Source organism: uncultured Desulfovibrio sp., assembly GCF_944324505.1.
Taxonomy (GTDB): domain Bacteria; phylum Desulfobacterota; class Desulfovibrionia; order Desulfovibrionales; family Desulfovibrionaceae; genus Desulfovibrio.
In genome coordinates, this window is the sequence record NZ_CALUWO010000004.1 from 1 (window position 1) to 55075 (window position 55075).

Here is a 55075-nt window from a genome sequence, read left to right on the forward strand (position 1 = left end):
GCCGCCTTGCCTATATGCCGTGCGGTGCTGCCCGCTACTTTTTTTCGGCCCAAATGGTGTAAATGCCGTCAATGATCACAGCCGAAAACTGGTATTTCCCCAAGGTGAAGACATTTTTTTCGCCATGCAGGATGGCCTGGTTGGAATAGGTGGCAGCATCATACAGGGCATCCACCTGTTTCTGATCCTTGTCAAAGCCAGGCATGCACAGACTTGCCGCCGCCCGCGCAGCGTACATCATGTCGTCAATATACCGCATCCGGCGGCTGTCCTCGCTGGGGATGCGTTCGTCCTTGCTGACGAAGAACTGGATGCGGTTGACCTTTTTGGCGCCGGCCTCATGCCCGGCGGCAAGAGCCGTGGTACGGCTCAGACTGTACCAGGTGGCGGCGGCATCTTCCTTGGCCAGCTGGGGCGACCAGGTGCCATTGTACGTCTTGTTGAAGGCGACGAGCTTGTCTTCCACATTGTTCAGGGTCAGGTCGTTGATCTGCCCGGCGGCAAAGGCGGTCACTGCCCAGCACATGACCAGGGCCAGGGTCAGGAAAAGTTCTTTCATATTCTCCTCCAGAAAGTTACAGGCTAGTCTATAGAAAATCGGCAAAAAAGAAAGTCCCGCAGTGCGCGGGACGTTCGTGCAGCTTACAGCAGGCTCCCCTGCTGATGCGGGGCATCCCTTTCTGGCGGCGGCTTTTTGAGGATGGTCCACACGTGCCGCTCTGACAGGCGGTAGCGGATGGCCAGGCACTGCACAATCTGCCGTTCCGACAGGCCCTCGCCTGCCAGGCGCTGGCGGTCTGCCAGCAGGGACGCATCGCGGGCGCGCAGCAGGGCCGGTTTGCAATTGGGCACATAAAGCGGCGTTGCAGCGTAGTGCCGGGCCAGTATGCGGCTGGCCTCCGGGCCAATGCGCCGGGCCAGGTCTTCCAGCAGGGCCTGCCCCACTTCCCGTGCGCCCACGGGCAGGCGCAGGGTCAGGCCGCCGAAGTCCTCCACCAGTTTCAGGGTGGCGGGCAGGCCGATGAGGCGCACCAGCCCGCGCACGGCGCGGGGCAGTCTGGTTTCGTCCAGCTGCCGCAGGGACGGCAGCCAGTTTTCCGAGGCACGCATGGCGTCAAAATAGTCCGCCATGCGCAGGCGGCTGTCAGGCATGATTTTCCTCCTTCTTTTCGCGCCCCTGCTGGCGCACCAGGGCTGCCACACAGGCCGTCAGCTGGGCGCGGCTGGCCGTGCGCAGGCAGGCCGTGCCCCGTGTCTGGCGGCGGATGATGGCATCCGCATAGGACAGGGGGCGCTCCAGCGAGGCGCACAGGGCTGAAATTTTGGCGTGCAGGGGGCGCAGCTCCTGCGGGATGTTGCGCGGGCGCGGGGTCCAGCCCTTGGCCCGCAGCTCGGCCAGCATGGCTTTCAGCTGGGGCACGGTGCAGCGGGCGGCGCTGTTCTGCCCGGTGACGGCCTGAAGCAGGGAGCGGTAGGTGGCATCATCCAGGCCCAGGTCTTTCTGGGCAATTTTGACGCTGGCCACGAGGCCCGCGCGCAGTGTGGCATTGGTCATGGCTTCTCCCTTCGGGCGGGCTGGGTCACGGCGGCGTTGAGGGCATGCCGCATCACATCGGCCATGGCCCTGGTCTTTTCCATGCCACGGCCGCCGTAGAAGATGAGGCATACCGGGCTGTCATCCTTTCTGTCCCGGATGAGCCAGGCGCCGGCAAAGGTGGTGCACAGCACAAAGCGCTCGCTAGTGTTCATGGGCGGCCTCCCGTGCCATGAGGTCATCGACATATTCCATGGCCTCGCGCACCTCACACGGCCGGCAGCCGTACCGGGGGTCATACTGTCCGCACATTGCGGTGCCCCTGGCAAAGCCCTCAAAGTGGATAAAGGCACAGGGCGGGCGATGGGCCAGACGGTCCAGCACGCGGATATAGTACGCGGTGGTGTGTCGGGCTTTCCCGTGGTGTTTGGCTGGCATGTGGTCTCCTTGGGCTGCTCGTCAGGCCCGGCGCGCCACCGCCGGACGACGCCCCGCAAAGGGGGCGTTTCGCACTATTTCTTCAAGCCAAGGTTCAGCTTTTCGCTGGGGGCGAAGACCACCACCCGGCACGCGGGGATGTACAGGGGCGCGCCGGTACGGGGATTGCGCCCCATGCGGGCGGCGCGATCCTTTGTTTTGAGCTTGCCCAGACCGGGCAGGGGCACCTCGCCGCCGGCGGTCAGTTCCCGGGCGGCCACGGCGCCCAGCATCTTCAGCACGGCTTCCACGTCGGCCAGGCACAGGGAGCGGTCCTCACGGCCGCGCGCCAGGCGCGTTACTTCTCTGGCAAGTTCCTCTCTGGTCATTTTGCACCTCCTACAGGGCGGCCATATCCAGCGGGATGGCCTGATACCTGCCCTGCCCGTCCCGCTCGTACACGCGCACATAGGCCTTGCTGTCCAGAATTTGCAGGCTGTCGCCAATGGCCTGCATGGCCCGCTGCCAGCGCTCGTCATCAATCTTGTGACGGCGCAGGCCCAGAATGGCATTGGTATTGATGCGGCCCTCCTTGTTGATCTGAAAGGCCTGCTCCACAATGACCCGCAGGGGCGAGGGGCTGTCGCGGCTCCATTCCTCCAGGCATTCGTCAATGAGCGCCTTGGCCGCCCGCAGGCCCTCGTCAAAGCCGATGCTCTCGCTGGTCTGACGCTTGATGCGGTAGCGCCCGTCAAAGGTCTGCAAGGTGATGTTGCCCTTGTCCCCGCCCAGTCTGGCGCCGTAGCGCTCGGCAGACAGCTCCACAAAGGCGGCAATATCGCCCATCAGTTCCTGCTTGAGCGCCCGCAGTTCCTGCTGCATGGCCTTGACCTTGCCTACCTTCTCGCGCACCAGTTCATCGCGGGCCAGGTCAATTTCCTTGATCTGTTCCACGGGGATGAGGCAGCCGCGCGCATCTTCCCTGTAGCCGTCGGGAATCTGTGTCTGTTCCATGAAATCCTCCTCTAGATGGCATCTTGGTCAGGTCGCCGGATGATCCGGCAGGTGTCGGGCGTAGGCAGCGGCAGGCGCTCTTCAAGCTGGCGCGCCTGCCGGGCCTGATCCCGCAGAGTATCCTGCAACAGTTGCAAAAAGGCCCACTGTGCGGCACTTACCCGCCCGGCCAGCACGCTGATGCTGGCTGCGCAGGAAAACAGGTTATGACTCAGCATGATGTGTTCCTCCCGTTGTTGCAGTTCCGGCACTCCCGCCACTGGCGGAGCGCATAGGGGTTGGATGTGGGCATGGGGGCCGCGCGCCGTTCGGCGCAGATATCCTGCCCCCAGGGGCCGCCATAGACCGGGCAGGGGCTGGCCAGCACACGCAGGATGCGTTCCTCCATGCGGGCCGTGCCGCCGGGGTACTTGTCATGGTAGAGCAGGGACAGGCTGGCTCTGGCCACGCCCAGGCGGCGGGCCGTGGCGGCCACTCCGTGGGCGGCTATGGCCTCGTGCAGCAGGCGGCGGGCATGGTCACGCATGGGCGGCCTCCAGCGGATGGGTCTTTCCCGTGTTGCGGTCAGTGACGCATTTTTCCACCCGGTTGTAGGCCGGGGCCAGGGGGCCGGTATTGGCCTCTGCCCGCAGAAAATAGGCGCGGGTGCGGGCCGTCCGGCCCAGAAAGCCCGCCCGGTGCAGGGCCTGGCAGTATTTTTTCAGGTTGTCCTCGGCATTGCCTTCATCGCCGTCGCACACGGTCTGCATGAGGCTGTCCACGGTAAAGTGGTCGGCCATGCGCATGACGCTCCAGGCCCGCTGCCGCAGGGTACGCCCGGCGCTGGTGGCACTGCGCCCCTTGCGCTGGCAGGGGATGAAGCCGCCGCGCTTCAGCAGTGCCCTGCCCTCTTTGCTCAGGCTATGCAGCCCGCCTTCGGAGCGGATCAGCTTTTTTTGGCGCAGGCAGACACAGACTTGACGCACGCATTCGGCCTGGCTCTCCAGTGCGGCCGCCAGCTGCCGGGTGTACTGGGGGCCGTCTGCGGCCAGAATGGTCATGACCTTTTCCGCCAGGGTAGTGTTTGCCATGCCCCTACCCTGCCTTGCGCACGGTCTTGGCCGTGCGGCTCTGCCAGTCATGGGTCAGCGCCACGCCCGCAAACTGCGGCACGTCCAGCTGGCCAGAAAGGCCATTGGTGGCGGCGATACGCTCGATATTGGCCAGGATGTTCAGCACGTCACGCATGCGCCCGCCAGACAGGCGCAGCACCTCGGCCGTCATGCCGGGTGAAAGCTGGTAGTCGCACAGCTGCTTGCAGGACAGCGCCACGTCCGCCGCCGAACAGGGGCCAAACTCCACCACCTGCGCAATGCGGCTGCTGATCTGCTTGTGCCGGGCAATGGAGCGCTGGATCTGTTCCATGCCTATAAGGATGACCGTCACCTCGGCCCGGTCGGAAAAGTCGCGCACCTTTTCCAGCACGGCGGCATTGGACGACAGGGTGAACTCGGCCTCGTCAATAATGATGGGGCACTGCCGTTCCACCAGAACGCGCAGGCAGCGTTCGAACAGGGCCTGCGCCGTGCCGCGCCCATCGATGTTCAGGGCCTTGCACAGCTCCACCAGAAAATACTTGGGCGTCCAGTCCACATTGGCGCGTAAATACACGGCCCCGGCTTCCTCGGCCCAGCGGTAGACAATGTGCGACTTGCCGTAGCCCGGCTGGCCATGCACCAGCATCATGCCCGCCTCGGCGGCCCCGCGCTGTTCCACGGCTTTCACACCGGCGGCGAAACGGGCGTAGTTTTCGGTCTTCACGAAGGCTTTTTTCATTCTGTCCTCCCAATAGGTTGCGCTGCCCGCGCATAGCGGGAAAAACGCGGTTTCCCCGCCTGCTTGGGCGCGGGTGTCCGCTCTCGCGTCCACCTGCGGCCCTTTCTTGCGGGCCGCTCTATTCTATGCCCTCGGCGGCATAGAGGTCTTTCAGATCGGCGTATTCCTCGCCCCGGCGGTAGTCGCGCAGCCAGACGCTGTCAGCATCCGTCCGGGCATCGGGATGCTGCATAAGCCAGCGGTAGCGCTCGTGCGTGCTGGCAAAGAGGGGCCGGACTGGCGCAACTTCCGGCACAGCTTCCGGTACCGCTTCCGGCGTGGGCGCCGCGCCCGCGATGGTGATGCTCTCCCCTGCGGCGGCCGGGGCCAGCGTCGGGGCCGTGCTGTCGGCACAGCTGACGGCCGTGTCCGGCCTGTTGTCCCTGCTTTCCGGCAGAATGATGGTCGCGCCGGGGGCCACACGTTGCAGCTTGGCGTCCAGCCGCCTGACCTGCGCCCGTGCCCGCTTCTCGCGGGCGGCTTCCACGCGGCTCTGCTCGAAATAGGGGCGCGAATTGCCTTCCAGCGTGGCCTCGCAGATGGGGCGGCCGTCCAGCGTCCAGCACCAGACGCGCCCGGCATCCCAGATGTCGTACCGGACTTCCACGGCCTCCCCGTGAAACTCCGCCAGCTCCGGCGCGTAGTAGCGGCCGGAATAGAATTGCAGCCAGCCGTTGCGGGTGACGCGGCGCGCGCCCGGCATGAACAGCTCGACCTCCACGCCCTGCGGCACGCGCACCGGCGCGAAGCCCCGCGCCGTGAAGGTCTGCCAGTATTCCTCCGGGCTGTAGTGGCGCAGGCGGCCCTGCGCGTCCCGGTAGCGGGGAAGTCCCCGGTGCGGCGTGGTGTTGTATTCCTCCACACGGGCCAGGATGTGGCGCTTGAACTCTTCCCAGCTGGGCAGCACGGCCCGCTTGCCCGCCTTGAGGGCGGACCGCGAGAGCTTGAAATTGCGGTGGGCCGCGTCCCCGTCCATGAGCGCGCCGGTATAGCTGGTCAGCCCCTGCGCCGCCCGTACCCAGAGCGTCTTGACCGCCCGTTCCATAAGGCCCTTGCCCTGCGGGCGGCCCGGAATGGCGTTGACAGGTGTGATACCCAGGCGCGTCATCATGCCCGTGCGGTCGTCCAGCAACAGACGGTTGACATAGCCCGGCCCGCCGTCGCTGTAGAACAGGGCCGGGACGCCGCCGTAACAGCAGGCCATGCGCAGGGCGTCCAGCACGGTCAGGGCACTTTCGGACAGAGCCACGGAGATGCCCACGCAGCGGCGCGTGGCCACGTCCAGGATGGCCGTGATTTCCGGCTTGAAGGGCTGGCCGTGGTCAGGGTGCAGCACCTCCGCGTCAAATGTTGTGCCGTCCGCCGTATACACATCAGTGGGCCACAGCTCCGAGGTGTCGCGGCGCTGGTGGGGGCGCAGCTTCAACAGGGCATTGCCCGTGGCCCGTCCGGCCTCGCGCTCAGGCCGGCTCATCTTGGCCAGCAGGCGGCGGCAGGCATGGACGCTGGGCGGCAGCTCGCCGCGCTGGCGCATGGCTCGGCACAGCTCGGCGTGGGCCAGTGCCACGGTGGGATGCTGCGGCTTCTGGTAGTGGAAAAGAAATTCGGCAGCCCACGCGGGGGGCTTGACTGCTGTGCGCCTGGGGGCAAGACCGCCCTCCCCTCCCGCCAGATACTCGGCATACCAGCGATAGAGCGTGCGCGTGCTCAGACTGTCAGCACGGCGGCGGGCAAAGGCCACGGCCAGCTGTTCCATGAGCACGGGAGGCAGCTGCCCCAGGCGGGACGAGGTGACCAGGTGCGCCACGGCCGCCTTTTTGCCCACCAGCGGTGCGATGCGGTCCAGTTCGCGGCAGAAGGCCAGACGGGCCGTCACAATGGCACGTTCTCTGTCAGAAAGGGCCGGCTTGCCGGCATCCGTGCCAATAGACGCGCAAACATTGCTGCCAATAGGTGCGCAAACTGCACCTTCCCCGCTGATGACGGCAGGCTGGCGCAGCAGGGCCGAGGCCAGCCTGTCCCGCATTGCCGCAGGCATGGAGGAAACCACCCACAGCTTGCCACCGCCCCGCCCAGTGCGGGGCAGCGCCTGCCAGCCCTCGCGCTTGGCGCGCAGCTGTATCCAGCGGTCGGAGACGCCCAGCAGGCGGGCCAGGTCTTGCGCGCTGTAGGTGGTTTCGATGGCGGCCACGGCAGGTCATCCTTTTACTGGTCAAGGGTGCGGGGATCACAAAGATATTTTTCCGGCGCGCCGTGGGCACGCAGCCAGTCCAGTACTGTGGGGCTGTGCAGCTTGCCGGACAGCGTCCGGTACACAGCTACGTCGGATATGCCCAGCTGCCTGGCCAGAGCCGCGCCGTTCAGGCCCTGCGCGTCCAGCACTTCCTGCAAGCGGCGGCGATAAAGAGCACGCTTGGCCCCCAGGGCCATTTTTTGGGCATAGGTCAGGCTCATAGTTCGTCCTCCAGCTTGCGCAGCTGTTTCTTCATCTTCTTTTGCTGGATCAGGGTGCGGGCGTATTCCGCCAGCTTACGGTCTTCTTCCGTCATGATGTCCATGCCCACGCAGCGCAGCATGACCCGCAGCGGCTCCGCATTGCGTGCCGCCGCGCAAAAGGCCAGCAGCGCCAGAATGGACGGCGGGTGCGTGGCGTCCGAGGGCGAAAGCATCTTGTCCAGCGTTGCCTTGCTGAAGGCCGCTGCATTGCCCTTGGTCAGCTTTACGCCCGCCAGCACGGCCAGCTCGTTCATCATGTCCGGCAACGCCTTGCGGCCATCGCAAGTCGGGGCTTTGGCGGCTTCGCGCATGGCGGCCTTGATGGACGGTATGGCTCCCGCCAGTGCGGCATATCCGTCAAAAAGGGAGGCTTGTTTCATGCTGTCCTCGTGGTCCGTTTTCGTTCCCGGCAGGCAGCCTCGGGCACTGCCCGCCAGTGGGAAAGCAGCTCAGGCAAGGATGGCCAGCTTGCGGAGAAACTCCCGCATCTGATTGACCGAAAGCAGGGCCTCGGCAGGCGTGCGGCCGCGCCCGTCCACAAAATACCGGTGCTCACCGCGCAGCGTATAATTGGCGCGGATCTCGTACTTGCTGTTCCGGGCCGCGCCGGGCACTCGCCGGATGGTGTAGTCGTAGTTTCCGAAATAGGCCTTCAGCTCCTCGCGGGCACTGTCCAGAAATTTCTGCACACGGCTGGCATGGGTGTAGAAAAGGCCAAAGGGGGAAGTGATGTGGTGGGGGCAACGGGTAAGACGGGGGCCAAACAGCAGCTTGGCGGGGCTGGTGATATTCATGGGGCATTCCCTTTCCGTCCATGACGGGGCTTGAGGTGGAATGGCCGGTCCATTTTCAACGTCCACAGAGACGTTGACCGGAAGGCTGTCGGGCGTTAGTTTGTGTTTGACTTAGAAAGCTAACTGCCACTCGTTTTTTCTACAGCTAGAGACTTAAAATTTCAAGAAAATTTTTCAGTTCGGAGTTAAAAATTTTTGTCATTTCTAACGTCTTGAATTTAAAATAAAAACGAGTGGTGTAAACTTCGGCTGTCAATTCGGAGTGTTACATGACATCTGCGAACTCTTTCGATGCCATTATGGGGCGCCTTCTGACCGCTTCGAACAGCAAAAACGACTCAGAACTGGCCCGTGCCCTGGGTATTACGCCCCAGTCGGTCAACGGCGCACGTAAACGAGGAGAGGTTCCTCCTGCCTGGATTCAGTTTTACGCTGAAAAATCTGGGGTCTGCTCTGACTGGCTGTTTTTCGGCCGCGGCCCCATGCGCCGGGACGACATGCCCCAGGCCTCACAGCAGAAAGCCGTAGGCCCGTGCGATGTGGACTTGATCCTGATTCCTATGGTCGAGGCCCGGCTCTCTGCGGGCCAGGGAAGCCTGCAAACAGATGGCAACAGTGAGCGATCCTATGCTTTCCGTTCGGATTTCCTGCACAGAAAGGGAAACCCGGACAATATGGTCCTCATGCGGGTGTCCGGCGATTCCATGCAGCCGGAAATACTGAATGATGATGTGGTGTTACTGGACCAGTCGAAGACAGATATCCTTCCTGGCCGTATCTATGCGGTGAGGTTCGAGGAAGCGATCTACCTCAAGCGGGTGGATATGCTGCCCGGCAAGGTCATTCTGAAAAGTGCCAATCCGGCATATCCGCCCGTGGAGCTGGACATCCGCGATCAGCAGCGCGACGCCTTCCGCGTTATTGGCCAGGTTCTCTGGAGCGGCCGGGAATACTGATAGAAAGCTGTTCGCCAGCTGCCAATAAAAGCGCAAAAAACGCGCGAACGTGTGCAGAAATGATGCACGTTCGCGCGTTTTCATTTTAGGGCCTCTGCGCCCGAAATTCCTTGACCGTCGCGGCCTTACGCCCAGGTGACGGACTTGGTCCCCGCTGCCAATATTATCGCTCCCCTAGTCTGGCCTCCTGTCGTTGTGTTAGCGGTTCATCCCCACGGGCGTGGGGAACACGTACCACTCGTCAGTGAACAGCGTGTTCACTACGGTTCATCCCCACGGGCGTGGGGAACACGGCGGCTACGCCCTGCCGCGTGTGCCGCAGTCCGGTTCATCCCCACGGGCGTGGGGAACACGAAGTGGACTGGCAGACCGCTCTGTTCGAATGCGGTTCATCCCCACGGGCGTGGGGAACACTCAGTGCGCCGAACAAACTGCATGAGCATACCCGGTTCATCCCCACGGGCGTGGGGAACACTTCCGCAGCGCCCGCATTGGTGATGTACGATTCGGTTCATCCCCACGGGCGTGGGGAACACTTATTACGAAGATACCGACCAAACGGCAAAAACGGTTCATCCCCACGGGCGTGGGGAACACGTCAAAAGCAGCGCCCGGGCAAAAGCTCTGGACGGTTCATCCCCACGGGCGTGGGGAACACTTCCACAGCTTTCTTGTTTCATTGCCTATACCCGGTTCATCCCCACGGGCGTGGGGAACACGCCGTATCACGGTAGACTGGCCCCCCTTCCGCCGGTTCATCCCCACGGGCGTGGGGAACACAGGGCAGTATCGGCGGATTGGAAGCCAAGGACCGGTTCATCCCCACGGGCGTGGGGAACACAAAACGGCATCCGTGAAAAAGTTGTTGCCCGGCGGTTCATCCCCACGGGCGTGGGGAACACTGGGAGTTTTTGAAGCCTATAACTAGCCCGTCCGGTTCATCCCCACGGGCGTGGGGAACACACGTGCAGACCGAGTTTCCGGTATATCCAGACCGGTTCATCCCCACGGGCGTGGGGAACACAACGTGATGGTATACGCCGTGGCCTGGAGCGTCGGTTCATCCCCACGGGCGTGGGGAACACAGCAAGACCATGCCGACGGGCACGGAACTGCGCGGTTCATCCCCACGGGCGTGGGGAACACGGGGCGATGTTCAGCGGCGTGCCCTGCGGGGCCGGTTCATCCCCACGGGCGTGGGGAACACATCTTTCCTCTTTTTATTCCATTTCTCTAACTCGGTTCATCCCCACGGGCGTGGGGAACACATTTCATCCTCTACCATTCTTCCATCATAAATCGGTTCATCCCCACGGGCGTGGGGAACACTTTTTCACCAAAACATTCACCATTTCATCAAACGGTTCATCCCCACGGGCGTGGGGAACACTTTTATCTCTTTATTACAATATTCTATATAAATCGGTTCATCCCCACGGGCGTGGGGAACACTACCCTCCTTACCTCTTTTTTAACTTACTACCCGGTTCATCCCCACGGGCGTGGGGAACACCATTTATATAATCTATTTCATCCTCTACCAGTCGGTTCATCCCCACGGGCGTGGGGAACACTATAAATTTTATTACTACACCAGTTAAATAATCGGTTCATCCCCACGGGCGTGGGGAACACATCCTGTTATTTCAGCAGGTTGCGCGTTTTTGCGGTTCATCCCCACGGGCGTGGGGAACACTACGCCCCGCCCCCGGTGGGGCTTTTTTATTTCGGTTCATCCCCACGGGCGTGGGGAACACCGGCAGGCCGTCATTGACCTGGTGATGTGTCACGGTTCATCCCCACGGGCGTGGGGAACACCAGAATCAAGACCTGGGACGACTACTGCAAGGCGGTTCATCCCCACGGGCGTGGGGAACACCGGACCCGGTGACTGGTGCGGTGGAGGAAATCCGGTTCATCCCCACGGGCGTGGGGAACACTCCCTGCCGGCCCGGATGTATTCCTCAATGGCCGGTTCATCCCCACGGGCGTGGGGAACACATAGACTACCGTCGGCAGCAGATCGGGAACCGCGGTTCATCCCCACGGGCGTGGGGAACACCCCTCCCCCCTGCGCGCGAATTTCCCGCGCGGCGGTTCATCCCCACGGGCGTGGGGAACACCTGTTGCCCGTCAGGCACCGGCAAAAAAAGGCCGGTTCATCCCCACGGGCGTGGGGAACACTCTTCCGAAAAAAAGTAATAATATCGCTATAGTATGATATATGCACAAATCTACCGATCCGTTTCGGGCCGTTCCGGCACAAAGCGCACCAGAGAAAACCCCTCCCAGTCTACAGGTTCCCTGCGATTCTTGCCTGTCGTGACAAAAGCAAATCCCGACTCGCTATTGGCACTCCAGGCCATGACGGCATTGCCCTCCAGTATCTCACGGCTGACGACCTTCCATAGTTTTTCCCGGACGCGGACGGAATAGTCCCCCAGGTACACCCCCGCCCGTACTTCCAGCAGCCAGCGTGACAGATAGCCCCGCAGGCGGGGCGGGGCCGCTTCAGTAACGATGACCAGCATCCCCCAACCCCTTTTTTTCAGGAAAGGCCACGGGTACAGCTTCTGGATGTGCCTGTGGCAACGGCTCTCCGGCAGCAGCCAACACCTCCTCCATAACCGGAATGATACGACGCAGCAACTTCTGCTCCCGAAACATATCACGACAGCGCAATCGTACATCGCGGGCAATGTCATGGCTTTTTTCGGCAACGGTCCGAAAGGCCACCGGTATGACCGTATCAAACTTGAACAGGTCAGCCACGTCATACACAAAGGAAAGCGGCTTGCCTGTATGAATGAATCCGATGGCCGGGGCGTATCCTGCCGCAAGTACCGCCGCTTCGCAAATACCATACAGGCAGTGATTGGCCACACTGACAGCCTTGTTGACGGGATCAGCAGCGTCCCAGTTTCCGGGATCATAACTGCGCCGCCCCCAGCTAATCCTGTACCGTGCAGCCAGCTCCTTGTACAGCGTTCTGACACGAACCCCTTCAATACCACGCAGCTGTTCAATACTGCGCCGCCGGGGCGGCTCATCCCCGAAACGGAACCGATACATGGCCCGAACGACGCGCAAGCGCAGCTCGTCTGTCAGGGCAAGTTTTGCCTGATACAGCAGCTTGTCTGACCGCGCTCCACCAGGCTGCCCTGCGGAATACAGGCGCACGCCGCCCTCGCCTATCCAGAGCAGGAGCGTGCCGCAATCGGCAGCCAGGGCTACGGCCGCATGGGTGACTGTGGTTCCCGGTTCCAGCAGGAGACAAGCTATCCCGCCCAGGGGAATCTGCATGCGCACGCCGGTGGCCTCCGCCAGGACCAGGGCACCATCTTCCACATCCAGGCGACCACAACGCAAGAAGAGCATGGCACTGCGTTCTCGCAGGGGAATGACTTCCGAATCGAGACGCATGCGCTATTCTCCACTTTCCCAGCGTATCCGACGCAAGGTAAAGGACCGCGCCGAGGAGGCAAAACACAGTGGCATATCCGCCACACTATCCGTTCCCTCCGCAAAGGAGGCCGCATCCCGGGAAAAAGCACACCCCTCCATCCCTTCTGGCACGAAGGCTCGTACAGCAGCCTGTTCATCAGCATATATTCCCGCAAAAACAGGAGCCGTCGGAAGGCAGGCCTTGCGCCCCAGCCAAATGCCCCACACCGGATCTTGCAGAGCAGCCCCGGCTTTTTCCAGCAGGGAACGGTCCCCGCTGAGAAAAACCCGGAAGGATGCGTTCAGCAGGTACTGGCGCCGGGTGATGTGGCAGTCCTTGAGCTTGCCATCAGCCTTGGCCGTATGCTGTACCGTGTGATAATCCTCCAAACGCTGCACCGAAAGCACGCTTTCCCCCGCACAACGGGGCACGGCAACGGCCAGCATATGAACGGCAGCCATTTCCCTCAGAAAGGTGCTCTCTCCTGACGATCCCCTGTCCAGCCCCAGGGCGGCACACAGCATGCCTGTTATGGCACTGCGCGAGGGCAGCAGGTCTGTCCGGCGTCTGTTATACTGGCTGGACGTGCCCCAGGATTGCAACGGACCTTCCAGCCGCAAGGCCAGACACGCCGTCTCAGCGCACATACCGCGCAACCTCCCGCAGCAGTTCAGGCAGAGAAGATTCCGGCATCCGACATTCCAGCGCGGCCTCCATGCCCCAGACCGACTTCAGACGGGCATATTCCGCTTCCAGGCGGGAAAGGGATTCCTCCATCAGGCCTCCCCGTGTCCAGACGGGCTTTTCAAAGGCATTGACCAGCTGTACGGGATGGCCCTTTTCCCGCACCACCACCAGCACATGAGACGGCAGCGTGGCGGCATTCATGGAGTTGCGGCGCGCACCAGGCATGGCACACAGCGTGGCCGCCACAAACTGACGCACCACCTCCTGCCGCTCCTCCTGGGACAGGGCAGACAGATGCTGCTCCAGCAGGTCCAGATTCAGCGCCGCAAAGCGATAGTAGGTGGCGGAATTGAATTCCAGCGTGCCGGTCATCCCCGCGCCGGATTCCTCATCGGGTTGCAGGTCATCCACGGCCGCGAAGAAATCTATTTCATTGGAAACCTTGTGCGTGGACAGGGCGTGGCTGAACATGGCCGCCCCTTCCAGCGTCAGGGAATGGTCATTGGCCACCATACGGCCGAACAAGGCGATGTCCGCAGCATCCTTGAGCGGCTGTTTTGCCAGGGCCTTGACGGCCTTCTTGGCATCCCTGGTGTCGGCGTAGGCCGCTGCCAGGCTTGCCAGCTCCTGCGGCGAGGTAAAAAACAGTGTTTTTACACGGGTAGGCGGCGTATCCAGCTTGTTGATGGCGGTGCCAAGCGCTTCTGCCCCCTGGCGGGCATCGTCCTCGGCAAAGCCATGCGCTTCCCGCAGCTGACGCGCCAGCGGCTCGAGAATCAGCCGGGTGCGCTGCCCGCTGAAGAGGGCCGGCGCCTCTGCCTGCATGGCTTCCCGCACGGCGCGTTTCCAGCACTGGCTGGAAACGCGAGCGCGCTGCACATTGCCGAACAATGCCGTTTTGGGGGAGCCAAAGTCATCCCGGTTGAGGCAGGCCACAGGAACAGACTGAAGAATATGGACTTCAAGATGACGCATGAGGCTTTCTCCTTTGAAGAAGTTCAGAAAAGCGGTTGCAGCACAAGCATGCCATAGCCAAAGGCCTTGGCACTGCCGATGCCATGATAAAAGGCATGCAGAAAAGCCTGCCGATCCCTGACCTGGAGTCGTCCACGAAAACGAACACCGATATGCGTGCCCGCACGGGCACGCCGCCAGAAAACACTGGTGCCGGCCTCATCCATGCGCAGTGGCCCATCCAGGCAAAAACCATGCTGCGCGGCCTTGTTTTGCATCCAGGCCAGGCGGGAAGCCTCGTCCAGCAGCGCCAGACGCCTGCCGTTACGGGTACGCTGTCCGTCGGCGGTGAAGGCCGCCACCTTGCGGGTGGGATTGGCCAGCAGATCAAAGGCATAGGCATCATGCTGCAAGAACGTTGGCGCAATGCTCCTGACAGCCCAGCATTCCGGAGGGCACCAGCCGGGGCAGACAGGCTTGCTGCGGCACAGCAGGTACACCTGGCAGCCCTGCGGCAACCAGTCGGTACGGGTCAGAAAATCCCTTTTGGCATCGGGCATGCCGGGAAAACACTCCCAGAGCGCCTGATGCCAGGCATAGACATCCCGAAAGCGGCAGCGGGCAAGGGCTGTCCTGTCCAGCTGCATACGTGCAAGCCAGGTCATGCGCGCTCTCCTTCCTCTTCCGCCGCCTTCACAGCCGGCGTCCAGAAAGCCGTCGCCCAGGCTTCACGGGGCCGGGGCCACTGTGCCAGGTCCCTTTCCAGGGCAGCATAGTTGACGGGAATGTCCCTGGAGGCCGCCAGACGCACAAGGCGACAGACGCGCTCGTCTATTTCATCCCTGTCGGCACTGAGCAGATACAGCAGGCGCCGCCCCATGGGGCCTGGGGCGCCATCCTCCTCCCACGGTCTCTCGTCAGCGCCACAGAGCTGACGGCACACTGTTCCCATATTGCCGGCGTCACAGTTCCGTGGATGCAGGGCAAACAGTCCGGCCACCGTGCGTACGGCACGGGCCTGCCGGCTGTCACCAATGCCCCCCACATGTGCCAGCAGGGGCCAGGCACGTATTTCTGTCGTTTCCACCAGCGCGCCACGCAAGGTGGCCATCACGCCGCGGTTCCCTGCATTGCGCAACAAAAAATCCATGAGGGCGCTCATGCTTCCTCCTTGTTCTCGTCGTGTTCCAGATACGTGCGCAGTGCGCCCGCAAGCACGCGACGGCCCATGACAAAGGCGCGCATCTGTCGCTGCCTGTCCCTGCCGCAGGTTGCGGCATAGGCCGCCGTCGCGCTTTCGCCCAAATGGTGCATCCATCTTTGCCGTGCCACGGGAAAATCCGCCTCGCCGCAGGCGCCTATCATGGCCCACAACAGCGGCAGCCCCGCCTCCACAGCCGTCCAGTACAGGCAAAAGGCCTGTGCTCTCAGCCGGACCAGTTCCTCGCCCTTTCGAGGACCGGCCAGTTTCAACCGGCCCTCCCAGCCACCATCCACCAGACGGCGATAGCGCTCCACGGCTGTACCCAGTCCGCGGGCAATGGATTCCGCCCGGTTCACCTCGCTTTCATACAGTGCGTGCCCCTCCGTCTGAAACATGGCGCCAGGCACATGGAAAACAGACTCTACGGCATCCACCACCTCGGCCTGATCGCGGCACAGCGCACAGACCACCAGATCGGCCCCCTGCCCGTCACGACAATGGGCCAGTGCCGCGCAGCCTCCCAGCCCGTCCGCATGCCGCCTGACGGTCAGAGCCGCCAGCTGCCGCCATATGGCTTTGCCTGGCTGGGCGCCAAGCAGAATCCGTTCCTGCTTTTTGCCACTGGTGATCACTGTTACCGTGGCCGTCACCTCAGGCGGAAAAGGACGCTGCGGGCTGGTAAAGGAGGGAAAGGGCAAGCCGTCACCCAGCACCATGTCTGCCCCCGTCTCAGCAAGCAGCACTGCCCGCGTCAGCGGCACCATACGACCCAGAAAGGTCTGGGTGGCATTGTGAATGGCCGCCTCGTCATCCAGATTTCGGGGAAAGCGCTCCCACAAGGGACGCCCCTGCCATCCCTCGCCCAGGCGCTGATACTCAGGCAGACTCTCTTCGGACAGCATATTGCCATGCACGCTGTCCCGCAGGGACTCACGACGCAGAAAGGTATGCAGCATGGAGGCTGCCGCGCATGGTCCGTCGCAGGAGGAACGCCCTGTCACGGTCTTCCCCCAGTGCACAGAGCCGATAAGCCCTCCAAGGCTGAACATCTGAAATGTTAGCAGGTTGCGTGCCAGCCATGCCGGGGAAAAGTGCCGTTCTGACAGGGCCTCATGATCAAAGAGCGTGCTGTTGTTTCCCGATGCCAGGGCAAAGTCCAGCTTGCTGCACGGCGTAGGCTCTTCCCTGGCAGATGCGCTGCGCAGGCCGGCCACCTGCAAGAACGGCTTTTGGGGATGGAAGAGTTCAAAAGAATCCCGCCACGAGTCCAGATAGGCCGGCACAGCGGAGGGCAGAGCTTCCCGCAGGTCCTCCCATCCGTCATCATCTTCGGGAATGCCCACGGCGGCATAACTCACGCAGAGCAGCAAACGCATGAGGGCCACGCGTTCATGCGGCCGCACGGCCAGATCCGCCATGCTGTCATCCGCAAAACAGTCCCGCAGCGAGGCCAGACAGCGCATGCCATCCCGCCGTATGCAGGGTATCCACGGATCATCAACAAGATTCATCGTTCCTCCTTGTGAATGACAAGGCCCAGCTGGTCATCCCAGCTCAGACGCCTGCCGGGTTTGAGCCGGGGAACAGACATCTCTCCGGCACCTGTCAGCAGGCAACCATTAATATGATAGGGCGCCAGCTGCCTGTCCTGCGGCTTTTCCCGCAGACACGAACAGGGGATGCGCACCGTATTGCGGTGCAGCGCCCTGGCCGCAGCCAGCGACGGCCTGTCCTCCGCAGGCAACACAATCTCGCCTCCCTCCAGCAGGGAAAGCCGCCTGCCATCCCGTGCCGTGCACAGCACCATGAGGGCATCATCGGCAGAGAGGCGTGTCCGCAGGTTCGCCGTATCATCCAGTGCCGCCTGCCAGACATTGGTGTGCATCTCTGCCAGGCGCCTATCCGCCAGTTCCCTGCCGTACTGCTCGGCATACAGCTGCTCCCAGCCCGGGGGCACCTCCTTCTCCACATAGGTTGCCGCCATCAAACTGCGTATATCCGCAGGCAGCGTCAGTTTTTCCAGCGATTCCCATATCTCCAGCGTGCGCAGCAGGACATAGGGACGATACACGAGCGCCTTTTCCCGCAGGCGGGCGCAAATGGCGGCAGCATCCATGTGGCGGAAATCTTCGCAACTCGCACTTTCCCGCAACAGCACAAACAGGGGAAACGGCACGGGGCGTCCCTTTCGCAGATGCCGCCACAGGCGGCCCAGCCGCTGCAAGAGCATGTCTGTAGGCGCCAGCTCGGAAAAAAGCACGTCGGCATCCAGGTCAACGCTTTGTTCCACAATCTGGGTGGAAACAAGGATGGCCCCCTGCTCCCGCCTGCCCGCCGGCCCCAGGCGGTCCATCCAGTATCGTTCCAGCATCTCGCGCCGGAAAAAGGGAAATCGGGAATGGAGCAGCCCCATATCCGGAGGGCATGACAGCCTGGCAGCCTGCTGGCACAGGGTTGTGAAATCCTCCTGGGCACGGGCTACCGTGTCACAGACCCACAATACCTGTGCCCCCTCTCCGGCCAGCGTCAGTGCCCTGGTGAGAGCCGCCTCACGGTCTGGATGCTCAATATGCACCGTTCTGTCCGGCAGGGATGGCGGACAGCGCTCCGGCAGCGGACTGCCGCCGACGGCACCGCTAAGACGGGGATACGGGGCCTGGGCCAGCTCCTCCTCCAGCGGCAGCGACAGCAGGGAGCAGCGGGCTGCCTCCGTGAGCGTGGCGGACAGGATGATAACCGTGCAGCCCAGGCGCTCCAGCTCATGGCACAGGTAGCGCACCAGCGTGCCGGTATACATGTCATACGTATGCACTTCATCCACAATCACCACCTTGCCGGCCAGGGCAAAGCGGCGAAGCGCAAAATACCGTACGGGCAGCACTGCCAGCAGGGCCTGATCCACCGTGCCCACACCAAAGGGCGCAAACAGGGCACGCCGTGCCGAGGTAAACCAGCAGGGATCGGGTCCTGCATCGGGCGCCGCCGGACAGACCAGCGCCCTGAGGTTTTCCTCCAGCCAGGAATGCCCGTGGATAAGCTGGACCGGTGCGGCCCCGGGGCAAATGCGCTGCGCAAAATTCGCAAGACGCAAAAACATGCGGTTGCTGGTGGCCTGCGTGGGCAAAGCAAAAAAAATGCCCTCCGCCCTGCCCTGCGCCAGCAGGTGATAGGCGGCCCACAGTGCCGCCTCTGTCTTGCCCATGCCCATGGGCGCTTCGATAATATGTATGCCCGGGCCGGTAATGGCGGCAGCGGCCATCTCCTGCAACGGGTAGGGCCTGCGACCGGCAAAAATGTCCGCAAAGGAGAGGCCTGGCGTTACCGGCGGCAATCCCAGACCGACGGCGTCCACCGCCATCGCGGCGCGCTGACACAGCTCATGCGCATCCAGTGTTCTGTCCGGGGGAAAAAACTGCTCGTCGGATCCCAGCCAGTCTGCCAGCGTCACCAGTCCGGCCACGCACCAGAGGGTCGGGTCCTCCCTGTCCTGGATATCCGGGATTTCCGGTTGCCCGAACTGCTCCCACAACTCCCGCAGGCAGGACTGCCGCTCCTCTTCCAGAAGGCGCTCCGTCGGCGTAAGCACAGGCGTGGCGGACGAATACGGCTTGACAATGCGGCCATGGTGCGCTCCTGCCACAGCCGCCCAGCAGGCAGCGCTCTTTTTGCTGACACCGTGCAGACCCGCAAGAAAGCAGTGCAGGCTGTCACAGGATATGCGGGGGTGCTGCCGGGTATAGATGCCCTTCCAGCCTCCCCTGGCCGCCGCCTGCGTCAGTCCCTGCCGTTCCAGCCAGACCGGCGATTTCTGCAAAAAATCCAGTGAAAGCTTGCCCACATCGTGGCTGGCCGCCAGAAAACACAGGGCCTGCGGTGTCAGCTGCCAGCGCTCACAAACGTGCGGATACCGGTGCAGCAGGGCCATGGTCACCCTGGCTACCGTCAGCAGATGCTGACGCACAGAAATACCGGGGGCGCCATCGTGCGTCTTGGCCCAGTCATTGAGTGGTCGGGGAAGGTTCATACGCTATGCTTCCATTTGCTATGACGGGAATTTTTCCATATGGCGGCCGCTCTGTTCCTTGTCCGTTACCACAGAAAGCCGTGCCTCACATTCCCGGGACAACATGAGCATGTATACTTTTTGCTTAGTGATATCCGTTTTTTCACGACATAGCAAAAAGTCTCCATCATCATGGGAAAAATCATGGCACAAAAGGCAAAACATGGTGATTTTCCTAAAAAAAATGTAGCGCCCCGCGAAAAACAATCCACATGTTGCGCAGAAAATATACCGGCAGTGCCGTTCCGTCTCTTTTACGCGGCACTGGTCCGCTGTGCACGTCATGCGGACAGTTGAGCATATCAGGCAAGAAATTGGGCAGGTATGCCGTTTTTTCCCCTGCTGTTTCTGTCTATACGGAAAGGCACATCGTAGCAGTTATGGAGGTAGACAATGCACACGACATCACATACCCGCATGCCGGAACGCCGGCGCTTTCTTGCCGCCGGTCTGGCCCTTGGCGCGGCCGCACTGCTGCCGCACGCTCTGTCCGGCGTGGCCAGTGCCGCCACGGGGCACGACGCCTCCCCGGCGGATGCCGCACAGAATCGGCACAGCCCCATGCCGCAGCGCATGCTGGGCAGTCTGGATGTTTCCGCCATCGGCCTGGGCTGTCTGCCCATGGTGGGCTATTACGGCGGCACCTATGCCAAAAAGGACATGATCGCCCTTATCCGCCGGGCCTTTGACCATGGTGTGACCTTTTTTGATACGGCGGAGGTATACGGCCCCTACACCAGCGAAGCATGGGTGGGCGAAGCCCTGGCCCCGGTGCGTCATCAGGTCCGCATTGCCACCAAGTTCGGCTTTGCCGTGGCGGAAGGCCAGCCCACGGCCCTGAACAGCCGGCCGGAACATATCCGCAAGGCGGTGGAAGGCTCCCTGCGTCGTCTGCGCACGGACTATATCGACCTGCTGTATCAGCACCGGGTGGATCCGCAGGTGCCCATGGAAGACGTGGCCGGCACGGTGGGCGACCTGATCCGGGAAGGCAAGGTACGGCATTTCGGCCTGTCCGAGGCCAGCGCGGCCTCCATTCGCCGGGCACATGCCGTCCAGCCCGTCAGCGCCGTCCAGAGCGAATACTCCCTGCTCTGGCGGGAACCGGAAACCAAGATTTTTCCCACGCTGCGGGAACTGGGCATCGGGCTTGTGCCATACTGCCCGCTGGGGCGCGGCTTTCTGACCGGCGCCATTACGGAGCACAGCCGCTTCACCACCGGGCGCCTTGCCACTCTGCCGCAGTTCACGCCCGAGGCCCTGAAGCACAACATGCCCCTGCCCCACCTGATCCGCCAGTGGGCCGAGCGCAAGCACTGCACCATGGCGCAGTTTGCCCTTGCCTGGCTGCTGGCCCAGGCTCCCTGGATTGCCCCCATTCCGGGCACAACCAATCCGGCCCATCTTGACGACTTTCTGGGGGCCACGGCCGTCAGCCTGTCTCCCGACGAGCTGCGCGAATTTGCGGCAGCCTATTCCCGCATCCGCCTCATGGGGCACCGTGCCGATGCGTTTACGGAAAGCCAGATCGATAAATAAGGAGGCAAACCCATGCTGCCACGCTTTTTTGCTGCCCTTGCCTGCTGCCTGCCGCTGTCCTGCTGGACGCCGGCACAGGCCGCTGATGTGACAACGGTCCGCATTGCCCAGCTTCAGATAAAACCGGAATGCCTGCACGCCTTTACCCTGGCGGTACGGGAAGGCATGGAAGCCGCGCTGCGCACGGAACCGGGCGTGCTGGCCATCTATGCCGTTGCGGACAAAAACGACCCCACCCGGCTGACGTTCTTTGAAATGTATGCGGACGACGCGGCCTATGAACGCCATCGCCAGACCCCGCACTTTCAGAAATATTTTCATACCACCAAGAGCATGATTGCCAGCCGGGTCCTGCACGAGGCCCTTCCCGTGGAACTGCGGGACAAGCACAATACCCCTGCCCGGCCAGGCAGGTAGGGCCGGCCGCCGTGCCGGGGCGGCACAGCGCAGGGGATGTGTATTTTATATTGACCAATAAAAAATATATCCCGCGCGCTGCCGCCCCCGCACAGGCTGGCAGGACCATTGAAATTTCTGGCAGATGCGCTAGTCTGGGGCCTTCACTCCAGCCTGTACATCTGTCATGCCTAGCCGAAACACATGCCATTCCGCCAGCCGCGGCAAGGGCCGCCCCCGCGCCTTTGACCGGGACCTGGCCCTGCGCAAGGCCCTTGAGGTCTTCTGGCGGCACGGCTACGCGCCGGCCTCTGTGGCGGAACTGTGCCGGGCCATGGAAATCAACCCTCCCAGCCTCTACGCCACCTTTGGCAACAAGGCCGCGCTCTTTCTGGAAGCCCTTCGCTATTATGAGCATACCTACTGGGATGCCCCGGCCCGGCGCTTTCTGGCCGAGCCGGACCTGACAAGGGCCGTGGCCGGCTTTTTCCGGGAAGCGGCCTGCATCCTGCTGTCGCCGGAAACGCCCTGCGGCTGCATGGTGGTCCTGGCCGCCATCAATATCGACGAAAGCGAAACGGAGATCATCGCCACGGTGCGCGAGCTGCGCCAGGCAACCCGCCAGATGTTCACGCAGCGGCTCCGGCAGGCCATACTCGACGGACAGATTCCCCCGGATACGGATGTGCCGGCCCTGGCCGGCGCCCTGAATACCCTGCTGGAAGGTCTTTCCCTCCAGGCCAGGGACGGGCTGTTTCAGTCCGAACTGATGGCCATTGCCGCCCACGCCGTGCGCATGCTGCCCCCTGCTCCATCCCGTCCCCTTCCCCGCAGCTGACCTGCCGTTTTCTTGGCGCAAAAGCGCAGCGGAAAGGCATTGACAATTTTTTAGCAATCATTAAAAAATTTTTCAGACAGCATATCACCCCAAGGAGCGTTCATGGAATTCACAGAACCGGCCATGCGCCCGCCACAGGAACGGCATTCCCTCCTGCTGCGCGCCACCCAGGGCTGCACCTACAATGCCTGCCATTTCTGCTATGTTTCGCGCGGCTATCCCTTCATGGCCGTCACGCCCGACATGCTGGAACAGGAAGTGCTGGCCAGCAGGGGCCGTTTTCCCGCCCCTACGGCAGTCTACCTCACCGGCTCCAATCCCTTTGCCCTGCCGGTCTCGCGGCTGCGGGACTACCTTGACGTGCTGCGGCGGCATCTTCCCCGGCTGACGCGCGTGAGCATGCAGAGCCGCATTGCCGACATTGCGGGCAAGAGCGACGCAGAACTGCGCGACCTCTGCCAGCAGGGCCTGAACTACCTCTACATCGGCACGGAAAACGGCAATGACCAAGTGCTCAGGCTCATGAACAAGGGCCATACCGCTGCCCAGGCCGTGGGGCAGCTGCTCAGGCTGGACGATGCGGGCATAGGCTACACAACCTTTTACGTTCTGGGCATGGGCGGCAAGGGCGCCGGCCGCATCAGCGGCGAAGCCACGGCGCGCATGTTCAACAGCGTGCACCCGCAGCGCATCACCACCACGGGCATGACCATCTTTCCCCGTACCCCGCTGGCCGACATGGTGCAGCGCGGCGAGTTCACGGAAGCCCCGGAACGGGAAAAAATGGAAGAACTGCTGGTTTTTCTGCAAAATCTCGCCATCGACACGGTGTATGACGGCATTCACTACCTGAATCCGCTCAACTACCGCTTTGCCAACCGCGATACGGAAACAAAGCAGCGTGTGCTGGCAGATATTGCAGACATCCTGCAATCACATACGGACGCGGAACTGGACCTTATGGTCAGCCGCCATCTTATGCACTCCCTGTAGCCGGCGCGTGGCGCCCCTGCCCCCTGCGAACAGGCTGCCCCCTTGTGCGCCAGACCGACAGCGACAAATCCCCCGCAAGGAGAAAAGCATCATGAGCAAGAACATCCTTATTCTCAATGGAAGTCCCCGCCTGCACGGCAATACGGCCATGCTGTGCCAGGCTTTTACCAAGGGCGCGGAAAGCGCCGGCCACACGGTGACCCGCTTTGACCTGCAAAAGCTGGACATTCACGGCTGTCTTGGCTGCGTGCAGGGGGGCCGCGACGTGAACAGCCCCTGCGTGCAGAAAGACGGCATGACAGCCATCTATCCCGTCTACCGCGCGGCGGACGTGGTGGTGCTGGCATCGCCCATGTATTACTGGGGACTGTCCGGCCAGCTGAAAACCGCCTTTGACCGTCTGTTTGCCGTGGCGGAATGCCATGCCGGCTATGCCAATCCCCGCAAGGAATGCGCGCTCATCATGGCCGCGGAAGGCAACACCCCGGACAACTGGAAGCCCGTGCTGGACTATTATCATGCGCTTCTCGGCTTCCTGGAATGGAAGGACCTGGGGCAGGTGCTGGCCGGCGGCGTTTTTGAAGCGGGCGCCGTGGCCGGACAGCCCGTGCTTGAGGAAGCCTTCCGCTTCGGGGCTTCGCTGTAGGAAGGCGGACCTCACTGACCATCACAAGGAGAACATCCATGCAGACCCTTTCCCTCATCGAGGCGGCAGCCCTCACCTCTCCCAACCCGCTGTCGCTTGTCTGTTCCCGGACACCTGCCGGCATCACCAATCTTGCCACGGTATCGTGGTGGACCTACCTGAGCCTTGCGCCGGAAATCATCGGCTTTGCCATGATGAAAACCTCCTATACCGGCGAAATGGTGCGGGCCAGCCGGGAGGTGGTGCTCACCATTCCCGGCACGCCCCTGGCAAAGCAGGTCATGCAATGCGGCACCAGCACGGGAAGAACGCGGGACAAGGCCAGGGATTTCGGCATTGACCTTACGGACCTCCCGGACTGCGCCATCCAGATTCCCGTGCACAGCGTGCTGGCCATCCAGGCCAGCCTGCGCGAATTTGTGGATGTGGGCGATCATTACTTCTATATCTGCCCCGTGCAGAAGGTCTACGCCAATCCGGCGGAAACGCCCCTCTTTGCCTGGAAGGGATACGCCAAAATCGCCGCGGCGCAGCTTGCATAGCTGCTCGAAACGGGGGCCGCTGCCGGGAGGGATCAGCCCCTTCGCCATTGGCAGCGGCTCCCGCCCGTGTCTATGGCCTGATGACGGTTTTCAGCACGCCCGCCTCGGGCGCAACCTGCTTTTCCAGGGCATGCTGCAACATGTCCAGCGGCAGAATATCGGTTACGTAGCGTTCCACATCAATGGTCCCGCCGGCGATGAGGTCAATGGTTTCCGCAAACTCTGCGCGGGTGCAGGACACGCTGCCCGTCAGCCGCACCTCGTGCAGCACGGCGCGATTCAGGGCAAAGGGCACCAGGGGCGTCGTGGAATTGCCGATGAGCACGATTTCTCCGCCGGGCTTCACGCCATCCAGGCAGGTGGCCAGTGATTCCCCGGTTCCCACTGCCTCGAACACTACGTCAAAGCCGCCCCGGGAAGCCCGCTGCATCCGCGCGGCCCTGTCCGGGGCAGTGCCGTCAAGGTACATGTCAAAATCGCCGATTTCTCTGGCCCGGCCTGTCTGCCGGTCGTCGATCCGGGACATGGCCAGCACGGAGGCCCCTGCCCGCTTCGCCAGCCCGCCGACAAGCTGTGCAATGATGCCGCTGCCCACCACCAGCACCGTATCGTGCAGCTTCAGGCGGGACTGCCGCACCGCATGATAGGCCACCATCAGCGGATCAATGAGGCTGGCGGCAATGTCCGACACCGCGTCCGGCAGCCGCCAGGCATTGCGCGCCCTGCCCACAAAGTATTCCGCATACCCGCCATTGCAGACAAAGCCGATATAGCGGGTGCCGTTCACCTGACGGCAGAGATGCTCCCGGCCGGACAGGCACATGTCACACGTGCCGCAATAGAGATTGGCCCAGAAGGTCACGCGCTCGCCTTCGCGAAAGTCGCTGTCGCCGGGGTCCACCACCACGCCGCAAAACTCGTGGCCCATGTGAAATTCAGCCGCGGGGTCAGGCCCCCAGCCCCTGCCTGCCTGCCACATGTGGATATCACTGCCGCAGACCCCGCAGGCGGCAACCCGTATCTTCACCATGCCCGGCCCCATGGCCGGAACGGGGACCTGGCGAATGGCAATCTGCCGCGGCCCCACAAGCACGCCGGCCCGCATCATTTCCTGTTTCATGCGCTCTGCTCCCACATCGTTTTTGTTTTCTCGGGCACGGGGACGCGCCGCCCGGCGGACGCGCATGCCCCGGCCATGCCCCTAGCTTCGCTGTATCTGCCGCTGCTGCTCGGCGGGGTAGCGGTCGCCCGCCACAGGCACGCGGGAAAGGGCCTCTTCCAGCGCCGTCCACTCGTCAGGCGGCACGGCCACCTGGACCGCCCGGATATTTTCCTCCAGATGGGACAGCTTGGTGGTGCCAGGAATGGGCACAACGCCTTCCCGCCGCAGCAGCCAGGCCAGGGCAAGCTGTGCGCAGGTGACTCCCCTGGACCGGCCGAAGCGGTGCAGCACCTCCACAAACTGCAAATTGCTCCCCAGCACTTCCGGCTGAAAGCGGGGCAGGGTCTGGCGATTGTCATTGCCGGAGTCAAAACGGGTATGGGCGGTCATATCCCCGCCCAGAAAGCCCCGGTTGAGCGGACTGTAGGGCACAAAGCCGATGCCCAGTTCTTCCAGAACGGGGAAGATGGTGGTTTCCGGCTCGCGCCACATGAGATGATATTCGCTCTGCACGGCGGTGACGGGCTGTTCGGCATGGGCGCGCCGGATGGTTTCCGGTCCCACTTCGCACAGGCCAAAGCGCTTGACCTTGCCCTGACGGATGAGATCGCCCACGGTACCGGCCACGTCCTCTATGGGCACTTCCGGGTCAAAGCGGTGCTGATAGAAAAGGTCAATGGCATCGACCCGCAGACGCCGGAGGGATGCTTCCGCCACGCGGCGGATATTTTCCGGCCGGCTGTTCAGCCTGCCGGTCTGGTACACGCCGTTGACAATGCTGTGACCAAACTTGGTGGTGATGGCCACGCGGTTCCGGTAGGGTGCCAGGGCCTCCCCGACCAGTTCCTCATTGGTCAGCGGTCCGTATACCTGCGCGGTGTCAAACAGGGTGATGCCGTGTTCCGCTGCCTGGCGTATCAGCGCAATCATGGCCTTTCTGTCCGGGGCAATACCGCGATTGTAGGTTGCCCCCATGACGCCGAAGCCCAGGGCAGACACTTCCATGCTGTATGCGCCGCGCCCCAGGGTGCGCTTTTGCGTCAGCAGGGGCAGGTCAGGGCAGCGTGCCGTCCCTGCGGCAGGGGACAGGCAGGGCGCATCCCCTGCCGCGCTTTCCGTGGCGGGCAGCCCGCCTGCCAGCACAGGCGCTGCCGCCAGGATTGCCGCCGCACGCAAAAGCTCGCGACGGCGCAGGTCTGTTCCGTTCCGTCTGGTGCTCATGCGGAACCTCCTTGTTCATGGCATGAGGCTACTGTGCCTGCTGCCGCCTGACGAGCACCAATCCGCCCTCTTCCTTGCCTGATTCCCTCAATGGCCGCCCCCGGTCCCCTCATGCCTGCGGCGGGAGCTGTGCCGCCAGGTCCTCCTGAAGGTATTGCAGAAAGCGGGCAGCCGCCCGGGAAAACACCTGATCCTTCTTCCAGGCCACATGCAGGCTGACTTCCAGCCGGGGTTCCAGCGGCCGGAAGCACAGCAGGCTGTCGTCGGCAGTGCGGATGATCCTGTCCAGGCACAGGGCATAGCCCATGCCCTCTTCCACCATCAGGGAGGCATTGTAGAGCAGGTTATAGGTTGCCACCGTGTCCGGCGTGCCGCAGCTGTCCCCCATCCAGCCGGCAAGCTCGTTTCTGACCAGGCTCTGCCGGGAACAGATGAGCGGCAGGCCGCGCAGGTCCTGCGGGCGTATGGTCCGGCGTGCCGCCAGCGGACTGTCCCTGCGCATGAGCACGCCCCAGACATCCGTGACGGGCAGAGCCAGAAAATCGTATTTTGACAGATCCGTGGCCCCGATGAACACGCCAAAATCCACCAGCCCCTTGTCCAGACGTTCCGCCACCGCTTCCGCATTGCCGCTGAACAGATGATAGGCAATGTGGGGATGCGATGCCCGCAGGCGACGTGCCGTGCGCACCAGCAGGCGCATGGCATCGGTTTCGCCGCCGCCGATCCAGACCTCCCCGCTGATATGCGCGTCCATGGCCTGGAATTCGGCCCTGGTCTTGTCCACCAGGTCCACGATTTCCTGTGCCCGCCGGCGAAAGAACATGCCCTCCTCCGTCAGGGAGATGCGCCGCTTGCCCCGCAGAAAAAGCGTTTTGCCCAGCTCTTCTTCCAGCTCCATCATCTGCCGGGAAAGGGTGGGCTGGGTCACATGCACGGCCTCCGCCGCGCGGGAAATGGTTTCCTCCCGCGCCACGGCCAGAAAATAGCGCAACACACGCACATCCATGGGACCTCCCCTGCCTGCCGCCGGCACACACGGCCCGACGCCCGCAACGCTGCGGCCCCGCAGCCCGGCGCTCGCGCCCCCGCGCCATGGCCTCGGCGCGCTGCCCCGGTCAGCAGGCATTTTCATGCTTTCAAGGCATGGTTAATTATTCATTATAAGTAATTGATATTATACTTGCTGCCGTTTAGACAAGAGGCACGGGGGCAGCCTGTGGCGGCACGGTCCGGCCAGCAGACCCGCCGCCTGCCGGAACGGGCATGCGGCGTGCCCCAAGCCAATGCAAGGAGTTGTCCTATGGAAAGCCAGATGTTGAAGGATAAGGTTGCCATCATCACGGGGGCCAGTTACGGCATGGGTCAGTCCATGGCGGAACTGTTTGCGGAAGAGGGGGCCGCCGTGGTGCTGACGGCCCGCGGCAAGGACAAGCTGGACGCCGTGGTGGACGGCATCCGGGCCAGGGGCGGCCGGGCCATGGGCGTGGTGGCCGATGTGTGCTCCACGGAAGACACCCGGCGGGTTTTTGCCGAAACCCTCAAGGCGTACGGCGACCTGGACATCCTCATCAACAATGCGGGCATCGGCGAACAGAAGCTCATTGACGAAACGGATGACGAATGGATGAGCTATGTGATGAATACCAATCTGGGCGGCCCCATGCGCTACATCCGCGAAGCCCTGAAAATCTTTCTGCCCAAGAACGAGGGCGTGATCATCAACGTGTCCTCCGTCAACGGCACGCGCCCCTTCTGCGGGGCCACCTATACGTCCACCAAGGGCGCGTTGAACACCCTGACCAAAAACGTAGCCATGCGCCTGGTGAACACCAATATCCGCTGCAATGCCATTGCCCCCGGCGCCACCCGGACGCCGGCCCACCTGGCCAACAAAAAGGGCGAACAGCCCGGCGGCGCCAAGATGCTGGAATACAGCGGCCACTATGTCTATTTTCCCGGTCCGGAATGCGATCCCATGGACCAGGCGTATGCCTGCCTGTATCTTGCCAGCAAGATGGGCCGCGCCGTGCGGGGCCAGGTATTGCAGGTGTGCAACGGCGCTTTCCTGTAGGCCCGCATTCCGCCGCACAGGGCGCCGCCCGCGGCGTGCAGACTCCGGGGCACGGCGCCTTGTCAGATGCGGCAGATGCCGCTAGCCTGATGACAGCAGGCACCTGCCCTGCCGGCCGGACTCACGCGGCACAGCACGATTTGCGCCCTGTCCTGCCGGTCACAGCGCGGGCAGACGCCCCCCTTCCGCTGCGCCGGAAGCACAGGACGGCAGCCCCGCGCACAACCATTACGGAGGCAAGCATGACAGTTCTTAGCCGACGGGATTTCATGAAAGGCAGCGCCATGGCGCTGGGAAGCGTGGCCCTGAACGGCCTGGCAGGCACGACGCCGGCCGCCGCCGCACAGGAGAACATGGCCGCCCCGGCTTCGGGCCGGGCCACCGTCTACTACAGCAAGGAATGCAGCGCCGCAGCCCTCAAAAAGCTGTATGCCCTGGTCAACGGGCAGATCAGCGGCAAGGTGGCCATCAAGGTACATACCGGCGAACCCAACGGCCCCAACATCATTCCGCGCCAGTGGGTGCGGGAATTCATGGCCGGCATTCCCCAGTCCACCATTGTGGAATGCAACGTGCTGTACGACAGCCCGCGCCAGACCACGGCAGGCCACCGCAAAACCCTGGAAACCAACGGCTGGTCGGCCTTTACCACCGTAGACATCATGGATGAGGACGGCGACACCCCGCTGCCCGTTCCCGGCGGCAAGTGGCTCAAGGAAGTAGCCGTGGGCAAGCATTTGCTGCGCTATGATTCCATGGTGGTGCTTACGCATTTCAAGGGGCATACCATGGGCGGCTTTGGCGGCTCGCTGAAAAATATCTCCATCGGCTGTGCGTCGGGCAAGGTGGGCAAGCTGCAACTGCACCAGGAAAACGGCGTGCAGTGGTCCGGCGGCCCCAACTTCATGGAACGCATGGTGGAGGGCGGCAAGGCCATCACCACCCATTTCGGCCCGCACATCACCTATATCAATGTGCTGCGGAACATGTCCGTCAGCTGCGACTGCGAGGGCATCCATGCCGAACCGGTGCGCCTGCCCGATCTGGGCATTCTGGCCTCCACCGATCTGCTGGCCATTGACAAGGCCTCGGTAGACATGATCTACGCTCTGCCCCCTGCGGTACGCGCCCACATGGTGGAGCGCATCGAATCCCGTTCCGGCCTGCGCCAGCTTTCCTACATGAAGGAAATGGGCATGGGCACGGACAAGTACGAACTGATACCCCTCTAGCGGCGGCCCCGGCCGGAGCCGGTTTTGCCCGCTTTCCCGGCCGGGCAGCCCGTGTGCCGCACGACACCCCGCTGCCCGGCTGATGCTCCGCCGCCATGCCGGAGGGCAGACGCGGCAGCACCGGCCCGCAGTCCGCGGCCATATGCCCCGCCGCTGCACAAGGAACTTGCCATGAAAAACGTACTCATCATTTCCACCAGCCTCCGCACGGGCGGCAATTCTGACCTGCTGGCCGATGCCTTTGCCCAGGGCGCCCACGAGGCGGGCCATGCGGTGGAAAAGCTCTCCCTGCGCGACAAGACCATCCAGTTCTGCAAGGGCTGCCTGGCCTGTCAGAAAACGCAGCGCTGCGTCATCCATGACGATGCCAACAGCATTGTGCAGAAAATGAAGGACGCCCAGGTGCTCGTCTTTGCCACGCCCATTTACTATTATGAAATGTGCGGCCAGATGAAGACCCTGCTGGACCGGGCCAATCCGCTCTTTTCGTCCGACTATGCCTTCCGCCATGTCTACCTGCTGGCCTCAGCGGCGGACAGCGCGGAAAGCGCCGTGGATGGGGCGCTGAACGGCCTGAAAGGCTGGATTTCCTGTTTTCCCAAGGCGCGTCTGGCAGGCGTCGTCCGAGGTGTGGGCGCAACCGATCCGGGAGACATCCGCACCCATACCGCTGTGCTGGATGCGGCCCGCACCATGGGCAGCCAGGTCTAGGCACGCTGCCCGTGGCGATGTGACGGGGCCGGCCGGCGGTGCGCAGGGCCGGCCCTCAGCATATGGGCGTGCTGCCCCGCCCTGCCCGGCGTGTGCCGGTTCGTGCCTGGTTTTGGGCCGGTTTTGGGCCGGTTTTAGGCATGTTCGTACTGATTTGCGCCATGGAGCAGCGCTGCGCGCAGGCGTGTCCGCGTGCTGCCCGGCGGCAGGCAGGCACGCATGCAGCGCGGCCTTTCCCGGCCTGATGCGCACGGGACGCCGCAAGGATGGGTATGATGAAACTACGCTGGAGGCGTCTGGTGCTTGTGCTGCTGTGCCTTCTGGGCGCTCTGGCCCTGGGCATCCGCCTGTTTCTGGGCAGTCTTCCCTTTGGCGCGCTGCCGGACGAGGCGGAACAGCAGCGTCTGGCCCGCTCTCCCCACTATGCGGACGGCGCATTCCATAACGAGCTGCCCACCCCCGTTCTTGCGGATGACAGCAGCATGGCGGCTTCCCTGCTGCAATTTCTGCTGCGCAAAAAGGACCACCCCGTGCCGCCGGGGCCGGTGCCGACGGCCAACACGCCCCTGACCACGCTGGACCGCGCAACGGATTCCCTGGTCTGGCTGGGGCATTCCTCCTTTCTGCTCCAGCTGGACGGCCAGCGCATCCTCATTGATCCGGTGCTGAGCGACCATGCCTCGCCCGTTTCCTGGATTACGCGGGCCTTTCCGGGCAGCAATCCCTATACGCCGGACCAGCTGCCGGACATTGACGTATTGCTCATTTCCCACGATCACTGGGATCATCTGGATTATGCCACCCTGCGCGCCCTGCGGCCCCGCATCCGGCAGATAGTCTGCGGGCTGGGCGTGGGGGCGCACCTGCGGCGCTGGGGCTTTGCGCCAGCACAGATTCACGAGGGCGACTGGGGCGATGCGCTGACCCTGGGCACGCTCACTGTCCGCATTACCCCGGCGCGGCACTATTCCGGCCGCTCGCTGGCGCGCAACGCAAGCCTGTGGGCCGGCTTTGTGCTGGAAACGCCGCACCGGCGCCTCTTTTACAGCGGCGACAGCGGCTATGGCCCCCACTTTGCGGAACTGGGCCGCCGCTTCGGCCCCTTTGACTGCGTGCTGCTGGACTGCGGCCAGTATGACCGCCGCTGGCCGTTCATCCACATGACGCCGGAAGAAACGGCCCGCGCCGCCCACGACCTGCGTGCCCGAAGCCTGCTGCCCGCCCATGCCGGCAAGTTTTCCCTTGCCTACCACAGCTGGGACGATCCCTACAGGCGCATCAGCGCCGCCAGCCGTGGCCGCCGCTGGCGCCTGCTCATGCCCCGCATTGGCGAGGCCCTGGCGCTGGATGCGGTCACGCAGCCCCGGCCCGCTGCTGACCCCGCTGCCGCCCCCGTCCCCTGGTGGCAGACCCTGCGGCCCTGAACGGGGCAGCCTGCGGCAGCGGCCGTCTTTCCTCTGCCGCGCCGCGCCCAAGCGCTTGCCGTGCCCGCTGTACGAAAAGGCATGGGTCCGGCAGCATCATCCCTGCCGAGCACGTGTCGGGACATCCGGCAAGAAATCACTCAGACATTTTCCTTGCAGCCGATGCTGCCGCACATATTCCTCATAGTCCGCACCAAAGGCTGACGGGGCATAAAAAAGTGTATGCCAAGGACGACAGGGAGTTTTTGAGCTGTTGAGCAAGGAATATTTTGCAAACAAGGCGTATTTGTTTATAAGCTGTGCTCTTTCCACATGTGCGATGCCATCATAAAATAACAAAAAATATTCGCTATTGTTTAATGCTATATTCACAATTGAAATATATTCAAAAATTTTACTTTTATCATACATGAATGCTTCATGATTGCAGATAAAATTTATAATCAGATAATATTCATAAAAAAATTTTTTATATATTGTTGGCAAATGCGTAAGGCAAAACTGTATATCATGCCTTGTTCCTGCCACACCAAAACGTTTATAAAAACGCATTCTATCGTCAATTTCCCTGTGAAAATCATCAAAGCAACTTGGTGAAGTAGAACGCCCCTTATCTTCCTCTCTCAATTCATCGAGGGTATTCTTGAAGCCTTCCAGCAAATGAAAGAAACTGTTTTCAAAGCGCTGTAGCTGTGCCGTGCGGTTTTGAATTTCCAGCTCTCGTTTCTGTCCTTCCAGTTCACGACGCTGGGCGCGAAGTTCCTTGCGCTGTTCACGCAATTCTGCACGCTGCAACAGCACCGTGACAATAACCCCCGCAAAGGCCAGGGCGCTGAACAGGCTGCCAAAGGCGGTATACGCTGTTTCATTGTCGCCAGCGAAGATGATGCACAACAGAAAGGCCCCGCAGATGCCGCCCAGCAGCCAGGCAAACAACTGCAAGGGGGTGCGCTCCATGTGGCGAGCCTTTCGCCGCAGCATGATGCGCAACCAGCGTGGCCAGGCGACAGCATTCATGCGTCTTGTGCCTCCCCGCGGCACAGGGGCAGGAGTTCTTCCAGTTTGGCCACAATACGCTTCTGCTCGGCCAGCGGAGGAAGGGGAAAGAGAGCTTTTTTCGCATCATCGGTTCCCAAGCGAGGCATTTTTACGCCATAGGCTTTTTTAGTAGCATATTCAACAAAAAATGTAGATAATAAAAATAGATGAGCGAAATTAGGATAAACATCTTTCCCAAAATCAATAGGTATAATCTCCGAAGAGCAATATCCGTCACAGTCTGCAAGGACAGCCTTATTTAAATTTGGACGCAACTTGCTATAAAGTACATTCCCTTTTTTAAATATATTTTTTGTACTGCCGAGTTTTTTAGCATCTATATGCCGTCTTATTAAAATATTTCCCGTATCTTTTTCAATATCTTCAAGCTCAAGAAGCCATCCTGAAACGACTTCTCCTTCTTTCACGGTTCTCCCGGAACCGTATAAAGCCACCTCCCCCAGCCGCACCCATTCCCAGCCGTTGGGCAGGGCAAAGGGCTTTTCCGCCTCGCTCACGGGCGGCAGGGGCTTCTGCTTCCTGACTTTGCCTGCGGCCACAAGGCGGGCCTTTTCGGCACGGATACGTTCCAGCAGGACGGCGGCAGGTTCGTCATCCGGGTGCTGCGGCACAAGGCGGCCCTGCATCGCCTCCTGCAACAGGGATTTCCGCAGCCGTTCCGGCAAGGCGGCCTCCAGCGCGTCCAGCGCCTCCTGCGCCTGACCGTAAGCCTCCACGTCCGGCAGGAGTTCTTCCAGTTTGGCCACAATACGCTTCTGCTCGGCCAGCGGAGGAAGGGGAAGATACAGCTTTGCCAATGCCGTGCCATTAACATTTGGCTGCCCTGTGCCCATGCTGGCGGCCATAAGTTGATTCCAATAAAGCTGACTTCCTAAAAAATATTTTATAAAAAAAGGCGAGACAGCATCACAAAGTGTGACACGTATCAAATATGAAGCAAATATAGCTGTCTGTACAACCTTATCAATAAGAAATGATTTCCCGATGGTTCCTCCTGTTCTTGCAATAAGAATATCTCCTTCATCGAGAATATAGTTTGATATCTTATCGTTACTTACCGAGCAAAATGGTACAGCGTCCCAATCAACGAAATCACCCTGAATATCTGTAATCCGTAGGAGTTTTACATTTCCTACAGGAGTTGCAGAAGCTGTAAATCCGTAATGAATGCTTCTGGACACCTCCCCCAGCCGCACCCATTCCCAGCCATTGGGCAGGGCAAAGGGCTTTTCCTCCTCGCTCACGGGCGGCAGGGGCTTCTGCTTCCTGACTTTGCCTGCGGCCACAAGGCGGGCCTTTTCGGCGCGGATACGTTCCAGCAGGACGGCGGCGGGTTCGTCGTCCGGGTGCTGCGGCACAAGGCGGCCTTCGATGGCCTGCTGCAAAATGGCATTTTTCAGCTGACGGGCGTTCATCTATTCCCCCAGCGCCGCCAGGATGCGGTCAAGGCGCTCATCCAGCGCGGCGGCAAGGCGCTGCCGTTCTTCGCGGTAGCGGGCAATCAGTTCCGCAGGCGGCAGGATTTCCTCTTCCTCATGGGGAAAGCCGCACAAATCAAGATTGTAGTCCCGGGCGGCAATGTCCGCCGCCGCATAGCAGGCTGCGCGGGGAACATCGTTTTCCACAAGGGGCCGGCGCGCGTTCCACCAGTCCATGACCGGGGCAAAATGCTCAAGGCGCATGGGCTTTGTCTTGGAAAAGGCCTTGTAGCCCTCGGGCAGGTCCAGGCGATAGAACCAGGTCTCCCGGGTGGGGCCGTTGCGATCAAAGAACAGGATATTGGTGGTGATGCCGGTATACGGGGCAAAGACGCTCCTGGGCAGGCGGATGACGGTATGCAGGTTGCAGCGCGCAAAAAGCACCTCCTTGAGGGCGCGCTTGGCCCCGTCGACACCGAACAGGAAGCCGTCAGGCAGGATGACGGCCGCGCGGCCGCCCTCCCTGAGGCGGTAGAGAATGACGGCCATGAACAGATCCGCCGTTTCGCTGCTGCGGAATTCCACCGGAAAATTCTGGCGGATGGCCTCCAGCTCGCTGCCGCCGTAGGGGGGATTCATGAGGATGATGTCAAAGGTTTCGCCCCTGTCCTGCACGCGGCGGGCAAGGGAATTGCTGTGAAAAACGTTGGGGCTGTCCACATCATGCAAAAACATGTTGGTGGCGCACAGCAGATAGGGCAGCGCCTTTTTTTCGCAGCCGTAAAGCGAGGCATTGCACAGCTCCCTGTCCTCCGTGCTGCGGATTTGCGGCTCCAGCAGCTTGAGGGCGGAAACAAGAAAGCCGCCGGTGCCGCAGGCAAAGTCGGCCACGCGCTCGCCGATTTTGGGGGCCAGCATGCGGGCCATGAAGTCCGTTACCGCGCGCGGGGTGTAAAATTCGCCCGCATTGCCCGCGCTTTGCAGACTCTTGAGGATGGTTTCGTAAATTTCCCCGAAGGCATGGCGGTCTTCGTAGGACTCGAAGTCGATTTCGTCGATGACGTTGATTACCTGCCGCAGCAGGATGCCGTCCTTCATATAGTTGTTGTTGTCCTCAAAGGCGGCGCGCACGATGCGCTGACGGCGGGTGGCATGCTCGTCCAGCGGCAGATTCTTGAGCGTGGGGAACAGATCATTGTTGACGAACTGCAACAGGGCATCGCCGGTCATGGCCTGCCCGTCCGCCCTGTCCACGGCCCAGTTGCGCCAGCGCAGGCGCTCGGGAATGACGGAGCGATACGGCGCATCCGTGGCCATAAATTCCCAGTCCGCTTCCTTGGCATCGTAAATCTTGAGAAAGAGCAGCCAGACGATCTGCTCAATGCGCTGGGCATCGCCGTTGATGCCGGTATCATTGCGCATGATGTTCTGGAGCCGTTTGACGATGGTGGAAAGCGACATGAGAGGAATCCTTTTGTCCTTGGGGGTGATGGGTCACAGCTGGCGGGCCGTCAGGCCGCACCGCGGGCAAGGGGCGGGCGAAAAGCGCACCCTGCCCGCTCAGGCGGCATAGATTTCCGCTTCCAGCCCGCGCAGGGCGTCAAGCAGGCCCTGACGCCCGCCGAACAGGTCGGCAAGGCTGCGCGGGCTGCCCATGCGGTTGAACGGCGGCAGGGCCAGAACGCCGAGGTCTTCCAGCTGGCTGATGCCCGCATCCTGATACTTGTCCAGCAGGGCCGAAAGGACGGCGCGGGCCTGTTCGGAATAGCGGTGCAGGTAATCGCGCTTTCTGACCCGGGCGGCGCGTTCGGCGCGGGTAAGGGGCTTCTGGTCGAAGGCAATATGGCAGATAAGGTCAAAATCGTCGATATCCGTCTTGCCGGAGACCTCGCGCAGCATGGCAAGGGGCACGCCCTGCCGGCTCAGCTCTTCCACAATGGCCTGCTTGCGGGCTTCGACATTCCAGGCATGGAGGAAGGTATCCAGCGTGGCAAACTTCTGCCGGATGTTGCGGCGGGAATAATCGATCAGACTTTCCGTGACCAGCTTGCCGTCCTCGCCGTAATACTGCACCTGCTCGTGCACGATGCTGACATCCACGCCATGGATGCGGGGCGTGGGCTGGCGCTCCGTCTCCGGCCGGGGCGGCCGCGCACTGTCGCCGCCGGGCGGCAGGGCCGGGTCATCCGGCAGGGGCGGGTCATCTGGAAGAGCCGGATCGTCCGGCGGCAGGGGGTCGCCGTCAAAGTCGGGATCGGCAAACAGGCGGCAGGCATCGCGAAAGTCCATGATGGTGAAGAACCACTTGCCGTTCTCCGGCCGCAGGCGCGAGCCGCGCCCGATGATCTGCTTGAACTCGGTCATGGAATTGATGACGTTATCCAGCACGATGAGCTTGCAGGTCTTGCAGTCCGCGCCGGTGGTCAGCAGGCGGGAAGTGGTGACAATGACCGGAAAAGGGGAATCCGGATCGAGAAAATTGTCGAGCTGGGCCTTGCCCTGGGGATTGTCGCCGGTGATGCGCATGACATAGCGGGGATGACGGGCCACGAGGTCGGCATTTTCGTTGACCAGCGCCTGCCGCATGCGCTCGGCGTGATCGATGTTGGCGCAGAAGACGATGGTCTTGGCAAAGCGGTCGTTATCCTTCAGAAACTCGCTGACGCGGCGGGCGACTGCCAGCGTGCGGTCGTCGATGATCAGGTTTCGGTCATAATCCCGCACGTTGTAGTCGCGATCCTCTATCTCGTTGCCGTAGTCGTCTATCACGCCAGGCCCTGGCCGCCAGCCGTCAAGGTCCTTGTCCAGCATGACGCGGATGACCTTGTACGGGGCCAGAAAACCGTCGTCAATGCCCTGCCGCAGGCTGTAGGTATAGACAGGCGGCCCGAAATAGCCGGAGGTGGAAACGTCCTCGCTTTCCCGGGGCGTGGCGGTAAGGCCGATCTGCGTGGCCCCGCTGAAGTAGTCGAGAATCCTGCGCCAGCGGGAATTTTCGCGCGCGCTGCCGCGGTGGCATTCGTCCACGATGATCAGATCGAAAAATCCGGGCTGAAACTGCCGGAAGGGTTCCTCGTTTTCGTCGCCGGCCAGCTGCTGATACAGGGCAAGATAGATTTCATAGGCACTGTCCAGCCTGCGATGCACAATCTTGTGCATTTTATTGCCAAAGGGCCGGAAATCCTGATTCATGGTCTGATCCACAAGGAAATTCCGGTCCGCCAGAAAAAGCACCTTGCGCCGTGCCCCGGATTTCCAGAGGCGATAGATTATCTGGAAGGCCGTATACGTCTTGCCCGTGCCCGTGGCCATGACCAGCAGCAGCCGTTTTTGCCCCCGGGCTATGGCCTCCACGGCACGGTTGACGGCTATGCGCTGATAATAGCGCGGCGTGTGCGCATCCTCGCCAAAATACCAGGGCTGATCGACAATGGCCTGCGTTTCCGGCATAAGGCTCTTGTGTGCCAGCAGGCGCTGCCACAGCGCCTCCGGCGAAGGAAACGCATGCCGCGGCAGCTCGCTTTCCCGGCCGGTCAGCATGTCGTGCTCCAGAAAACCCCGCCCGTTGGACGAGTAGGCAAAGGGAATGTCCAGCCGCGCCGCATACTCCACGGCCTGCGTCATGCCCGCCCCCAGCGGCTGGTCGTGCCGCTTTGCCTCCACGATGGCCAGCGGCATGTTGGCCCGGTAGGACAGCAGATAGTCCGCCTTGCGGCCTTCCATGCGCCGTGCCTGCGTGCCGTGCACCACCACGCGGCCTTCCGTGAAATAGTACTCCATACGTATCTGGGTATGTATGTCCCAGCCGGCCCTCATGATGTCGGGCGTGATGTAGCGGAGCTTGGTATCCTCTTCACTCAGGGGAAAGGGGGTTGCCATTGCAGTACCTCCCGCTCGTCGCGATCCGTATTTCCGAAGAGCCTATCCCAAAAGGGCAAAGAGCAAAAGCCGTTCAATGACGATACGGCCGGAGCGCGACACACTGTTGCGCATCAGGGAATGACGCTCCCCTCCCCCGCCGGCATGACATTCCGCCCGAAATATGCGACTTCTGGAAAAAGCCCCGCACGGGGCCGTCCGCATTGCTCAAGGAGGCGAACCATGCGCACCTGGACCCCCACGACCTTTTTGCAGTCTTCCGGCCTGTTCTGGGAAAGTTTTACCCTGCATGCCGCCATGGAGCTGGACATCTTTACTCCGCTGACGGACGGGCCGCTGCCCGTGGACGAGCTGGCCCGCCGAACGGCATGCAGCCCGCGCGGCCTGGACATGATGATCACGGCGCTGTGCGCGCTGGAGCTGCTGCGCCGCACAGACGACGGCCTGTGCGCCTTGACGCCCTTTGCCCGGCAGTATCTGTGCCGGGACCGCAAGGAATACCTGGGCTATATTGTGGGCCACCACCGGCGGCTGGCGCCCCGCTGGCTGGACCTGGCCGGCGCCGTGCGGGCCGGGCACAGCCTGCTGCGCTCCCGGGACGAGGCCCCCACCGATGATCACGAGTCGTTCCTTATGGGCATGCGCAATGTGGCCAATGCCCAGGCCAGCCGCAGCGTGCCGCATATCGACATCGGCCAGCGCCGCCGCCTGCTGGACCTGGGCGGCGCCACCGGCGCCTATGCCGTGCGCTTCTGCCGCGAGCATCCCGGGCTGACGGCCACGGTTTTTGACCTGCCCACCTCCCGGCCCTATGCCCGGCAGGTGCTGGAAGAGGAAGGCATGCAGGACCGCATTGCCTTTGTGGCCGGGGACTTCACGCGCGACAGCCTGCCGGCCGGCCATGACATTGCCTGGCTTTCGCAGATTCTGCACAGCCTGTCCCCCAGCATGGCGGCCTGTGTGGTGCGCAAGGCCGGGCAGGCCCTGCTGCCGGGCGGTCTGCTGCTCATTCAGGAATTTGTACTTGATGACGACCGCACGGGGCCGCCGCATCCGGCGCTGTTCGGCATGAACATGCTGGTGCAGACCCCGGAGGGCCAGGCCTATACCCAGGGAGAACTCATGACCTTCATGCGCGATGCCGGCGCGCGGGATATCCGCGTATTGCCGCTGGACCTGCCCCAGGGCTGCCGCATTCTGGCCGGCGTTGTGGGCGGCTAGCCCCGGCGCATGGCCCCATCCGCCCACCGCGGCACGGGTCGCCTTCCGTGCAAAGCGGCATACGCCGCTATGCGCACACGCCGGCACGGCGTGACGGGCACGGCACTGGAACCACAGACAGCAACCATACAGAAAAACAGAAAACCGGGATGCCCCGCGGGGCATCCCGGTGTGGTCTGACATGACGGACGGAAGCGGACTGCCTAGCCCCACACGGCCTTGCCGATCTGGTAGGCCACCACAGCCACGCCGTAGGCCAGGGCCGTATTGAAGAAGATGCTGAAGAACAGCCAGCGCCAGCCCCCGGCCTCGCGCTGGATGACCACCAGCGATACAAAGCACGGCGAATACAGCAGCACAAAGAGCATGAGCGACAGCGCGGTGGCCTTGGACCAGCCCGGCGCCTGCTGCAACAGGGTTTCCAGGGGCTTGGCGTCTTCGGGGTCCACATCGCCCAGGGAATAGGCCGTGCCCATGGTGGACACCACCGCTTCCTTGGCGGCAATGCCGGCCAGCAGGGCAATGTCCGTGCGCCATTCAAAGCCGGCGGGCAGGGTTGCCGGTTCAATGGCCTTGCCCAGGCGGCCGGCATAGCTGTAGGCCAGCTCGGCCGCGCCCTTTTCCTGCTCCACATGGGCAATCTGCTCTTCCAGGGCCGCGCGGGCGGCATCGCCTTCGGGCAGGGCTTCCAGCTGGGTATTCAGCGTTTCCAGCTGGCTGTCAAAGCGGGCGGCTTCGCTTTCGTCCAGGCGCGGATAGGTCAGGCCGGCCCAGATGATGATGGAAATGGCCAGAATGACGGTACCTGCCTTCTTGACGTACATCCACGTCCGTTCCCAGCAGTGCATGAGCACGCTGAACAGGGTGGGCATGCGGTAGGGCGGCAGCTCCATGACAAAGGGCGTGGACTCACCCTTGATGATGGTGGAGCGCAGCAGCCGGGCCACCAGCAGGGCAAAGACCCAGCCGGACAGCATGATAAGCACCATGACCGTGGGCGCCTGATCCCCGAAAAAGGCCGCCGCCAGCAGCAGAAATACCGGCAGCTTGGCCCCGCAGCTCATGTAGGGCAGGGTCAGCAGGGTTGCCAGCTTTTCCTTGGGGCTGCGCAGGGTGCGCGTGGCCATGGCGCCGGGAATGGCGCAGCCGCCCGCAATGCCGCCGGAAATGACATAGGGCATGACCGAGGCCCCGTGCAGGCCAAAGGCCCGGAAGATGCGGTCCATCATGTAGGCGATGCGGGCCATGTAGCCGCTGTCTTCCATGAAGGCAATAAGCGCAAACATGATGACGATGAGCGGTGCAAAGCTCAGCACCCCGCCCACACCGCCGATGATGCCGTCCACCACCAGCGATTGCAGGTCCCCTTCGGGAATGATCCTGCTAAAGACCTCGCCCAGGGCGGCGCAGCCCTCCTCGATCCAGCCCTGGGGATAGGCCCCGATTTCGATGGTGGCCTGAAACACCACATAGAGCACGGCCAGCATGATGAGCGGGCCGAAAAAGGCATTGGTCAGCACCTTGTCCAGCTTGTCGGACAGGGCCAGGCGGTCCTTGCCCTCATCCTGGCGCAGCACGCCGTCACGCAGCAGGCCGCGGATATAGCCATAGCGGGCGTCGGTGATGTGCGATTCCATGGACATATTGTGCGTGCTGCGGATGTGTTCCGCCACCTTGCGGCGGATGGCCTCCAGCTCGTTGGCGGCCGCGGCGCTGGCGGTGTAGACCTCCTGCCGCATTTCCTGGTCGCCTTCCATGAGCTTGACGGCCACCCAGCGGGGCACATAGCGGGGCAGCAGATTTTCGCGGCGCAGCACGGCCTCCATGGCGGCAATGCCCTCGCTGATGTCGGCGCCGTAGTTCACCACCAGCGGCTTTGTCCGGCCCTCACGGGCCAGCTGCATGGCCCGGCTCATGGCCTCGTCCAGCCCTTCGCCGGTGCGCGCCACGGCCGGAATCACCGGAATGCCCATCTTGCGCGAAAGCTGCTCCGTATCAATATGGATGCCGGCCTTGCGGGCCTCGTCCATCATGTTGCAGACCAGCACCACCGGCAGGCCCATTTCCATCATCTGCACTGTCAGCAGCAGGTTGCGCTCCAGCGCGGAGGCGTCCACCACGTTGATGACGGCATGCACGTTGCCGCTGGCCAGCTCGGCCCGGGCCACGATCTCTTCCTGCGAATAGGCCGTGAGGGAATAGGTGCCCGGCAAATCCACCAGGGTCACGGTCTCGTTGTCATGACGCAGGGTGCCTTCCTTGCGGTCCACCGTGACGCCGGGATAATTGCCCACATGCTGCCGCGCACCGGTATAGGCATTGAAAACCGTGGTTTTGCCGCAGTTGGGGTTGCCGGCCAGGGCTATGCGCAACGCCCCCTGCCGCAGCTGAACATCCGTGCTCATTCCGTCGTGCCTCCTCGTCCGGCAGAGGGCGCTGGGCCGATGCCGAAAAATTGAAATTCATTTCCGCTTATTCATGCTCCATTTGTCCGTACCTGTCAAGCCAGCCGGCTGGACAGACACTCCCGCAGCGATGACACGCCGCAGGAATGCACCATATGAATGGGTATGCGGTGGGCGCGCGCATGTTCCAGGGCCTTGCGCCTGGCCTCATGAGAAATCTTGTTGGTAAAGACGATGATGGCATCCGGGGTGCCGATCTTGTCCGTAAAATTGCGTTCATTGCGGGCAATGCACTTGAGCCTGGCTCCGCCCTCGCGGGCCGCGGCAATATAGTCCTGCTTCAGCCGGTCCATTCCACCAATAAGGGTAACGCACATGGCAATCTCCTTTTGCTTCCCGTGCGGGGCACGGGTTCTCGTTCTGCCCAGCCCGGTTATAATTGAAAAAGAATTTCAATGTCAACACAAATGCCCCCTGTTTTTTTGCAGAATGTCCGCTCCCCCCCCGGGCCGGGTGCGGCACTGTCCTCTTCCCTTTCCGGGCATTCGGTGGTAACAAGTGCGATTCCCTGCGGCCAGCCGCCGCCTGGCGGCCGGTCATATTTCTTTAGTCAGCACGAGGGCGTTCATGGCCACGCTTCCCAGCATCGTTCTGGTGGGGCGCCCCAACGTGGGCAAATCCACCCTGTTCAATCGCCTTATCCGCAGCAATCGGGCCATTACTCACGACAGGCCCGGCGTTACCCGCGACCGCATGGAGGGCATCGTCCGCCGCAACGGCCGGCCGGCCTTTGCCGTGGTGGATACGGGCGGCATCACCCTGGATGCCCATGCCGCCGTTACCGAAGGCCCGGAAGGCATCCGCGGCTTTGAGGCGGACATCCTGCGCCAGGCCGAGGCCGCCATGAAGGAAGCCTGCGCCGTGGCCTTTGTGGTGGACGGCCGGGACGGCCTGCTGCCCCTGGATGAATTTCTGGCGGCGCACGTGCGCCGCATGGGCCTGCCCACCCTTTGCGTGGTCAACAAGGTGGACGGCCTGGAACGGGAAGACGAGCTGCTGGCCGAATTTCACCGCCTGGGCTTTCCGGTGCTGGCCGTTTCCGCCGAGCACGGGCACAATATCCGCGCCCTGACGGACGAACTGGCCGCCCTTGTGCCCGAAGAGCTGCGCCCCGACGCCGGAGAAAGCCCGGAAGACCCCGCCCTGCGCCTGGCCATGCTGGGCCGCCCCAATGCGGGCAAGTCTTCCCTCATCAATGCCTTGTCCGGGGAAGAACGCATGATCGTTTCCGATGTGGCGGGCACCACCCGCGACAGCGTGGATGTGCGCTTTCAGCAGGGCGGGCAGGACTATGTCTTTGTGGATACGGCCGGTGTGCGCCGGCGCACCCGCATCACGGATATTGTGGAAAAGTATTCGGTCAATGCGGCCCTCAAGTCCACCAGCAAGGCCCAGGTCACCCTGCTTACGCTGGACGCCACCCAGGGCGTGAGCCAGCAGGACAAGCGCCTCATGGACCTGCTGGACACCCGCAAGACGCCCTTTATGGTGCTTGTCAACAAATGCGACCTGGTGCCCGCCGGAACCCTGCGCCAGCTGGAAAAGAACGTGCGCGAAATGCTGGCCTTCTGCCCGCATGTGCCGCTGCTGCCCGTGTCTGCCCTTACGGGCAGGGGCCTGGACAAGATTCTGCCCATGGCGCGCCGCATTCATGAGGAATGCGCGGTGCGCGTGCCCACCGGGCAGCTCAACCGGGCCATGGAAGAAGTGCTTACCCGCCATCAGCCGCCGGTGGTCAAGCGCGTGCGGGCCAAGTTCTTCTACCTTACCCAGGCCGAAACCCAGCCGCCCACCTTTGTCTTCTTTGTGAGTGATGCGGACCGCGTTCCCGAAAGCTATGCCCGCTATCTGGAACGTTCCCTGCGCAAGATATTCGGCATTCAGCATGCGCCCATGCGTCTGCACCTGCGTTCCAGCCACAAGAAGGACAGGGGCTAGACAAGGGAGCACTCTGGAACCGCCCCCGGAACAGCCCGTACCGCCGCAATGGGCCGTCCTGCTTGTGCCTTTTGTAACGCTGTCCCTCTTCCGGCAGCCGGTATTGCTTTTTTCCGTCCCCCGCCGGCGGGATTCGTTGACATCTCCCGGCGTCTAGGGCTAGGTTCAAAGCTCCATTTTGCGAGGCGCCAGGGAATATTCCCGCGGCGTGCTCGTGTGCAACTTTTTTTCGTGAGGAGAAGAGCGATGAAAAAAGGTATCCTCTGGCTGGCTGCCACGGCCCTGACCGTGGCCCTGGCCTCCCCGGCCCTCGCTGCCGACACCATCAAGATCGGCGTCCAGGGCGCCCATTCCGGCGACCTGGCTTCCTACGGCGTGCCCAGCCTCAACGCGGCCAAGATCGTCATTGATGAAGCCAATGCCAAGGGCGGCATCAACGGCAAGAAGATCGAACTGGTGGCCCAGGACGACCAGTGCAAGCCCGAACTGTCCACCAATGCCGCCACCAAGCTCATTTCCGACAAGGTGCGCATGGTCATGGGCCCCATCTGCTCCGGCGCCACCAATGCCGCCCTGCCCATGTTTGAAAGCGCCGACATCATCAGCATTTCTCCCACGGCCACCACGCCGGCCCTGACCCTGGAAGGCAAGCATCCCCTCTTCCTGCGCACCGTGGCCAACGACAATGCCCAGGCCCAGCTCACCAGCAGCTACATCCGTGACGTGCTCAAGGCCAAGAAGGTGGCCTACCTGCACGACAACGGCGAATACGGCAAGGGCTTTGCCGAACAGAACCGCAAAATCCTGGAAAATGCCGGCATCGAAACCGTGCTGTTTGAAGCCGTGACCCCCGATGCGGTGGACTTCTCTTCCGTGGTGCGCAAGCTGCGCCGTGCCAAGCCCGACGTGCTCGTCTTCGGCGGCTATCAGAACACCGCCTCCAAGCTGGTGCAGCAGATGCGCCGCGACCGCGTGAAGACCCCCCTGATCGGCCCTGACGGCGTGAAGGACGAAACCTTCCTCAAGATGACCGGCAAGGACAGCGAAGGCGTGCTGGCCTCCTATCCCAAGGACACCAGCTCTCTGGAAATGTACAAGAAGGCCCGTGAAGCCCACGTGGCCCGCTTCGGCAGCGAACCCGGCTTTGGCTACTACAATGCCTATGCCGCCATGCAGGCTATTCTCCGTGCCATTGAAACGGCCGGCGAAAACGCCGACACCGCCAAGCTGATGGAAGCCCTCAAGACCAACAGCGTGGATACCCCCCTGGGCAAGCTGACCTTCAACAAGAGCGGCGATGCCGCCGGTCTCGGCCTGTCCATCTATGAAGTCAAGGGCGGCAAGTTTGTGGAAACCTCCCACAGCGTCACCCTGCATTAATCCTGGCGCTCGGGCGCGGGGACATGGTCTCCGCGCCCTTTTTGCCCGTCTGCGCCACGGGTAAACCGCAAGCCCCCCGTAACGCATGGACTTCCAGTATTTTATCGAACTGTTCTTCGGCGGTCTGACGCGCGGCAGCATTTACGCGCTCATCGCCCTCGGCTACACGCTGGTTTACGGCATCATCGAGCTGATCAACTTTGCCCACGGCGAAATCTACATGCTGGGTGCCTTCACGGCCCTGCTCGTGGCCGGCGTTCTGGGTATCATGGGCTTTCCGGCGGGCGGCATTCTTATCGTTGCCGCGCTGGCGGCGGTTGTCTGGAGTGCGGCCTACGGCTATACGCTGGAAAAGGTGGCCTACAAGCCCCTGCGTGGCGCGCCCCGCCTGTCGCCCCTCATTTCGGCCATCGGCATGTCCATTTTCCTGCAAAACTATGTGCTGCTGGCGCAGACCTCCGAATACGTGCCCTTCCCGCGCCTGCTGCCCGACATGGAATTTCTGGACTATCTGGGCAATATCATGGGTCCCAGCGACTTTCTCATCCTTGTCACCAGCATGCTGGCCATGATTGCCCTGTCGCTGTTCATCCGCTTCACCAAGATGGGCAAGGCCATGCGCGCCACGGCCCAGAACCGCAAGATGGCTCTGCTGCTGGGCATCAATGCCGACCGCATCATCTCGCTGACCTTCATCGTCGGCTCTGCCCTGGCCGCCCTGGGCGGCGTGCTCATTGCCTCGCACATGGGGCAGGTGAATTTCGGCATCGGTTTTCTGGCGGGCATCAAGGCCTTTACCGCCGCCGTGCTGGGCGGCATCGGCTCCATTCCGGGTGCCGTGGTGGGCGGCCTGGTGCTGGGCATTGCCGAAAGTTTCACCACCGGCTACCTGTCGGGCAACTATGAAGATTCGCTGGCCTTTGCCCTGCTCATTCTCATTCTCATCTTCCGGCCCGACGGCATCCTCGGCAAGGCCAAAGTGCAGAAGGTGTAGCCATGATGCGGTATATCACCAAAGCCCTCGTCGCATCCTGCTGGTTCATGCTCCTGACCTTCCCGGTCATGTGCATCAAGCTCAATACCGTTGACCAGACCGTGGAATGGCGCTTCGGGCGCCTGATCATGCTGGGTGTGGGCATTTTCTTTCTGTCCATGCTCTGGAACTGGTGCTTCAGCCGCAAGTCCCGCGGCCTGCCCCTGGTCCAGCTGCCCCGGAAATACGGAGAGGCCCTGGCCTCGCTGGTGCGCCTGCCGGTGCGCAGCCTGCGCTCGCGCATCCTCTGCCTGAGCCTGCTGCTGCTGATCATGATCATCATGCCCCTGATGAGTTCCTTTTATCAGACCAATATCATGATCTCGGCCCTGCTCTATGTCATGCTGGCGCTGGGTCTCAACATTGCCGTGGGGCTTGCCGGCCAGCTGGTGCTGGGCTATGTGGCCTTCTATGCCGTGGGCGCCTATACCTATGCCCTGCTCAACCAGGCCTTTGGTCTGGGGTTCTGGGCCTGTCTGCCCGTGGGCGGCCTGATGGCCGTGCTGTTCGGTCTGGGCCTCGGCTTTCCGGTGCTGCGTCTGCGCGGTGACTATCTGGCCATCGTGACGCTGGGCTTCGGGGAAATCGTGCGCCTGACCCTGCTCAACTGGACCAGCCTCACCGGCGGTTCCGGCGGCATAAAGAACATTCCCGGCCCCGGACTGTTCGGCCAGGAACTGGATATCACCGGCAATACCATCTACATCTACTATCTGGTGCTGCTGGCGGTCATCCTGACCATCATTGTCATCAGCCGCCTCAAGAACTCCCGCGTGGGCCTTGCCCTGCAGGCCCTGCGTGAAGACGAAATCGCCTGCGAAGCCATGGGCATCGATCTGGCCAGGGTCAAGCTGGCGGCCTTTGCGCTCAGCTCCTGCTGGGCAGGCTTTGCCGGCGTCATCTTTGCGGCCAAGACTACCTTCATCAATCCGGCCAGCTTCACCTTCATGGAATCGGCCATGATCCTTTCCATGGTGGTGCTGGGCGGCATGGGGTCCATCGTGGGCGTGGTCATTGCCGCGGTCATCCTGATCCTGGCCCCTGAATATCTGCGCGCCTTTTCCGAATACCGCATGCTCCTCTTCGGCGCCATCATGGTCATCATGATGATTTTCCGTCCGCAGGGGCTGGTGACCGGCGAACGGCGCAAGTATCACATCACGGCCCTGCAAAAGAAGGAAGAACGCGCATGAATCCCGTACTTGAAGTGATTGGCCTGTCGCGGGACTTTGGGGGCCTGCGCGCGCTCAACGACCTGGACATCACCATCAACGAGGGCGAAATCGTGGCCCTCATCGGCCCCAACGGCGCAGGCAAGACCACCTTCTTCAACTGCGTGACCGGCATCTACACGCCCACGGAAGGCAAGATCTATCTGTACGACCGCAAGGGTAACAAACAGCTGCTCAACGGCCGCAAGCCGCACATCATTACCAGCATGGGCATGGCCCGTACCTTCCAGAACATCCGCCTCTTTGGCGACATGACCGTGCTGGAAAACGTCATGATCGGCCGCCACTGCCGCACCACGGCCGGCATCTGGGGCGCGCTGACGCGCAATGCCCATGCCCGCCGCGAAGAGCAGGACACCATTGACCGCGCCTACGCCCTGCTGGAAACCGTGCATCTGGACACGCTCTGGAACGAGACGGCCCGCAACCTCTCCTACGGGGCGCAGCGCCGTCTGGAAATTGCCCGCGCCCTGGCCACGGAACCGCGCATGCTGCTGCTGGACGAACCGGCTGCCGGCATGAATCCGCACGAAACGCAGGAACTGGAAACCCTTGTGCGCAGTCTGCGTGCGGATCATGATCTCTCCATCCTGCTCATCGAGCACGACATGGGCATGGTCATGTCCCTTTCCGACCGCATCTACGTCATGGAGTACGGTTCCCGCATTGCCTGCGGCACACCTGCCGAGGTGCGCACCAACCCCCGTGTCATTCAGGCCTATCTGGGAGAAAGCGACGATGCTTGAAGTCAAGGGCATTGATACCTACTACGGCAACATTCAGGCCCTGCGCGACGTGTCCCTGCGCGTGGACGACGGTGAAATCGTCACCCTCATCGGCGCCAACGGGGCAGGCAAATCCACCACGCTCATGACCATCTGCGGCATCAACCGGCCGCGCAAGGGCGAAATTCTCTGGAATGGACAGCCCATCCATACCCTGCCCCCTCACGAAATCGTGACCCTGGGCATTTCGCAGGTGCCGGAAGGCCGCCTCATCTTCCCGGACCTCAGCGTGCAGGAAAATCTGGACCTTGGCGCCTTTCTACGCAAGGACAAGCAGGGCATCCGGGAAGACATGGACTATGTTTTCGATCTCTTCCCCATTCTGGCCCAGCGCCGTCGCCAGGCCGGCGGAACCCTGTCCGGCGGGGAACAGCAGATGCTGGCCATCAGCCGCGCGCTCATGGCCCGGCCCAAGCTGCTGCTGCTGGACGAACCGTCCCTGGGGCTTGCTCCCATCATCATCCAGCAGATTTTCAAGATCATTCAGAAGGTCAATGCCGACGGCACCACGGTCTTTCTGGTGGAGCAGAACGCCAATCAGGCCCTGCGCATCGCCCACCGCGGCTACGTCATGGAAAACGGACGCATTGTCATGAGCGACAGTGCCGCCCATCTGCTGGAAAGTGCGGATATCCGCGCTGCCTACCTGGGTATGTAACGCAAGCACGCGCCGGCTGATGCCTGCGCATGTTCACGACAGGAAACGCCCGCCTTTGCACATGAGCGAAGGCGGGCGTCTTCTGTTTTTCCGACATGTTTTTTCTGCAATCGTGACGCGCGTGCGGGCATCTCCCCCGCCCGCCGTGCCGCAGCGGGACTGTCTGCTGTGCACGGACAGACAACGGGGCGCGCTCAGGCCTCCTGCACACAGCGCAGGGCCTCGTCGGCATCCGGCACCACCACAAAGGCCTGCCGCAGGGCTTCGGGCACCCGGATGGGACGCCCGCTGCGCATGTCGATATAGACCCAGCAGGTGGCGGCATCGGCCAGCACGGTCCGGTCAGACGGACGCCAGAACAGGGTGCGCCGTTCGCACTGGCCGTGCGCAAAGGAGGCTATCCACGTGCCCATGACCAGCTGGTCGCCCAGCAGAGCCGGACGCCGGTAGGTAATGGTATGCCGCCGCACCACCCAGCCCTGACCGAGGCTGTCATAGCGGGCCATGTCCCAGCCTTCTGCTGCGGAATGGCCCACGGCCACATCCTGCAACCATTCCAGATAGCGCAGGTTGCCCACCCGCTGCTGCACATCAATGTCCGACGCCTGCACGGTGAGGCGTTGCGTGAAGACCCGCATGAGACCTCCTTTCCGGCCGGGGGAACCAGCCGTCACCGGACAGCCTATACCGCGCCTGCCCGTGCTGGCAAGAAGGGGCCGCTGTCTCAGGCCAGCATTTCCAGAAAGGCTTCCAGGCGGACCTTGAGCTGCTCCGTATCGGTGCTGGAATAGTCCGTCACCACCTGCAGGAAGGGCAGGTGCAGTTCCTCCCGCACGAATTTCTTGACACTCCAGGATTCCACGTCATAGGGCTGACAGCCCTGCCACGTCAGATCCACCACCGCATCCACGGCAAAGTCCTGCGCCAGTTCCCGCAGCACCGTATAGCGCCGGGGATTGGGCGACATGACCGCGCAATGCATGTCCAGATAGCGCCGGGCCAGCACATCCAGCGCATCGCCCGGGGCCTCTGTCTGGAGCAGGACCTTCTTGTAGCAGGTGCAGTTGTCGATGCAGACCACGCTGGCGCCGCAGTCTTCCAGCAGCTGAATGACCTTGTGCGATCCCAGACCGGTGGGCACGCCGGTCAGCAGGATGCGGGGGCCTTCATGGGCAATGGCCGCGTCCGGCGTCTTCTGCACCTCTTCCCAGATGGCATCCAGCAGCACGATGGCCTGCTCATAGTCCGGCATGAAGGACGCGCGGAAACAGATATCCAGCAGGTCCATGCCGCGCAGGGGAGCTGGCTTGCGCCTGGCCAGGTCCAGCACTCGCTTCAGGGCATGACGCAGCCTGGCAGTGAGATCCATGGCCCGCTGCAAGTCATCCTCCGTGATGCGCACGCCGAAGTCCTGCTCCATGCGCTGTACCAGCAGCGCATACTGCGCCCGCCAGTAGGCAAAGGCGGCCTCGTCCTGAATCTGCGGCAGCTGCAAGAGCATGACTGGCTTGCGGGCAGCAAGCAGCTCATACATTTTCTTCTTCCCGTCGCAGGTGGTATCGGCAACCACCAGATCCGACGCGGCCAGATAGGGGCAGCTGTCCTGCAGGGCAAAACCGAAGCTGCTCTTGATAAGCGGGCACAGGCTGCGCGGCAGCATCTCTTCCGCCGCAGGAATGGAATCCTGCTTGGTCCCGCAGAGCGAAACAGGAATGGCTCCCGCTGCCAGGGCTATTTCCAGGGGAGAATAAATACAGTACTGCCCCACCACCTTCCGCCCCGCCTGATGGGCTTCCTGCAGGGTCAGCACATTGCGGTTGGTGACATCCCGAAACTGTTCAAGACTGACATAGGCCATTGGCTGCTCCTTCTGAAGGCGGGCCTGCGCTGGGCGCTCCCGCATGCTGAATGATTCCGTACCCGGCAGGAGGCTTCATAGGGAGACTTCTCCGCATGGCACGCCGGAACGGCCACGCCCGTCCGGCACCGCGGGCGGCCCGGCAATCCTCCTGCGGCCCTTTTCCCACAGGGCACGTGCGGGCGGCCTAACCGGCCGCCACCAGGGCGGCCCCCAGGGCGCCCACAATCTGGGGATCAGGGGGCACATTGACGGCCACGCCCAGTTCTTCCGCCAGCAGGCGGCTGAAGGCCGGGCTGATGGCCAGCCCCCCCGTAAAGGTACATTCCCCCCGCAGGGGAATGCGCGCCGCCAGTCCACGCATGCGACGCGCAATGGACAGAAAAACCCCTGCCGCAATATCTTCCGGCGCGGTGCCCTGGGCCAGCAGGCCGATGATTTCCGTTTCGGCAAAGACCGCGCACATGCTGGAAATGGGTACGGGCCTGCCCCGCTCGGCTGCGCGCCCCAGTGCCGGCAGATCCATGTCCAGAATGCCGGAAAGCACCTGCAAAAAACGCCCGGTACCGGCCGCGCATTTGTCATTCATGACAAAATCCTGCACGGCTCCCTCCTCCACTGCAATGACCTTGCTGTCCTGGCCGCCAATGTCCAGCACCACGCCCGTGGCCGGAAAGAGCCGGCAAGCGCCCCTGGCATGACAGGAAATCTCCGTCACCACCCGGTCCGCAAAGGGCAGGGAAATGCGCCCATAGCCCGTTCCCACCACGCGGGTCAGGCTGCTGCGGGACAGACCAGCCTGCTCGCAGGCAGCCTGCAACACGCTTTCGCCGGCTTCGCGCGCATTCCAGCCCGTGGGCAGCACGGCCCGCCCCAGCATCCTGCCGGCCCGGGCATCCCAGATAACGGCCTTGGCCGCCACAGACCCCACATCCACACCTGCTACTGCCATGCTCATGCCTCCCTGCACGGCGCTGCCGCGTCTGCTTCTGCCGGACGCATCTGATTTCCCGCGTCAAGCATATCCAGGATGGATGCCGTCAGGCGGGCATAGGCCGGGTCACCCCGGTCCCGGGGCCGGGCCAGGTCCACGGGAATGACGGCCCGCACCTCGCCGGGGCGCGCGGACATGACCACCACGCGGTCCGCCAGATACACGGCCTCATCCACGCCATGGGTCACAAAGAGGATGGTAGTCCGGTGCTTCTGCCAGATGCGCAGCAGCTCCCGTTGCAGAAGAATGCGCGTATGCGCGTCCAGCGCGCCAAAGGGTTCATCCATGAGCAGCACATCCGGCTCATTGGCCAGCGCGCGGGCAATGGCCACCCGCTGACGCATGCCGCCGGACAGCTCGTAGGGCATGGCCCGGCCAAAGGCGGCAAGACCCACCAGCTCCAGATAGTCACGCGCGGCCCTGCGGCGCTCCCCGCGTGATCTGCCGGCAAATTCCAGCCCCAGCGACACATTGTCCTCCACCGTGCGCCAGGGCAGCAGGGAATATTCCTGAAAGACCATGCCCACTTCACGGCGCGGCGCGCGCACCGGCTCGTTTCTGTAGAAAATGTGCCCGCTGCTGGCCGATTCCAGACCGGCCACCATGCGCAGAAAGGTGGACTTGCCGCAGCCGCTGGGTCCCACAATACAGATGAAGGCATTTTCCTCCACATCCAGGGACAGGTCCTTGAGCGCTGTCATCTGGCTGTCGCCCAGACGGAACGTCTTGCCCACATGGCGGGCGGAAATCACGATATTGTCCATGCTAGCCTACCGGGAAAGCTGTTTCCACGCATATTTGCGCCGTTCCACCCACTGAAAGCCCAGGTCCAGCAGCGCGCCCACCACGCTGATGCTGATCATGCCGGCAATGACCACATCCGTGCGGCCCACGGTGTAGGCATGGGTGATGAGATAGCCCACTCCCGAAAGGCTGCCGGGCAGCATTTCCGCCGAGACCAGACACATCCAGGCCACGCCAAGGCCGATGCGCAGGCCGTTGACAATGGAGGGCGCCGCGGCGGGCAGCAGAATCTTGAGGAAAATATCCTTTTCCGACGCTCCCAGCACCCGGGCGGAATCCACCAGAATGCGGCTGACGGTCTGCACGCCGTGCACAGAGCTGGTCAGGATGGGAAAAAGCGCGCCGATGAAGATAATGAACAGCATGGAAATCTTCAGATTATTGCAATAATAGTACAGCGCCGAGCGGGGCAACCCCATGACCGTGGCCAGACTGCTCACGCCGAACCAGGCCAAGACCAGCGGCACCCAGGCCAGGGGCGGAATGGGACGAAACATGCCCAGAAAAAGATTGAGCAGGCGGTGCAGGCCGGCGTAATAGCCCATGGCCACCCCCAGCGGCACCCCGATGAGCACCGCCGCTGCATACCCGCAAAGAACGCGCACCAGGCTGATGGCAATATTGCCCGCCAGCGTTCCCATGCCGATGACCGCCGTGAACGGATGCGCCAGCAGGGAGCCGATCTCTTCCAGGGTGGGAAGGATCAGGCTGTTGTTCACGGCATCGGCCATGCCTTCCCAAAAAATGAAAAACAGGACAGGCACCAGCGCCGGTGCCATCAGAAAGAAAATGCGTGTCCGCATGCGCAGCCCCGTCAGTTGAGGAAAGCCCCGCGGCAGGCGGCCCGGCCGCTGCCGCGGGGCAATACGTGTGCCCGATGGCTATTTGCCCTTGTCCAGGAAGGCGTCGTTGATCAGCTGGCCCCGGCACTGCTGCAACGTGCGCCCGGCCAGACTGCCGCTGAACTTGTGCATGCCGTCAAGAATGCGCAGATAGGTATCCGCACCACGCAGCCAGCTGTCCGTAAAGCTGTTCAGGAACACCAGCGTGGACTTGCTCCCGGCTTCCGGCGGCAGGCCGATCCACTGGGCGGCCATTTCGCCAGCCTGCCGGGGATGCGCATTGCACCATTCGCCCGCGCGGGAAATGAGCGCCACAAAGGCACGCACCACTTCGGGGTGCTTGTCGATCATGTCCTGCGAGGCCACGCCCACACAGCAGGGGAAATTGGCCCACTGCCCGGCCGGCGGCAGGTCGTTGAGCGCCACCAGCACCTTGCCCACGCCGCGCGTCTGGGCCACTTCGGGGAAGGGAGACGGCCCCACCACGGCTTCCACCTGGCCAGCCGTCAGGGCCGCCAGCAGATTGCTGGTTTCCTTCAGGTCCACCAGCAGCACATCGGCCTTGGTGTCCGCAGGATCAAGCGTCACCTTGAGACCGGCCTGCACCAGCGCGCCTTCCAGCACGATCTTGGGCGCACTGGTGGGAGAATGGAAACCGATCTTTACCGGCTCCTTGCTGTCGCGCACCCGCTTCAGCAGGTCATCCCAGCCCGTCAGCGTCGATGCGGAGGGCACCACCAGGGCCATGCCCTCGGTTTGCAGCGGGCAGACGATCTTCATGGGCGTTCCCTTGTCGATGCCGGCCATGATGGCCGTGATGGAGGCAATGCCCATGTCCAGATGTTTCTGGGCAAAGAGCGTGGCGGTTTCGGAACCGCTCTTGGCCACCACCAGGTCAAGAATGGCCAGGGGCTTGCCGTCCTTGACCAGCTCATAGCTTTCACGCTCCACCAGCGGCTTCAGATACACGCCCAGATCGCGAAAGGCTTCGCCCTGCGAGGCCGCCACCAGAAAGGGGGAATGATGCGTGGTGAAAATAAAGCCGGTCTTGAAAGCCGGCAGTTCGGCCGCCACGGCGCCGGCCGCGGCGAACAGGGTCAGGCACACAGCGGCCAGACCGCGAAAAAGGAAGGATCGTACCATAAGGCAACTCCCGCGTTTGATGGTATTCAGCGCGGCCGTCAGGCCGCGGCAACAGCGGAACCATTCCGCCGTCAGACACAAAAAAACCGCGCCAGACTGCGCGGTGTGTGGTGGGGAGCACCTGGTCGAAAAACGGAACCGTACCCGGCAAGGGCACGTCAGCAGACCGT

The 55075-nt window shown here is 62.5% G+C and carries 56 protein-coding genes, 1 other RNA gene and 1 CRISPR repeat array; of the genes, 18 read left to right on the forward strand and 39 right to left on the reverse strand.

Annotation, left to right across the window (positions count from 1 at the left end; translation table 11 throughout):
- Positions 1-34: 34 nt before the first annotated feature.
- From Q0J57_RS05735 to Q0J57_RS05810, 16 genes are all read right to left on the reverse strand, one after another.
- Positions 35-559: a hypothetical protein gene (locus tag Q0J57_RS05735; RefSeq protein WP_297218159.1), complete on the reverse strand. Its 525-nt coding sequence runs from the start codon at positions 557-559 to the stop codon at positions 35-37.
- 83 nt (positions 560-642) lie between these two features.
- Positions 643-1152, reverse strand: coding sequence for a Mor transcription activator family protein (locus tag Q0J57_RS05740; protein ID WP_297218162.1), 510 nt, complete (start codon positions 1150-1152; stop codon positions 643-645).
- The gene (locus Q0J57_RS05745) at positions 1145-1555 is read right to left on the reverse strand and encodes a regulatory protein GemA (RefSeq protein WP_297218164.1); all 411 of its coding nucleotides are present in this window, start codon (positions 1553-1555) and stop codon (positions 1145-1147) included. The genes Q0J57_RS05740 and Q0J57_RS05745 overlap by 8 nt, the downstream gene beginning before the upstream one ends.
- The gene (locus Q0J57_RS05750) at positions 1552-1749 is read right to left on the reverse strand and encodes a hypothetical protein (RefSeq protein ID WP_297218167.1); all 198 of its coding nucleotides are present in this window, start codon (positions 1747-1749) and stop codon (positions 1552-1554) included. Before Q0J57_RS05750 ends, Q0J57_RS05745 begins: the two co-directional genes overlap by 4 nt.
- The gene (locus Q0J57_RS05755) at positions 1739-1972 is read right to left on the reverse strand and encodes a hypothetical protein (protein WP_297218170.1); all 234 of its coding nucleotides are present in this window, start codon (positions 1970-1972) and stop codon (positions 1739-1741) included. The genes Q0J57_RS05750 and Q0J57_RS05755 overlap by 11 nt, the downstream gene beginning before the upstream one ends.
- Positions 1973-1980: 8 nt before the next feature.
- An RNA gene (locus Q0J57_RS05760) (hammerhead ribozyme type II) lies at positions 1981-2047 on the reverse strand.
- A complete protein-coding gene (locus tag Q0J57_RS05765; protein WP_297218174.1) occupies positions 2047-2340 on the reverse strand; it encodes an HU family DNA-binding protein in 294 nt (97 codons plus the stop codon). Before Q0J57_RS05765 ends, Q0J57_RS05760 begins: the two co-directional genes overlap by 1 nt.
- Before the next feature lie 10 nt (positions 2341-2350).
- A complete protein-coding gene (locus Q0J57_RS05770) occupies positions 2351-2965 on the reverse strand; it encodes a DUF3164 family protein (protein ID WP_297218177.1) in 615 nt (204 codons plus the stop codon).
- Positions 2966-2976: 11 nt separating this feature from the next.
- Complete coding sequence (locus Q0J57_RS05775) at positions 2977-3183, reverse strand: hypothetical protein (protein WP_297218180.1); 207 nt, start codon at positions 3181-3183, stop codon at positions 2977-2979.
- A complete protein-coding gene (locus Q0J57_RS05780) occupies positions 3177-3491 on the reverse strand; it encodes a hypothetical protein (protein ID WP_297218183.1) in 315 nt (104 codons plus the stop codon). The genes Q0J57_RS05775 and Q0J57_RS05780 overlap by 7 nt, the downstream gene beginning before the upstream one ends.
- A complete protein-coding gene (locus tag Q0J57_RS05785; protein ID WP_297218186.1) occupies positions 3484-4035 on the reverse strand; it encodes a hypothetical protein in 552 nt (183 codons plus the stop codon). Before Q0J57_RS05785 ends, Q0J57_RS05780 begins: the two co-directional genes overlap by 8 nt.
- A 4-nt stretch (positions 4036-4039) precedes the next feature.
- Positions 4040-4780 (reverse strand): ATP-binding protein, encoded by a 741-nt coding sequence (locus Q0J57_RS05790; protein WP_297218188.1) that lies wholly within the window; start codon positions 4778-4780, stop codon positions 4040-4042.
- Positions 4781-4898: 118 nt separating this feature from the next.
- Positions 4899-7010 carry a Mu transposase C-terminal domain-containing protein gene (locus Q0J57_RS05795; RefSeq protein WP_297218192.1) on the reverse strand — a complete coding sequence of 704 codons (2112 nt, stop codon included), beginning with the start codon at positions 7008-7010 and terminating at the stop codon, positions 4899-4901.
- Positions 7011-7024: 14 nt separating this feature from the next.
- On the reverse strand, positions 7025-7273 hold the full coding sequence (locus tag Q0J57_RS05800; RefSeq protein ID WP_297218194.1) for a hypothetical protein: 249 nt from the start codon (positions 7271-7273) through the stop codon (positions 7025-7027).
- Positions 7270-7695 (reverse strand): hypothetical protein, encoded by a 426-nt coding sequence (locus Q0J57_RS05805; protein WP_297218196.1) that lies wholly within the window; start codon positions 7693-7695, stop codon positions 7270-7272. The genes Q0J57_RS05800 and Q0J57_RS05805 overlap by 4 nt, the downstream gene beginning before the upstream one ends.
- 69 nt (positions 7696-7764) lie before the next feature.
- Positions 7765-8109 carry a hypothetical protein gene (locus Q0J57_RS05810; protein ID WP_297218198.1) on the reverse strand — a complete coding sequence of 115 codons (345 nt, stop codon included), beginning with the start codon at positions 8107-8109 and terminating at the stop codon, positions 7765-7767.
- Between the two features lie 269 nt (positions 8110-8378).
- Between Q0J57_RS05810 and Q0J57_RS05815 the strand changes: the two genes are divergently transcribed.
- Positions 8379-9065 (forward strand): S24 family peptidase, encoded by a 687-nt coding sequence (locus Q0J57_RS05815; protein ID WP_297218200.1) that lies wholly within the window; start codon positions 8379-8381, stop codon positions 9063-9065.
- 202 nt (positions 9066-9267) lie between these two features.
- Positions 9268-11249: direct repeats of the CRISPR family, unit length 29 nt; unit sequence CGGTTCATCCCCACGGGCGTGGGGAACAC.
- Positions 11250-11299: 50 nt separating this feature from the next.
- On the opposite strand, the gene cas2e is transcribed toward Q0J57_RS05815, so the two are convergent.
- The 8 genes from cas2e to cas3 are packed head-to-tail and all read right to left on the reverse strand — an operon-like array spanning position 11300 to position 19379.
- A complete protein-coding gene (gene cas2e, locus Q0J57_RS05820; protein ID WP_297218202.1) occupies positions 11300-11596 on the reverse strand; it encodes a type I-E CRISPR-associated endoribonuclease Cas2e in 297 nt (98 codons plus the stop codon).
- Positions 11577-12488: a type I-E CRISPR-associated endonuclease Cas1e gene (cas1e, locus tag Q0J57_RS05825; protein ID WP_297218204.1), complete on the reverse strand. Its 912-nt coding sequence runs from the start codon at positions 12486-12488 to the stop codon at positions 11577-11579. Before cas1e ends, cas2e begins: the two co-directional genes overlap by 20 nt.
- Before the next feature lie 3 nt (positions 12489-12491).
- A complete protein-coding gene (gene cas5e, locus Q0J57_RS05830; RefSeq protein ID WP_297218206.1) occupies positions 12492-13157 on the reverse strand; it encodes a type I-E CRISPR-associated protein Cas5/CasD in 666 nt (221 codons plus the stop codon).
- On the reverse strand, positions 13147-14172 hold the full coding sequence (gene cas7e, locus Q0J57_RS05835) for a type I-E CRISPR-associated protein Cas7/Cse4/CasC (protein ID WP_297218208.1): 1026 nt from the start codon (positions 14170-14172) through the stop codon (positions 13147-13149). Before cas7e ends, cas5e begins: the two co-directional genes overlap by 11 nt.
- A gap of 23 nt (positions 14173-14195) precedes the next feature.
- Positions 14196-14816 (reverse strand): type I-E CRISPR-associated protein Cas6/Cse3/CasE, encoded by a 621-nt coding sequence (gene cas6e, locus Q0J57_RS05840; protein WP_297218210.1) that lies wholly within the window; start codon positions 14814-14816, stop codon positions 14196-14198.
- On the reverse strand, positions 14813-15313 hold the full coding sequence (gene casB, locus Q0J57_RS05845) for a type I-E CRISPR-associated protein Cse2/CasB (RefSeq protein WP_297218212.1): 501 nt from the start codon (positions 15311-15313) through the stop codon (positions 14813-14815). The genes cas6e and casB overlap by 4 nt, the downstream gene beginning before the upstream one ends.
- Positions 15310-16866, reverse strand: coding sequence for a type I-E CRISPR-associated protein Cse1/CasA (gene casA, locus Q0J57_RS05850; protein ID WP_297218214.1), 1557 nt, complete (start codon positions 16864-16866; stop codon positions 15310-15312). Before casA ends, casB begins: the two co-directional genes overlap by 4 nt.
- Positions 16863-19379, reverse strand: coding sequence for a CRISPR-associated helicase Cas3' (gene cas3, locus Q0J57_RS05855; protein ID WP_297218216.1), 2517 nt, complete (start codon positions 19377-19379; stop codon positions 16863-16865). Before cas3 ends, casA begins: the two co-directional genes overlap by 4 nt.
- Before the next feature lie 432 nt (positions 19380-19811).
- On the opposite strand from cas3, the gene Q0J57_RS05860 reads away from it, so the two are divergent.
- From Q0J57_RS05860 to Q0J57_RS05885, 6 genes are all read left to right on the forward strand, one after another.
- A complete protein-coding gene (locus Q0J57_RS05860; protein WP_297218219.1) occupies positions 19812-20957 on the forward strand; it encodes an aldo/keto reductase in 1146 nt (381 codons plus the stop codon).
- 12 nt (positions 20958-20969) lie between these two features.
- Complete coding sequence (locus Q0J57_RS05865) at positions 20970-21374, forward strand: putative quinol monooxygenase (RefSeq protein WP_297218221.1); 405 nt, start codon at positions 20970-20972, stop codon at positions 21372-21374.
- 166 nt (positions 21375-21540) lie between these two features.
- The gene (locus Q0J57_RS05870; protein WP_297218223.1) at positions 21541-22191 is read left to right on the forward strand and encodes a TetR/AcrR family transcriptional regulator; all 651 of its coding nucleotides are present in this window, start codon (positions 21541-21543) and stop codon (positions 22189-22191) included.
- A gap of 102 nt (positions 22192-22293) precedes the next feature.
- Positions 22294-23184 carry a radical SAM protein gene (locus Q0J57_RS05875; RefSeq protein WP_297218225.1) on the forward strand — a complete coding sequence of 297 codons (891 nt, stop codon included), beginning with the start codon at positions 22294-22296 and terminating at the stop codon, positions 23182-23184.
- Between the two features lie 91 nt (positions 23185-23275).
- Positions 23276-23830, forward strand: a complete 555-nt coding sequence (locus Q0J57_RS05880) for an NAD(P)H-dependent oxidoreductase (RefSeq protein ID WP_297218227.1) — start codon at positions 23276-23278, stop codon at positions 23828-23830.
- A 38-nt stretch (positions 23831-23868) separates the two neighbouring features.
- Positions 23869-24372: a flavin reductase family protein gene (locus tag Q0J57_RS05885; protein ID WP_297218230.1), complete on the forward strand. Its 504-nt coding sequence runs from the start codon at positions 23869-23871 to the stop codon at positions 24370-24372.
- A 70-nt stretch (positions 24373-24442) separates the two neighbouring features.
- Here Q0J57_RS05885 and Q0J57_RS05890 read toward each other — a convergent pair whose 3' ends face one another.
- From Q0J57_RS05890 to Q0J57_RS05900, 3 genes are all read right to left on the reverse strand, one after another.
- On the reverse strand, positions 24443-25492 hold the full coding sequence (locus Q0J57_RS05890) for an alcohol dehydrogenase catalytic domain-containing protein (RefSeq protein WP_297218232.1): 1050 nt from the start codon (positions 25490-25492) through the stop codon (positions 24443-24445).
- Between the two features lie 81 nt (positions 25493-25573).
- A complete protein-coding gene (locus Q0J57_RS05895) occupies positions 25574-26755 on the reverse strand; it encodes an aldo/keto reductase (protein WP_297218234.1) in 1182 nt (393 codons plus the stop codon).
- A gap of 109 nt (positions 26756-26864) precedes the next feature.
- Positions 26865-27764, reverse strand: a complete 900-nt coding sequence (locus Q0J57_RS05900; protein WP_297218236.1) for a LysR family transcriptional regulator — start codon at positions 27762-27764, stop codon at positions 26865-26867.
- 306 nt (positions 27765-28070) lie between these two features.
- Between Q0J57_RS05900 and Q0J57_RS05905 the strand changes: the two genes are divergently transcribed.
- From Q0J57_RS05905 to Q0J57_RS05920, 4 genes are all read left to right on the forward strand, one after another.
- On the forward strand, positions 28071-28829 hold the full coding sequence (locus Q0J57_RS05905; RefSeq protein WP_297218238.1) for an SDR family NAD(P)-dependent oxidoreductase: 759 nt from the start codon (positions 28071-28073) through the stop codon (positions 28827-28829).
- 242 nt (positions 28830-29071) lie between these two features.
- Positions 29072-30061: a DUF362 domain-containing protein gene (locus Q0J57_RS05910; protein ID WP_297218240.1), complete on the forward strand. Its 990-nt coding sequence runs from the start codon at positions 29072-29074 to the stop codon at positions 30059-30061.
- A gap of 171 nt (positions 30062-30232) precedes the next feature.
- A complete protein-coding gene (locus Q0J57_RS05915) occupies positions 30233-30772 on the forward strand; it encodes a flavodoxin family protein (RefSeq protein ID WP_297218242.1) in 540 nt (179 codons plus the stop codon).
- A 272-nt stretch (positions 30773-31044) separates the two neighbouring features.
- Positions 31045-32196, forward strand: a complete 1152-nt coding sequence (locus Q0J57_RS05920; protein ID WP_297218244.1) for an MBL fold metallo-hydrolase — start codon at positions 31045-31047, stop codon at positions 32194-32196.
- A 96-nt stretch (positions 32197-32292) separates the two neighbouring features.
- Here the strand turns inward: Q0J57_RS05920 and Q0J57_RS05925 are convergent, their stop codons facing one another.
- From Q0J57_RS05925 to hsdR, 4 genes are all read right to left on the reverse strand, one after another.
- On the reverse strand, positions 32293-33213 hold the full coding sequence (locus Q0J57_RS05925; protein ID WP_297218246.1) for a hypothetical protein: 921 nt from the start codon (positions 33211-33213) through the stop codon (positions 32293-32295).
- The gene (locus tag Q0J57_RS05930) at positions 33210-34670 is read right to left on the reverse strand and encodes a restriction endonuclease subunit S (RefSeq protein WP_297218248.1); all 1461 of its coding nucleotides are present in this window, start codon (positions 34668-34670) and stop codon (positions 33210-33212) included. Before Q0J57_RS05930 ends, Q0J57_RS05925 begins: the two co-directional genes overlap by 4 nt.
- Positions 34671-36134 (reverse strand): class I SAM-dependent DNA methyltransferase, encoded by a 1464-nt coding sequence (locus Q0J57_RS05935; RefSeq protein ID WP_297218250.1) that lies wholly within the window; start codon positions 36132-36134, stop codon positions 34671-34673.
- A 99-nt stretch (positions 36135-36233) separates the two neighbouring features.
- The gene (gene hsdR / locus Q0J57_RS05940) at positions 36234-38552 is read right to left on the reverse strand and encodes an EcoAI/FtnUII family type I restriction enzme subunit R (RefSeq protein ID WP_297218252.1); all 2319 of its coding nucleotides are present in this window, start codon (positions 38550-38552) and stop codon (positions 36234-36236) included.
- Positions 38553-38774: 222 nt separating this feature from the next.
- Here hsdR and Q0J57_RS05945 point away from each other — a divergent pair, with 222 nt between their 5' ends.
- Positions 38775-39773: a methyltransferase gene (locus Q0J57_RS05945; protein WP_297218254.1), complete on the forward strand. Its 999-nt coding sequence runs from the start codon at positions 38775-38777 to the stop codon at positions 39771-39773.
- 203 nt (positions 39774-39976) lie between these two features.
- On the opposite strand, the gene feoB is transcribed toward Q0J57_RS05945, so the two are convergent.
- Together feoB and Q0J57_RS05955 are read right to left on the reverse strand one after the other, a co-directional pair.
- On the reverse strand, positions 39977-42178 hold the full coding sequence (gene feoB, locus Q0J57_RS05950; RefSeq protein WP_297218256.1) for a ferrous iron transport protein B: 2202 nt from the start codon (positions 42176-42178) through the stop codon (positions 39977-39979).
- Positions 42179-42273: 95 nt separating this feature from the next.
- A complete protein-coding gene (locus Q0J57_RS05955) occupies positions 42274-42555 on the reverse strand; it encodes a DUF2325 domain-containing protein (protein WP_297218258.1) in 282 nt (93 codons plus the stop codon).
- Between the two features lie 250 nt (positions 42556-42805).
- Here Q0J57_RS05955 and der point away from each other — a divergent pair, with 250 nt between their 5' ends.
- The 6 genes from der to Q0J57_RS05985 all read left to right on the forward strand — a co-directional run bounded on the left by der (position 42806) and on the right by Q0J57_RS05985 (position 49264).
- On the forward strand, positions 42806-44176 hold the full coding sequence (gene der / locus Q0J57_RS05960) for a ribosome biogenesis GTPase Der (RefSeq protein ID WP_297218260.1): 1371 nt from the start codon (positions 42806-42808) through the stop codon (positions 44174-44176).
- A gap of 246 nt (positions 44177-44422) precedes the next feature.
- Positions 44423-45556, forward strand: coding sequence for a branched-chain amino acid ABC transporter substrate-binding protein (locus tag Q0J57_RS05965; protein WP_297218262.1), 1134 nt, complete (start codon positions 44423-44425; stop codon positions 45554-45556).
- Between the two features lie 85 nt (positions 45557-45641).
- Positions 45642-46550 carry a branched-chain amino acid ABC transporter permease LivH gene (locus tag Q0J57_RS05970; RefSeq protein WP_297218264.1) on the forward strand — a complete coding sequence of 303 codons (909 nt, stop codon included), beginning with the start codon at positions 45642-45644 and terminating at the stop codon, positions 46548-46550.
- Between the two features lie 5 nt (positions 46551-46555).
- Positions 46556-47782, forward strand: a complete 1227-nt coding sequence (livM, locus tag Q0J57_RS05975; protein ID WP_297218478.1) for a high-affinity branched-chain amino acid ABC transporter permease LivM — start codon at positions 46556-46558, stop codon at positions 47780-47782.
- The gene (locus tag Q0J57_RS05980; protein ID WP_297218266.1) at positions 47779-48567 is read left to right on the forward strand and encodes an ABC transporter ATP-binding protein; all 789 of its coding nucleotides are present in this window, start codon (positions 47779-47781) and stop codon (positions 48565-48567) included. The genes livM and Q0J57_RS05980 overlap by 4 nt, the downstream gene beginning before the upstream one ends.
- The gene (locus tag Q0J57_RS05985) at positions 48560-49264 is read left to right on the forward strand and encodes an ABC transporter ATP-binding protein (protein ID WP_297218268.1); all 705 of its coding nucleotides are present in this window, start codon (positions 48560-48562) and stop codon (positions 49262-49264) included. Before Q0J57_RS05980 ends, Q0J57_RS05985 begins: the two co-directional genes overlap by 8 nt.
- Before the next feature lie 194 nt (positions 49265-49458).
- Here Q0J57_RS05985 and Q0J57_RS05990 read toward each other — a convergent pair whose 3' ends face one another.
- The 6 genes from Q0J57_RS05990 to Q0J57_RS06015 form a co-directional block, all read right to left on the reverse strand.
- Positions 49459-49902: an acyl-CoA thioesterase gene (locus tag Q0J57_RS05990; RefSeq protein ID WP_297218270.1), complete on the reverse strand. Its 444-nt coding sequence runs from the start codon at positions 49900-49902 to the stop codon at positions 49459-49461.
- Positions 49903-49988: 86 nt separating this feature from the next.
- The gene (locus Q0J57_RS05995; protein ID WP_297218272.1) at positions 49989-51122 is read right to left on the reverse strand and encodes a double-cubane-cluster-containing anaerobic reductase; all 1134 of its coding nucleotides are present in this window, start codon (positions 51120-51122) and stop codon (positions 49989-49991) included.
- A gap of 187 nt (positions 51123-51309) precedes the next feature.
- Positions 51310-52074, reverse strand: a complete 765-nt coding sequence (locus Q0J57_RS06000) for an acyl-CoA dehydratase activase (RefSeq protein WP_297218274.1) — start codon at positions 52072-52074, stop codon at positions 51310-51312.
- Positions 52075-52076: 2 nt separating this feature from the next.
- Entirely contained in the window at positions 52077-52880 is an 804-nt protein-coding gene (locus Q0J57_RS06005; RefSeq protein ID WP_297218276.1) for an ABC transporter ATP-binding protein, read from the reverse strand.
- Positions 52881-52886: 6 nt separating this feature from the next.
- The gene (locus Q0J57_RS06010) at positions 52887-53723 is read right to left on the reverse strand and encodes an ABC transporter permease (protein WP_297218279.1); all 837 of its coding nucleotides are present in this window, start codon (positions 53721-53723) and stop codon (positions 52887-52889) included.
- A gap of 78 nt (positions 53724-53801) precedes the next feature.
- The gene (locus tag Q0J57_RS06015) at positions 53802-54905 is read right to left on the reverse strand and encodes an ABC transporter substrate-binding protein (protein ID WP_297218281.1); all 1104 of its coding nucleotides are present in this window, start codon (positions 54903-54905) and stop codon (positions 53802-53804) included.
- Positions 54906-55075 lie beyond the last annotated feature (170 nt).

Excerpts from the sequence above, each read along its gene's own strand:
- Q0J57_RS05735 (WP_297218159.1), bottom strand. The coding sequence starts at position 559 with ATGAAAGAACTTTTCCTGACCCTGGCCCTGGTCATGTGCTGGGCAGTG.
- Q0J57_RS05740 (WP_297218162.1), bottom strand. The coding sequence starts at position 1,152 with ATGCCTGACAGCCGCCTGCGCATGGCGGACTATTTTGACGCCATGCGT.
- Q0J57_RS05745 (WP_297218164.1), bottom strand. The coding sequence starts at position 1,555 with ATGACCAATGCCACACTGCGCGCGGGCCTCGTGGCCAGCGTCAAAATT.
- Q0J57_RS05750 (WP_297218167.1), bottom strand. The coding sequence starts at position 1,749 with ATGAACACTAGCGAGCGCTTTGTGCTGTGCACCACCTTTGCCGGCGCC.
- Q0J57_RS05755 (WP_297218170.1), bottom strand. The coding sequence starts at position 1,972 with ATGCCAGCCAAACACCACGGGAAAGCCCGACACACCACCGCGTACTAT.
- Q0J57_RS05765 (WP_297218174.1), bottom strand. The coding sequence starts at position 2,340 with ATGACCAGAGAGGAACTTGCCAGAGAAGTAACGCGCCTGGCGCGCGGC.
- Q0J57_RS05770 (WP_297218177.1), bottom strand. The coding sequence starts at position 2,965 with ATGGAACAGACACAGATTCCCGACGGCTACAGGGAAGATGCGCGCGGC.
- Q0J57_RS05775 (WP_297218180.1), bottom strand. The coding sequence starts at position 3,183 with ATGCTGAGTCATAACCTGTTTTCCTGCGCAGCCAGCATCAGCGTGCTG.
- Q0J57_RS05780 (WP_297218183.1), bottom strand. The coding sequence starts at position 3,491 with ATGCGTGACCATGCCCGCCGCCTGCTGCACGAGGCCATAGCCGCCCAC.
- Q0J57_RS05785 (WP_297218186.1), bottom strand. The coding sequence starts at position 4,035 with ATGGCAAACACTACCCTGGCGGAAAAGGTCATGACCATTCTGGCCGCA.
- Q0J57_RS05790 (WP_297218188.1), bottom strand. The coding sequence starts at position 4,780 with ATGAAAAAAGCCTTCGTGAAGACCGAAAACTACGCCCGTTTCGCCGCC.
- Q0J57_RS05800 (WP_297218194.1), bottom strand. The coding sequence starts at position 7,273 with ATGAGCCTGACCTATGCCCAAAAAATGGCCCTGGGGGCCAAGCGTGCT.
- Q0J57_RS05805 (WP_297218196.1), bottom strand. The coding sequence starts at position 7,695 with ATGAAACAAGCCTCCCTTTTTGACGGATATGCCGCACTGGCGGGAGCC.
- Q0J57_RS05810 (WP_297218198.1), bottom strand. The coding sequence starts at position 8,109 with ATGAATATCACCAGCCCCGCCAAGCTGCTGTTTGGCCCCCGTCTTACC.
- Q0J57_RS05815 (WP_297218200.1), top strand. The coding sequence starts at position 8,379 with ATGACATCTGCGAACTCTTTCGATGCCATTATGGGGCGCCTTCTGACC.
- cas2e (WP_297218202.1), bottom strand. The coding sequence starts at position 11,596 with ATGCTGGTCATCGTTACTGAAGCGGCCCCGCCCCGCCTGCGGGGCTAT.
- cas1e (WP_297218204.1), bottom strand. The coding sequence starts at position 12,488 with ATGCGTCTCGATTCGGAAGTCATTCCCCTGCGAGAACGCAGTGCCATG.
- cas5e (WP_297218206.1), bottom strand. The coding sequence starts at position 13,157 with ATGTGCGCTGAGACGGCGTGTCTGGCCTTGCGGCTGGAAGGTCCGTTG.
- cas7e (WP_297218208.1), bottom strand. The coding sequence starts at position 14,172 with ATGCGTCATCTTGAAGTCCATATTCTTCAGTCTGTTCCTGTGGCCTGC.
- cas6e (WP_297218210.1), bottom strand. The coding sequence starts at position 14,816 with ATGACCTGGCTTGCACGTATGCAGCTGGACAGGACAGCCCTTGCCCGC.
- casB (WP_297218212.1), bottom strand. The coding sequence starts at position 15,313 with ATGAGCGCCCTCATGGATTTTTTGTTGCGCAATGCAGGGAACCGCGGC.
- casA (WP_297218214.1), bottom strand. The coding sequence starts at position 16,866 with ATGAATCTTGTTGATGATCCGTGGATACCCTGCATACGGCGGGATGGC.
- cas3 (WP_297218216.1), bottom strand. The coding sequence starts at position 19,379 with ATGAACCTTCCCCGACCACTCAATGACTGGGCCAAGACGCACGATGGC.
- Q0J57_RS05860 (WP_297218219.1), top strand. The coding sequence starts at position 19,812 with ATGCACACGACATCACATACCCGCATGCCGGAACGCCGGCGCTTTCTT.
- Q0J57_RS05865 (WP_297218221.1), top strand. The coding sequence starts at position 20,970 with ATGCTGCCACGCTTTTTTGCTGCCCTTGCCTGCTGCCTGCCGCTGTCC.
- Q0J57_RS05870 (WP_297218223.1), top strand. The coding sequence starts at position 21,541 with ATGCCTAGCCGAAACACATGCCATTCCGCCAGCCGCGGCAAGGGCCGC.
- Q0J57_RS05875 (WP_297218225.1), top strand. The coding sequence starts at position 22,294 with ATGGAATTCACAGAACCGGCCATGCGCCCGCCACAGGAACGGCATTCC.
- Q0J57_RS05880 (WP_297218227.1), top strand. The coding sequence starts at position 23,276 with ATGAGCAAGAACATCCTTATTCTCAATGGAAGTCCCCGCCTGCACGGC.
- Q0J57_RS05885 (WP_297218230.1), top strand. The coding sequence starts at position 23,869 with ATGCAGACCCTTTCCCTCATCGAGGCGGCAGCCCTCACCTCTCCCAAC.
- Q0J57_RS05890 (WP_297218232.1), bottom strand. The coding sequence starts at position 25,492 with ATGAAACAGGAAATGATGCGGGCCGGCGTGCTTGTGGGGCCGCGGCAG.
- Q0J57_RS05895 (WP_297218234.1), bottom strand. The coding sequence starts at position 26,755 with ATGAGCACCAGACGGAACGGAACAGACCTGCGCCGTCGCGAGCTTTTG.
- Q0J57_RS05900 (WP_297218236.1), bottom strand. The coding sequence starts at position 27,764 with ATGGATGTGCGTGTGTTGCGCTATTTTCTGGCCGTGGCGCGGGAGGAA.
- Q0J57_RS05905 (WP_297218238.1), top strand. The coding sequence starts at position 28,071 with ATGTTGAAGGATAAGGTTGCCATCATCACGGGGGCCAGTTACGGCATG.
- Q0J57_RS05910 (WP_297218240.1), top strand. The coding sequence starts at position 29,072 with ATGACAGTTCTTAGCCGACGGGATTTCATGAAAGGCAGCGCCATGGCG.
- Q0J57_RS05915 (WP_297218242.1), top strand. The coding sequence starts at position 30,233 with ATGAAAAACGTACTCATCATTTCCACCAGCCTCCGCACGGGCGGCAAT.
- Q0J57_RS05920 (WP_297218244.1), top strand. The coding sequence starts at position 31,045 with ATGATGAAACTACGCTGGAGGCGTCTGGTGCTTGTGCTGCTGTGCCTT.
- Q0J57_RS05925 (WP_297218246.1), bottom strand. The coding sequence starts at position 33,213 with ATGAATGCTGTCGCCTGGCCACGCTGGTTGCGCATCATGCTGCGGCGA.
- Q0J57_RS05930 (WP_297218248.1), bottom strand. The coding sequence starts at position 34,670 with ATGAACGCCCGTCAGCTGAAAAATGCCATTTTGCAGCAGGCCATCGAA.
- Q0J57_RS05935 (WP_297218250.1), bottom strand. The coding sequence starts at position 36,134 with ATGTCGCTTTCCACCATCGTCAAACGGCTCCAGAACATCATGCGCAAT.
- hsdR (WP_297218252.1), bottom strand. The coding sequence starts at position 38,552 with ATGGCAACCCCCTTTCCCCTGAGTGAAGAGGATACCAAGCTCCGCTAC.
- Q0J57_RS05945 (WP_297218254.1), top strand. The coding sequence starts at position 38,775 with ATGCGCACCTGGACCCCCACGACCTTTTTGCAGTCTTCCGGCCTGTTC.
- feoB (WP_297218256.1), bottom strand. The coding sequence starts at position 42,178 with ATGAGCACGGATGTTCAGCTGCGGCAGGGGGCGTTGCGCATAGCCCTG.
- Q0J57_RS05955 (WP_297218258.1), bottom strand. The coding sequence starts at position 42,555 with ATGTGCGTTACCCTTATTGGTGGAATGGACCGGCTGAAGCAGGACTAT.
- der (WP_297218260.1), top strand. The coding sequence starts at position 42,806 with ATGGCCACGCTTCCCAGCATCGTTCTGGTGGGGCGCCCCAACGTGGGC.
- Q0J57_RS05965 (WP_297218262.1), top strand. The coding sequence starts at position 44,423 with ATGAAAAAAGGTATCCTCTGGCTGGCTGCCACGGCCCTGACCGTGGCC.
- Q0J57_RS05970 (WP_297218264.1), top strand. The coding sequence starts at position 45,642 with ATGGACTTCCAGTATTTTATCGAACTGTTCTTCGGCGGTCTGACGCGC.
- livM (WP_297218478.1), top strand. The coding sequence starts at position 46,556 with ATGCGGTATATCACCAAAGCCCTCGTCGCATCCTGCTGGTTCATGCTC.
- Q0J57_RS05980 (WP_297218266.1), top strand. The coding sequence starts at position 47,779 with ATGAATCCCGTACTTGAAGTGATTGGCCTGTCGCGGGACTTTGGGGGC.
- Q0J57_RS05985 (WP_297218268.1), top strand. The coding sequence starts at position 48,560 with ATGCTTGAAGTCAAGGGCATTGATACCTACTACGGCAACATTCAGGCC.
- Q0J57_RS05990 (WP_297218270.1), bottom strand. The coding sequence starts at position 49,902 with ATGCGGGTCTTCACGCAACGCCTCACCGTGCAGGCGTCGGACATTGAT.
- Q0J57_RS05995 (WP_297218272.1), bottom strand. The coding sequence starts at position 51,122 with ATGGCCTATGTCAGTCTTGAACAGTTTCGGGATGTCACCAACCGCAAT.
- Q0J57_RS06000 (WP_297218274.1), bottom strand. The coding sequence starts at position 52,074 with ATGGCAGTAGCAGGTGTGGATGTGGGGTCTGTGGCGGCCAAGGCCGTT.
- Q0J57_RS06005 (WP_297218276.1), bottom strand. The coding sequence starts at position 52,880 with ATGGACAATATCGTGATTTCCGCCCGCCATGTGGGCAAGACGTTCCGT.
- Q0J57_RS06010 (WP_297218279.1), bottom strand. The coding sequence starts at position 53,723 with ATGCGGACACGCATTTTCTTTCTGATGGCACCGGCGCTGGTGCCTGTC.
- Q0J57_RS06015 (WP_297218281.1), bottom strand. The coding sequence starts at position 54,905 with ATGGTACGATCCTTCCTTTTTCGCGGTCTGGCCGCTGTGTGCCTGACC.